This window comes from Desulfuromusa kysingii (assembly GCF_900107645.1).
In the GTDB taxonomy this organism is placed as follows: Bacteria; Desulfobacterota; Desulfuromonadia; order Desulfuromonadales; family Geopsychrobacteraceae; genus Desulfuromusa; species Desulfuromusa kysingii.
On the sequence record NZ_FNQN01000001.1, the window covers coordinates 57349 to 115019 of the forward strand.

Annotated in this window: 59 protein-coding genes (2 of these 59 only partly in view); 36 read left to right on the forward strand and 23 right to left on the reverse strand. The window is 48.3% G+C overall.

Translation table 11 applies throughout. The features are described from left to right. The 7 genes from fliG to BLU87_RS00325 form a co-directional block, all read right to left on the reverse strand. On the reverse strand, positions 1-354 hold the beginning of the coding sequence (gene fliG, locus BLU87_RS00295; protein ID WP_092343941.1) for a flagellar motor switch protein FliG. It extends 660 nt beyond the left edge of the window; 354 of the gene's 1014 nt are visible here — the first part of the coding sequence; its start codon is at positions 352-354; the stop codon falls past the left edge of the window. An 11-nt stretch (positions 355-365) separates the two neighbouring features. Further along, entirely contained in the window at positions 366-1961 is a 1596-nt protein-coding gene (gene fliF, locus BLU87_RS00300; RefSeq protein WP_245706316.1) for a flagellar basal-body MS-ring/collar protein FliF, read from the reverse strand. A 76-nt stretch (positions 1962-2037) separates the two neighbouring features. Then, complete coding sequence (fliE, locus tag BLU87_RS00305) at positions 2038-2343, reverse strand: flagellar hook-basal body complex protein FliE (RefSeq protein ID WP_092343942.1); 306 nt, start codon at positions 2341-2343, stop codon at positions 2038-2040. Between the two features lie 12 nt (positions 2344-2355). Further along, the gene (gene flgC / locus BLU87_RS00310) at positions 2356-2787 is read right to left on the reverse strand and encodes a flagellar basal body rod protein FlgC (protein WP_092343943.1); all 432 of its coding nucleotides are present in this window, start codon (positions 2785-2787) and stop codon (positions 2356-2358) included. Positions 2788-2795: 8 nt separating this feature from the next. After that, positions 2796-3209, reverse strand: a complete 414-nt coding sequence (gene flgB / locus BLU87_RS00315) for a flagellar basal body rod protein FlgB (RefSeq protein WP_092343944.1) — start codon at positions 3207-3209, stop codon at positions 2796-2798. 43 nt (positions 3210-3252) lie between these two features. Next, the gene (locus tag BLU87_RS00320; protein WP_092343945.1) at positions 3253-5661 is read right to left on the reverse strand and encodes a tetratricopeptide repeat protein; all 2409 of its coding nucleotides are present in this window, start codon (positions 5659-5661) and stop codon (positions 3253-3255) included. Between the two features lie 207 nt (positions 5662-5868). After that, the gene (locus tag BLU87_RS00325) at positions 5869-7176 is read right to left on the reverse strand and encodes a peptidoglycan DD-metalloendopeptidase family protein (protein ID WP_092343946.1); all 1308 of its coding nucleotides are present in this window, start codon (positions 7174-7176) and stop codon (positions 5869-5871) included. Between the two features lie 252 nt (positions 7177-7428). Between BLU87_RS00325 and BLU87_RS00330 the strand changes: the two genes are divergently transcribed. The 3 genes from BLU87_RS00330 (at position 7429) to glgC (ending at position 10692) form a co-directional block, all read left to right on the forward strand. After that, positions 7429-8298, forward strand: coding sequence for a carboxylate/amino acid/amine transporter (locus BLU87_RS00330; RefSeq protein ID WP_092343947.1), 870 nt, complete (start codon positions 7429-7431; stop codon positions 8296-8298). A gap of 89 nt (positions 8299-8387) precedes the next feature. Continuing rightward, a complete protein-coding gene (locus BLU87_RS00335; protein WP_092343948.1) occupies positions 8388-9275 on the forward strand; it encodes a DMT family transporter in 888 nt (295 codons plus the stop codon). 133 nt (positions 9276-9408) lie between these two features. Beyond that, positions 9409-10692 (forward strand): glucose-1-phosphate adenylyltransferase, encoded by a 1284-nt coding sequence (gene glgC / locus BLU87_RS00340; RefSeq protein WP_092343949.1) that lies wholly within the window; start codon positions 9409-9411, stop codon positions 10690-10692. A 65-nt stretch (positions 10693-10757) separates the two neighbouring features. Here the strand turns inward: glgC and BLU87_RS00345 are convergent, their stop codons facing one another. Beyond that, entirely contained in the window at positions 10758-11168 is a 411-nt protein-coding gene (locus tag BLU87_RS00345) for a VOC family protein (RefSeq protein WP_092343950.1), read from the reverse strand. Between the two features lie 69 nt (positions 11169-11237). Between BLU87_RS00345 and folK the strand changes: the two genes are divergently transcribed. The 7 genes from folK to BLU87_RS00380 all read left to right on the forward strand — a co-directional run bounded on the left by folK (position 11238) and on the right by BLU87_RS00380 (position 18575). After that, on the forward strand, positions 11238-11744 hold the full coding sequence (gene folK, locus BLU87_RS00350) for a 2-amino-4-hydroxy-6-hydroxymethyldihydropteridine diphosphokinase (protein WP_175498219.1): 507 nt from the start codon (positions 11238-11240) through the stop codon (positions 11742-11744). 277 nt (positions 11745-12021) lie between these two features. Next, the gene (fsa, locus tag BLU87_RS00355; protein ID WP_092343952.1) at positions 12022-12663 is read left to right on the forward strand and encodes a fructose-6-phosphate aldolase; all 642 of its coding nucleotides are present in this window, start codon (positions 12022-12024) and stop codon (positions 12661-12663) included. A 273-nt stretch (positions 12664-12936) separates the two neighbouring features. Further along, entirely contained in the window at positions 12937-14100 is a 1164-nt protein-coding gene (sucC, locus tag BLU87_RS00360; protein WP_092343953.1) for an ADP-forming succinate--CoA ligase subunit beta, read from the forward strand. A gap of 12 nt (positions 14101-14112) precedes the next feature. Continuing rightward, positions 14113-14985, forward strand: coding sequence for a succinate--CoA ligase subunit alpha (sucD, locus tag BLU87_RS00365; RefSeq protein WP_092343954.1), 873 nt, complete (start codon positions 14113-14115; stop codon positions 14983-14985). A gap of 125 nt (positions 14986-15110) precedes the next feature. Further along, on the forward strand, positions 15111-16472 hold the full coding sequence (locus BLU87_RS00370) for a sigma-54-dependent transcriptional regulator (protein ID WP_092343955.1): 1362 nt from the start codon (positions 15111-15113) through the stop codon (positions 16470-16472). A 266-nt stretch (positions 16473-16738) separates the two neighbouring features. Continuing rightward, positions 16739-17767, forward strand: a complete 1029-nt coding sequence (locus BLU87_RS00375) for a diguanylate cyclase domain-containing protein (RefSeq protein WP_092343956.1) — start codon at positions 16739-16741, stop codon at positions 17765-17767. Positions 17768-17942: 175 nt separating this feature from the next. Continuing rightward, positions 17943-18575: a DNA-3-methyladenine glycosylase I gene (locus BLU87_RS00380; protein ID WP_092344591.1), complete on the forward strand. Its 633-nt coding sequence runs from the start codon at positions 17943-17945 to the stop codon at positions 18573-18575. Between the two features lie 48 nt (positions 18576-18623). On the opposite strand, the gene BLU87_RS00385 is transcribed toward BLU87_RS00380, so the two are convergent. Beyond that, on the reverse strand, positions 18624-19403 hold the full coding sequence (locus tag BLU87_RS00385; protein WP_092343957.1) for a TSUP family transporter: 780 nt from the start codon (positions 19401-19403) through the stop codon (positions 18624-18626). Positions 19404-19509: 106 nt separating this feature from the next. On the opposite strand from BLU87_RS00385, the gene BLU87_RS00390 reads away from it, so the two are divergent. Continuing rightward, positions 19510-20397 (forward strand): LysR family transcriptional regulator, encoded by an 888-nt coding sequence (locus BLU87_RS00390; protein ID WP_092343958.1) that lies wholly within the window; start codon positions 19510-19512, stop codon positions 20395-20397. Between the two features lie 53 nt (positions 20398-20450). Here the strand turns inward: BLU87_RS00390 and BLU87_RS00395 are convergent, their stop codons facing one another. From BLU87_RS00395 to BLU87_RS00445, 10 genes are all read right to left on the reverse strand, one after another. Next, entirely contained in the window at positions 20451-21794 is a 1344-nt protein-coding gene (locus BLU87_RS00395) for a sensor histidine kinase (protein WP_092343959.1), read from the reverse strand. Further along, positions 21791-22498, reverse strand: coding sequence for a response regulator (locus tag BLU87_RS00400; protein WP_092343960.1), 708 nt, complete (start codon positions 22496-22498; stop codon positions 21791-21793). The genes BLU87_RS00395 and BLU87_RS00400 overlap by 4 nt, the downstream gene beginning before the upstream one ends. Positions 22499-22971: 473 nt before the next feature. Then, entirely contained in the window at positions 22972-23307 is a 336-nt protein-coding gene (locus tag BLU87_RS00410; RefSeq protein ID WP_092343962.1) for a hypothetical protein, read from the reverse strand. A gap of 201 nt (positions 23308-23508) precedes the next feature. After that, a complete protein-coding gene (radC, locus tag BLU87_RS00415) occupies positions 23509-24192 on the reverse strand; it encodes a RadC family protein (protein WP_092343963.1) in 684 nt (227 codons plus the stop codon). 44 nt (positions 24193-24236) lie between these two features. Beyond that, complete coding sequence (locus BLU87_RS00420; RefSeq protein ID WP_175498220.1) at positions 24237-24854, reverse strand: GDSL-type esterase/lipase family protein; 618 nt, start codon at positions 24852-24854, stop codon at positions 24237-24239. A gap of 16 nt (positions 24855-24870) precedes the next feature. Further along, the gene (locus BLU87_RS00425) at positions 24871-27399 is read right to left on the reverse strand and encodes a helicase C-terminal domain-containing protein (RefSeq protein WP_092343965.1); all 2529 of its coding nucleotides are present in this window, start codon (positions 27397-27399) and stop codon (positions 24871-24873) included. Between the two features lie 147 nt (positions 27400-27546). Next, positions 27547-27855 (reverse strand): hypothetical protein, encoded by a 309-nt coding sequence (locus BLU87_RS00430; RefSeq protein ID WP_092343966.1) that lies wholly within the window; start codon positions 27853-27855, stop codon positions 27547-27549. 12 nt (positions 27856-27867) lie between these two features. Beyond that, on the reverse strand, positions 27868-28785 hold the full coding sequence (locus BLU87_RS00435) for an electron transfer flavoprotein subunit alpha/FixB family protein (protein WP_092343967.1): 918 nt from the start codon (positions 28783-28785) through the stop codon (positions 27868-27870). 9 nt (positions 28786-28794) lie between these two features. Further along, on the reverse strand, positions 28795-29568 hold the full coding sequence (locus BLU87_RS00440; protein ID WP_092343968.1) for an electron transfer flavoprotein subunit beta/FixA family protein: 774 nt from the start codon (positions 29566-29568) through the stop codon (positions 28795-28797). A gap of 23 nt (positions 29569-29591) precedes the next feature. Next, positions 29592-31574 (reverse strand): heterodisulfide reductase-related iron-sulfur binding cluster, encoded by a 1983-nt coding sequence (locus BLU87_RS00445; RefSeq protein ID WP_092343969.1) that lies wholly within the window; start codon positions 31572-31574, stop codon positions 29592-29594. A 208-nt stretch (positions 31575-31782) separates the two neighbouring features. Here BLU87_RS00445 and BLU87_RS00450 point away from each other — a divergent pair, with 208 nt between their 5' ends. The 3 genes from BLU87_RS00450 to BLU87_RS00460 all read left to right on the forward strand — a co-directional run bounded on the left by BLU87_RS00450 (position 31783) and on the right by BLU87_RS00460 (position 33283). Continuing rightward, a complete protein-coding gene (locus BLU87_RS00450; RefSeq protein WP_092343970.1) occupies positions 31783-32193 on the forward strand; it encodes a helix-turn-helix domain-containing protein in 411 nt (136 codons plus the stop codon). 2 nt (positions 32194-32195) lie between these two features. Then, complete coding sequence (locus BLU87_RS00455) at positions 32196-32594, forward strand: acyl-CoA thioesterase (RefSeq protein WP_092343971.1); 399 nt, start codon at positions 32196-32198, stop codon at positions 32592-32594. Positions 32595-32836: 242 nt separating this feature from the next. Further along, positions 32837-33283: a hypothetical protein gene (locus BLU87_RS00460; RefSeq protein ID WP_092343972.1), complete on the forward strand. Its 447-nt coding sequence runs from the start codon at positions 32837-32839 to the stop codon at positions 33281-33283. A 30-nt stretch (positions 33284-33313) separates the two neighbouring features. Here BLU87_RS00460 and BLU87_RS00465 read toward each other — a convergent pair whose 3' ends face one another. Continuing rightward, entirely contained in the window at positions 33314-34546 is a 1233-nt protein-coding gene (locus BLU87_RS00465) for a hypothetical protein (RefSeq protein ID WP_092343973.1), read from the reverse strand. Positions 34547-34748: 202 nt separating this feature from the next. On the opposite strand from BLU87_RS00465, the gene BLU87_RS00470 reads away from it, so the two are divergent. Then, positions 34749-35627: an AsmA family protein gene (locus BLU87_RS00470; RefSeq protein WP_092343974.1), complete on the forward strand. Its 879-nt coding sequence runs from the start codon at positions 34749-34751 to the stop codon at positions 35625-35627. On the opposite strand, the gene BLU87_RS00475 is transcribed toward BLU87_RS00470, so the two are convergent. Continuing rightward, the gene (locus tag BLU87_RS00475) at positions 35628-35999 is read right to left on the reverse strand and encodes a winged helix-turn-helix transcriptional regulator (protein WP_092343975.1); all 372 of its coding nucleotides are present in this window, start codon (positions 35997-35999) and stop codon (positions 35628-35630) included. A 137-nt stretch (positions 36000-36136) separates the two neighbouring features. Here BLU87_RS00475 and BLU87_RS00480 point away from each other — a divergent pair, with 137 nt between their 5' ends. After that, a complete protein-coding gene (locus tag BLU87_RS00480; RefSeq protein ID WP_092343976.1) occupies positions 36137-37135 on the forward strand; it encodes a YhdH/YhfP family quinone oxidoreductase in 999 nt (332 codons plus the stop codon). A 318-nt stretch (positions 37136-37453) separates the two neighbouring features. Here BLU87_RS00480 and BLU87_RS00485 read toward each other — a convergent pair whose 3' ends face one another. After that, positions 37454-38629 (reverse strand): MFS transporter, encoded by a 1176-nt coding sequence (locus BLU87_RS00485; RefSeq protein WP_092343977.1) that lies wholly within the window; start codon positions 38627-38629, stop codon positions 37454-37456. 631 nt (positions 38630-39260) lie between these two features. Between BLU87_RS00485 and BLU87_RS00490 the strand changes: the two genes are divergently transcribed. From BLU87_RS00490 to BLU87_RS00585, 20 genes are all read left to right on the forward strand, one after another. Beyond that, positions 39261-40016, forward strand: a complete 756-nt coding sequence (locus BLU87_RS00490) for a TatD family hydrolase (RefSeq protein ID WP_092343978.1) — start codon at positions 39261-39263, stop codon at positions 40014-40016. Positions 40017-40058: 42 nt separating this feature from the next. Further along, positions 40059-40775 carry a tRNA threonylcarbamoyladenosine dehydratase gene (locus BLU87_RS00495; RefSeq protein ID WP_092344593.1) on the forward strand — a complete coding sequence of 239 codons (717 nt, stop codon included), beginning with the start codon at positions 40059-40061 and terminating at the stop codon, positions 40773-40775. Further along, on the forward strand, positions 40776-41531 hold the full coding sequence (locus BLU87_RS00500; protein WP_092343979.1) for a sulfite exporter TauE/SafE family protein: 756 nt from the start codon (positions 40776-40778) through the stop codon (positions 41529-41531). It begins immediately after the preceding gene. Between the two features lie 128 nt (positions 41532-41659). Next, positions 41660-42187, forward strand: a complete 528-nt coding sequence (gene def / locus BLU87_RS00505) for a peptide deformylase (RefSeq protein ID WP_092343980.1) — start codon at positions 41660-41662, stop codon at positions 42185-42187. After that, entirely contained in the window at positions 42174-43124 is a 951-nt protein-coding gene (fmt, locus tag BLU87_RS00510; protein WP_092343981.1) for a methionyl-tRNA formyltransferase, read from the forward strand. The genes def and fmt overlap by 14 nt, the downstream gene beginning before the upstream one ends. Before the next feature lie 42 nt (positions 43125-43166). Beyond that, positions 43167-43994, forward strand: a complete 828-nt coding sequence (gene htpX / locus BLU87_RS00515) for a zinc metalloprotease HtpX (protein ID WP_092343982.1) — start codon at positions 43167-43169, stop codon at positions 43992-43994. Further along, positions 43995-45353: a 16S rRNA (cytosine(967)-C(5))-methyltransferase RsmB gene (gene rsmB / locus BLU87_RS00520; RefSeq protein ID WP_092343983.1), complete on the forward strand. Its 1359-nt coding sequence runs from the start codon at positions 43995-43997 to the stop codon at positions 45351-45353. A 29-nt stretch (positions 45354-45382) separates the two neighbouring features. Beyond that, on the forward strand, positions 45383-46057 hold the full coding sequence (rpe, locus tag BLU87_RS00525) for a ribulose-phosphate 3-epimerase (RefSeq protein WP_092343984.1): 675 nt from the start codon (positions 45383-45385) through the stop codon (positions 46055-46057). Further along, positions 46050-46466 carry a hypothetical protein gene (locus BLU87_RS00530; RefSeq protein ID WP_092343985.1) on the forward strand — a complete coding sequence of 139 codons (417 nt, stop codon included), beginning with the start codon at positions 46050-46052 and terminating at the stop codon, positions 46464-46466. The genes rpe and BLU87_RS00530 overlap by 8 nt, the downstream gene beginning before the upstream one ends. A gap of 235 nt (positions 46467-46701) precedes the next feature. After that, positions 46702-48726 (forward strand): FAD-dependent oxidoreductase, encoded by a 2025-nt coding sequence (locus tag BLU87_RS00535; RefSeq protein ID WP_092343986.1) that lies wholly within the window; start codon positions 46702-46704, stop codon positions 48724-48726. A gap of 82 nt (positions 48727-48808) precedes the next feature. Next, a complete protein-coding gene (locus BLU87_RS00540; protein WP_092343987.1) occupies positions 48809-51355 on the forward strand; it encodes a molybdopterin-dependent oxidoreductase in 2547 nt (848 codons plus the stop codon). 197 nt (positions 51356-51552) lie between these two features. After that, positions 51553-51819, forward strand: coding sequence for an AtpZ/AtpI family protein (locus BLU87_RS00545; RefSeq protein WP_092343988.1), 267 nt, complete (start codon positions 51553-51555; stop codon positions 51817-51819). Next, the gene (locus tag BLU87_RS00550; RefSeq protein WP_092343989.1) at positions 51806-52168 is read left to right on the forward strand and encodes an ATP synthase subunit I; all 363 of its coding nucleotides are present in this window, start codon (positions 51806-51808) and stop codon (positions 52166-52168) included. Before BLU87_RS00545 ends, BLU87_RS00550 begins: the two co-directional genes overlap by 14 nt. A gap of 31 nt (positions 52169-52199) precedes the next feature. Next, positions 52200-52874 (forward strand): F0F1 ATP synthase subunit A, encoded by a 675-nt coding sequence (atpB, locus tag BLU87_RS00555; protein WP_092343990.1) that lies wholly within the window; start codon positions 52200-52202, stop codon positions 52872-52874. A gap of 77 nt (positions 52875-52951) precedes the next feature. Next, positions 52952-53218, forward strand: a complete 267-nt coding sequence (atpE, locus tag BLU87_RS00560; protein ID WP_092343991.1) for an ATP synthase F0 subunit C — start codon at positions 52952-52954, stop codon at positions 53216-53218. A gap of 352 nt (positions 53219-53570) precedes the next feature. Continuing rightward, positions 53571-55436, forward strand: a complete 1866-nt coding sequence (locus tag BLU87_RS00565; RefSeq protein ID WP_092343992.1) for a cytochrome C — start codon at positions 53571-53573, stop codon at positions 55434-55436. A gap of 70 nt (positions 55437-55506) precedes the next feature. Further along, positions 55507-55728, forward strand: a complete 222-nt coding sequence (locus BLU87_RS00570) for a hypothetical protein (protein WP_092343993.1) — start codon at positions 55507-55509, stop codon at positions 55726-55728. Between the two features lie 24 nt (positions 55729-55752). Continuing rightward, complete coding sequence (locus BLU87_RS00575) at positions 55753-56331, forward strand: hydrolase (RefSeq protein ID WP_092343994.1); 579 nt, start codon at positions 55753-55755, stop codon at positions 56329-56331. Then, positions 56331-56684 carry a TraR/DksA family transcriptional regulator gene (locus BLU87_RS00580; protein ID WP_092343995.1) on the forward strand — a complete coding sequence of 118 codons (354 nt, stop codon included), beginning with the start codon at positions 56331-56333 and terminating at the stop codon, positions 56682-56684. Before BLU87_RS00575 ends, BLU87_RS00580 begins: the two co-directional genes overlap by 1 nt. A 3-nt stretch (positions 56685-56687) precedes the next feature. Beyond that, complete coding sequence (locus tag BLU87_RS00585) at positions 56688-57125, forward strand: DMT family transporter (RefSeq protein ID WP_092343996.1); 438 nt, start codon at positions 56688-56690, stop codon at positions 57123-57125. A 136-nt stretch (positions 57126-57261) separates the two neighbouring features. Here the strand turns inward: BLU87_RS00585 and BLU87_RS00590 are convergent, their stop codons facing one another. After that, a protein-coding gene (locus tag BLU87_RS00590; protein WP_092343997.1) for a PLP-dependent cysteine synthase family protein crosses the window boundary here: on the reverse strand, positions 57262-57671 show its end. It continues 523 nt past the right edge of the window; the window shows 410 of its 933 coding nt (coding positions 524-933); the start codon falls outside the window, past its right edge; it ends in the stop codon at positions 57262-57264.

Below are 57671 nucleotides of genomic sequence, written 5' to 3' on the forward strand. Positions count from 1 at the left end.
CCGTGGATGCATTTTCGAGATAGTCTCCAGTGGCCGACCTTCAATCCCGGCAGAAACCTGATCCAGCAGATGCTGGGCACGAACATTATCGGCACCTCCGAGGATGGCGTGCTTAGCAAACTCGTCGCCGCGGATATAGACACCGACATCTCCCCCACGGATTTCTTTGAATTCTTCCAGAATCTCCCGTGCGAGAGCTGGGTCGACATGATCAATCTCCATCATGCAACGACTAATCTCCCGAACCTCTGCATCGTCGAGGGTTTCAAATATCTTTGCGGTCGCTTGTTCACCCAGGCACAGTAGTAACAGCGCTGCTTTTTTGGCTCCGGGTAAATGTTTTGCTTTTTTCACAAATTACTCCATTAAGATTCAGCAGGTTCTTCACGTAACCAGTTTTTCACGACCTGTACCGGCATCATGTCTCCGCCTAAGACTTCTTGACGGATCTGGGCCAGCGGATCATTGGGTCCACCGAGCAGAGGGGTGTCCGTCTCTCCGCGCATTTCAGCTTCTAACTCCTGTACCGTTTTCATTGGTTGGGTCTCGTCGGAGGCCCCACGCAAGGTGCGCATCAATGGTTTGAGGAATAGCAGGTAGACAAACAGGGATGCTAGTGCTAACAGGCCATACTTGATGATTGGCATGAAGGGGTAAATCTTGTTGATGACCGATGGTTGTGGCATCGGTTCATCAATAAAACCGCTTTCAAACGGCATCGAGACCACGGAAATCAAGTCGCCTCGGGTGTCGTTGATCCCCAGTGCAGAACGGACCATCTGCTCGATCTCCGCAATGTCTTCGGCGCTGCGAGGGGTGCTCGTTGGTTTGGTCCCTTCAACTCCCGGGGAGACGCGGTCAGCAACCAGAACCGAAACCGATAGAGTTTTTAGCGTACCAACAGATTGAACCGTTTTGCTGACAACTTTGCTTAATTCATAGTTGATTGTTTCATCAGCCCGGGTCGCTGGGGTTGCAGCGGTTGTGGTGACCGGACTCTCGTTGAGGTTGGAGGCCACTCCGGGGACGCCACGGGAGGCTTCGACACCACCCTCTTCGGTACTGCTCTGTTCACTGACAATCACTGCACCTTTGGGGTCGAGGGCCTCTTCCACTTTTTCGCGCTGGTCAAAGTCCACTTCGGCATTCACCCGAACCAGAGAATTTCCGGCTCCAAGGGCGCGATCCAACAGCGATTGTGCACGGATTTCCAGACGCCGTTCCATGGTTTGTTGATAGTTCAACATCCCTGGGGTCATTGGCCCTGCCAATTCATCGGAGTTGCTTTTGGATAAAACTTTTCCGCTGGAATCGACGACAGTGACGTTTTCGGACTCCAGCCCTTCAACACTGCCGGCAACCAGATGGACGATCCCTTGGAGCTGGGATTCTTTCAGTGATCGCCCCGTGGCAAGTTTGACAATGACGGAAGCGGTGGCTTGTTGTTGTTGTTCTCGGAACAAGCGCTTTTCTGGCAGGGCCAAATGGATGCGTGCCGATTCAACCGGAGCCAATGAGGTGATGGTCCGCATCAATTCCCCTTGCAGGGCACGGCGATAATTAACCTTCTGGGTGAAGTCGGTCATTCCGAAGTTTTGTTGATCAAAAATTTCAAAGCCCACTCCACTTTCAGACAAGCCGGTACCAGCCAGCTCAATTCGAGTTTCGTAGACTTTGTCGGCTGGAATCATGATGTCCCGACCACCATCTTCAAGACGATAAGGTATTTTTTGCCCCTTCAGCCATTCAATTACTGATGATGCATCGCGGTTCGGTAGATTGGCAAAAAGGAGGCTGTAATCGGCCACCTGCGATTGCATAATGATTAACGAGAAGAGAACAGCGCAGACGACGGAGGCGCCGATTAAACTCAGCTTACGAGCCAGTGACCATTCCATGATCACATCGAGCATGTTCTTCTTCGCTATCGCTTGTTGTTTTTCTTCTTCTTGTCCTGCCATCGAAATTTACCTCCGGGATCGATTGCGTAAGCCTTTAACCCATAAAATTGATAAAGTTTAAGTCGCTTGCAGGGGGTTAAACCTGCATACTTATAATTTCTTGATAAGCCTCGACCGCCTTGTTCCGTATCTGCACCATCAACCGCAGGGAGATGTCAGCTTCTTCCAGTTTGATCATCGCACCATGCAGGTTTTTGGTTTCTCCGGCAGCTATCTGTTCGGCTGCGCGGTCAGCACTGACCTGAGCTTGATTCACTTCAGCAATCGAGGTTTTTAACATTTCGCTAAAGTTGCTCCCCATCTGCTGAACTGGATTCGGTTTAGGCTGGGAGAGCCCTTGGAGATGGGCTGTCATTGTCATGTCGGCAACATTATTTATCATTTATTGATTCTCCTATTTTCCAATTTCCAACGCTTTTAAAGCCATCCGTTTTGCTGACTTTACAACGGTTACGTTTGTCTCGTAGGCGCGGGATGCAGACATCATGTCGGCGGTCTCTTCCACGAGGCTGATATTTGGCATGGCGACCTGGCCATTTTCATCAGCGTCGGGGTGAGATGGGTCATAGACCATTCGCGGTGGCAAGGTACTGGCTTGAACCTGGGCAACTTTGACTCCTTGCACGGCGTCATGCATCTGGTTGTCGAGGGCTCTGGCAAAACCATCGGTGCTACTTTGAAATACCACTTCACGCTTACGGTAAGGGCCTCCATCTGGAGTCCTGGTGGTTTCGATGTTCGCTAGGTTGGAACTGATGGCATTCATGCGGACCCGTTGTGCTTTAAGGGCTGAAGCACTGATCTTCATGGTTGTAAAAATATCCATAAAACCTCCTAACTGCCGTTACTGGCAGCAAATTTAAGCATCGAAAATTTCTTCTTCAACATTTGACTGCCAGCTTCATAGAGCAATTGATTCTCGGCCAGATCAAACATCTCATCATCAACCGAAACCGTATTGCCATCACCTTGTGTGCTATTGCTGGTTTCTAGGGTCAGCGTCCCCTGAACTCTGGATATGCCGCCGCCTCCAATAGGGAAATGTTTCGGATTGGTCTTTCGTCCCGCCATCTCCGGGGTGTTGATGGCTTTGCGTAAATTATCTTCAAAATCAAGTTTCCGAGCGGAGTAGCCAGGGGTGTCTGCATTGGCAACATTTCCAGCTATCACTTGTTGTTTCTGCGCCCGCAAATCAAGACTCTTTTGCAGTACGGCAATGGTTTGATCGGCTATTCTGATGTCTGCCATAAGATTTACTCCTGCCAGTTTACTGACTTTAGAATTGTCACTCTCAACGTTTCTCTTCAATTAGCAAGTCCTGCGCCAACTTTCCCCAGGGACTGCTTCCATCCGCATCGACCACTTGTTGAAGAAGGTTAAGGGCCGCCGTCCGTTGCTGCTGCCGAAGCAGGATTTGTGCTGTGCGATAGCGCGCTTGGGTGCCGAATTGAGGGTCATTAACGAGTTGGTTATAAATTTTGACCGCGGCGTTATTTTGGTTTGTCTGGTAGTAGCCCTCACCCTGTAGTGCCATTTCTTTGACTTGCAAGGTCTCTCCAGAACGGGTAATCGTCTCCAGACTATTGACCAGGTCTTGCCATCTCCCCAGTTGCCCATAGATGTTGGCAGCGCGGATTTCCAGAGCGGTACTGCTGGGGCGGTCTTTTCGGTCTAACCAGGCAAGCAATTGGTCTTGATCTCCTTCACGCTCAAAAGCATCCAGTAAGATTCCAAATAATGCCCCGCTATCTTCGCCGTGAGGGAATTTTTCAAGGTAGCGCCGGGCATATCGTCCCGCCTCTTGGTACTCTTTCCGCTTTGAGTACGATTGCGCCAGGGGCAGGTAAATAAATTCATGATCCGGCTGTCCAGAGCTGCGATCAAAGAGGTAGAGGAGGACCCGTGTAGACCTCTCATAGAGGCCTAACCGGTTGAAGGCAGTTGCCAGGTCGCGAAGAAAGCCTTTGTCAAAACCACTTCTTAATAGGAGTTTGCGGTTCTTCTCTGCCAAGACTACGGCTTGCAAGTCATTTTGGTTTTCAATCAATTGGCGCACCACCGTGGGAAGTTGCTGCAGAATCAGTAGGTTAGCCTCGCGGACGAGGGGGGAACTGCCGTAATTGCGCTGAAAATACAGCAGTGATTCGATGCTCTCTTGATGTGCTCCCAGCAGGTAGAGGGTCAAAGCATATTTGAGCTGACTCTCTTCGCGCACGATCCGGAAGTGTGACGTTTCGGCCAACTGCGCATAGGCGGTAGCGCTCTGTTCTCGCTCAAGTTCTCCACCATTGATCCACTTTTTATCAATCAATCGCAGCGTTGCCCGGTCACCACCTTCAGTATCAGGGCGGTCCAGAGTTGCCCGCTGGAGGCCAATCATACCCCAACCCCGGTCACCGGCTTCATCTGCTGAGAGGCCAGCGGCAAAGAGGAGGAGGTCATCCCCCGGCCCCTCAATCAAAGGATCAATGAGCTTTCGGTAGAGATGATTTGCAAAGCGATAGTCTTCGGCTTTAAAAGCGCTGAATGCCGCGCGATTGAGAGAACATCTGTAAACATCAAAAAGTCCCGGCTCTTCCGCCAGGTCCCGATAGGCGTTCAGTGCCAGATCGAGATTACCAAGACCAGAATTGGCATCGGCAGTTCTCAGCTGCAATGGGATCTGGAGGGTTTTGGGCCAGTTGATCTCTGGGGTTTGTAACTGCTCTAGCGCCACTTGATTTTGGTCTGAATCCAGCGCTGTCTCTGCAAACAAGAAATGGACAAGAGGGAGCAGGGGGTGATTTTCATCGAGTTTTGGCAGCAGCTGTTGCAAGGTCAGTTGGGCGACGAAGGGTTGACCTTGGAGGGCTTGTCCGTACGCTGTCAAATATTCGACACGCAATTGTTCCGCTCCTTTTTGACGACGTAACGCATCGATTCTGGTGATGCCACTTTCGATTGCACCGGTGCGCAGTTGTGCTTCAGCCATGAAGAGATCACGTATGTAGCGTTGTTGCTGGTCCAACTCGCTCAACCCGGTTGCCGTCTGGAGCAAACTGAGGAACATGTTGTTGTCAGCATGTTGCTGCAACGGCCAGAGAGGGCTGCCGTCGTCGGTAATGAGTTTCGGGAGTTGTGGAAAGGTAAAGCTCAGCGGTAATTTCAACTGCCATAAGGTGCGATAATCACGGAAAAAATCATCCCAACGGCCTTTCCATGGGGACTCTTGCTGAAATTTTGCCGCTCTCTTTCCTGCCTTTCGCGGGGGCATATCGGTAATCTGAAAAGCGATCGCGGGGCGACTGGATGCGTTGGTTTCCCAGTCAATGTTGATGGTGATCTGTGCCGGTTGTTGCTTTGATTCGATGATGATGTTCTCAGGAGATCGCCGCAAGACAATGGATATGAGTAACTCTTCCTTCTTCTGAGCGAACAAGAACTTAACGATTTTTTCATCTTCCGGAAGGCTGCGCAGGTCCGGGGCGAGCTGGACATTCCCTAGTAACAGATCGAATCGCTGACCGGACTTAGCCGTTGTGAACTTGGGTAAAGCGGAGAGTTCCAGTGTAATCTGCGTACTTCTGGGGGTTTTCTGTTTTGTCATCTTGAGTAGAGAGACTGGCTCAGCTGCTTTGGCAGACATGGTCATACTCATGATAAACAATAATATTAGCAGTAATAAGCCAATAATTTTTACAGCATGTATAGGATGTCGCATCCACACCTCCGGCGGTTTAGTTATTCCCGGAAAGGTTATACGCGATAATCATGCCAAAACTGTTTGATATGGCTTAACTTGCTGAAAATAAACAAAGTTTAAGCGGAGTTTTTGGCTCTCGGTCGAGCGGTGATGCTTGAACTGGAGGGAGGAGGCATGATTTTGACAAGCTGGTTGGACTTTGTGGTGCGGGAGGAACGGTCAGACTCAGATGCCGACGAGATCGAAACGGGGTTGTTCCATCAGAGATATGAGTTCTGCAGCTTTTTGTTGGAACTCTTGGAATTTCTCTTTGGGGATCGATGCCGCCATCGGAATTTTCGCTTTAAGAGGGTTAACCGCCTTTCCTTTGACATGCAATTCGTAATGGAGATGTGGGCCGGTTGACCGCCCGGTATTCCCCGACAGCGCAATTCTCTCACCGCGTTGCACTTTTTGTCCGCGCTTAACTGTGATCCGGCTCAGATGCAAATAACGGGTTAAGTAACGCCCATCATGCTGAATTTCAACATACTTGCCAGCATAGCGATGATTCTTGACCCGAGTGACGACCCCATCACCCGTAGAATAAATAGGTGTTCCTACAGGCATAGCAAAGTCGACCCCTTTGTGGGGTGAAATCCGTTTGGTGATTGGATGGCGACGGGCGAGATTAAAGTTTGAGCTGACACGATGGTGCCCTTTGAATGGATAACGTTGAAAAGCGCGACCAAGGCTTTCACCCCGGTCATCATAATAATTACCATCTTCGTAGAGAAAGGCAGTGTAGTGTTGGTTGCGGGAAAAAATCCTCACCGCTTCTATATGACTCTGTCCCGTCAGTTTTCCATCAATAAGTTGTAGATTGCGGACGACTTGGAAATGGTCGCCTGCTCTGATATCACGACTGAAATTGACCTTATTTTTGAACAGATCGGTAATATTTCCTGTCTCTTGTTCGCTCAACCCGATTGAGAGTGCCGATTGGTAGAAACTCCCTTCAATTTCACCACTAAGGAGCTGCTGTTCCCAGGTGCCGGGGAGGACGATCTCGTTATAATCAAAGCTATTCTCATCAACCCGATGATAGATCACCTGATGCGCAGGATGGATGTACAATTCCATCTTTACCAGCTCCCGGGTCTCTTTATCCCGGGAAAAGGTTAAAGTGTTGCCGGGACGTAAAATATCCAGTGCCAGCAAGGATTCATCGGCAGCGAGGATCTGCAGCAAGATGCTTTGATGGATCTTTACGCTATCAAAGATCGCGCTCAGGTTGTCACCTGGTTCAATGGTCCGCTGGACAATATGGTCAGAGACCAGAGGGGGAGTTGTTGCCGCAGGTGTCTGCTCAGCGGTTGGGGGCGTGTCTGCTTGCAGCGGCTCATCTGTTGTAACCCTATTGGGTGAGGGTGAGTCAGGGCTCAGTAAAAACAAGCCGAAGATAAACACGAGGGTAATCGCCATCCAGAGGATCTGCCGGTTGCGGCGACGCCGTTTCTGTTGCAGTTGAGTTGGTTTCCAGATCGCGTTCATTGTTTTGGATGGTTTCTTTTCATTTATGAATAAGGTTATTTAGCCTTGTTTAATGCAATAAGTCCGCCCCTCATGTCAAGTTAAGTTTTCTTCTATCGCGACTGTTATGCGGCAGACTGTTCAGTCTTTTTCCTCCGATTTCATGGCTGAAGATATCTTGTAAACCATTATTTAATTTGGTTGACTAGTGGCTGAAGATCTGGTTTTATCGCCTTTTAAGAGCATAAGAGAGAACTGCTGGAGGTATCAACCATGATTTATCTTGTTGCGATTACAATTCTCTGGGCTTTTTCTTTCAGCCTGATTGGTGTTTACCTGGCGGGTCAGGTGGATGTCTATTTCTCTGTATTGACCCGTGTAGCGTTGGCTGCGGTTGTTTTTTTGCCCTTTATCCGTCGGGTTCCCTTGCTGCTGGCAACAAAGTTAATGCTCCTGGGAGCTGTCCAGTTAGGTTGTATGTATGTTTTTTACTATCAATCCTTCTTGCTGTTGACGGTCCCTGAGGTGTTGATTTTTACTATTCTGACCCCGATTTATGTGACCCTTATTTTTGATTTGATGAACCGGCGCTTCAATTGGCGCTATCTTTTCACCGCCTTTATTGCCGTCCTTGGAGCCGCAATTATCCGTTATAGTTCAATTGGCGATGATATTTTTAACGGCTTTATGGTGGTGCAAGGGGCAAATGTCTGTTTTGCTATTGGTCAGGTGGGTTATAAGGTGTTGTTGCAACGGGAAAAACATAAATTTCCGCAACGGACCATTTTTGGTTACTTTTATCTTGGTGCTCTAGCGATCACCTTGGTGACTTGGTTGCTGTTCGGTAATAGTGCAAAGCTGCCAACGACGACCTTGCAATGGCAGATTCTTGTTTACCTTGGTTTGATCGCCTCCGGTCTTGGTTATTTTTTCTGGAATAAAGGGGCGACTAAAGTGGATGCAGGGACTCTGGCGATCATGAATAATGCGCTGGTTCCGGCGGGGTTGATGGTGAACTTGATGATCTGGAATCGTGATGCAAATCTGCTCCGACTGACTCTCGGTGGAGCGGTTCTCCTTTTTTCCCTGCTTCTCCATGAATACTGGGGTAAGCATCAGGTTTTGAAGATACAGATCCGTTAACATTAATAATCGTGTTGGGATGAAATTCTAAGCAGAACCCAAGGGACTTTTCTCCCCGATATGCTCTTAATCAGGGTATAGTGACAGCCATGTCCAGTCAAACAAATCTATCCGTTTATCTGAAGTTACTGCTGATGGCTCTATTCTGGGGGGGGACCTTCATCGCCGGTCGTTTTCTTGCCGGGGAGATAGACGCCTTTTCAGCTGCGTTTTTGCGCTTTACCATCGCTGCCACGGTCCTTTTGGTGATCACCCTACGGAGTTATAAAAGACTGCCGTCTGTTCCGCGTCAGCAGTGGTTTCCGCTGTTTATCCTCGGGTTAAGCGGCGTCTTTGCTTACAACTTTTTCTTTTTCCGCGGACTGCAAGTCATCGAGGCTGGTCGAGCCGCTGTCATTATCGCCAATAACCCCATTGTCATTGCTGTCTTTGCGGCAATCTTTTTTGGTGAGAAACTCAATACGGCCAAAATTTTGGGGGTGATTCTCTCGGTCTGTGGAGCAATCGTGGTGATTACTGAGGGGCATCCGACAACAATCCTTTACCGTGGCATAGGAACTGGGGAGCTCTATATCTTTGGTTGTGTTATCTCCTGGGTGACCTATTCGCTGGTAGGGCGAGCCGCTATGCGGAACCTTTCGCCTCTGGTCGCAGTGACCTATTCGGCGGTTATTGGTGCCGTGCTCTTGTTTCCTGCGGCCTGTCTGGAGGGATTGGCCGGGCAGATAAAAGATTATCCGATGTCTGTCTGGTTGAGCCTGCTCTATCTGGGTCTATGCGGAACTGTGGTTGCTTTTGTCTGGTATTATCAGGGAATCCAGAAAATTGGTTCGACCCGGGCCGGACAGTTCATAAATTTTGTCCCCATCAGTGCCATTCTTCTTTCGGCTTGGTTATTAGACGAACCTTTGCGACTCTCACTTTTAAGCGGTGTTCTTTTGGTTAGTAGTGGTGTTTATTTAACCAATCGGCGTTAAAATTTTCAGATCAGCGCTCCCTCAATAGAAAATATCTGTTAAGATATGGAAACGTTCAAAGGGTAAAACTATTGATAAGTGTCTGGATAAATTGGCGTCCATAAGCCTTTTTTGAGATTTCCTGGAGGGATTTATGCCTGAACAACAAGAGCGACACATTGTTTACCGTTATGTTAGCCATCTGGTAAAAGACACCTTTGCCTTGGTTTTGGCCGGAGGTCGTGGATCTCGGCTGCACGAGTTGACGGAATGGCGGGCTAAGCCAGCCGTTTATTTTGGCGGTAAATATCGGATTATCGATTTTCCCCTCTCTAATTGCGTTAATTCTGGTATCCGCAGAATCGGGGTTCTCACCCAATACAAGTCCCATTCCCTGATCCGTCATCTGGTTCGTGGTTGGAGCCATTTCAAAAAAGAGTTGGGGGAGTTTGTTGAAATCCTCCCGGCGTCACAACGTTTCTCCGAGGAGTGGTATCAGGGGACTGCCGATGCGGTGTATCAGAACCTGGATATCATTCGCGCGGAAAAACCCAAGTATGTGTTGATTCTTTCTGGTGATCACGTCTACAAGATGGATTATCGGCCGATGTTACTGGAACATGTTGCGACCGGTGCCGATATGACTGTTTCGTGTCTTGAGGTTCCCATCGAAGAGGCCGCTGGAACATTCGGGGTTATGACCGTTGATGAAGAAAGCCGGATTTTACGTTTTGACGAAAAGCCGGAGCATCCATCCCCTATCCCTGGCCAGCCTGAGACGACTTTGGCCTCCATGGGGAACTATATCTTCAATACCGATTTTCTCTTTGATCTGTTGGAGAAAGATGGCAAAGATCCCGACTCTGAGCATGATTTTGGTAAAAATATCATCCCCTCAATTGTCGATAGTCACAAAGTTTTCGCTTACCCTTTCCGTGATCCGGAAACGAACAAGTTAGCATACTGGAGAGATGTTGGTTCTCTTGATGCGTTCTGGGAAGCCAATATGGAGTTGATATCCCCCAAGCCAGAACTGAATCTGTATAATCCCGACTGGCCGATGTGGACTTATCAGGCGCAGCTACCGCCAGCCAAGTTTGTCTTTGATGATGATGGCCGACGTGGAATGGCTGTTGATTCGACCATCTCTGGTGGTTGTATTATTTCTGGTTCACACTTGAAAAAGACCCTCCTTTTTTCAAATGTCCGGATTCACTCCTACTCGACAATTGAAGAGACCGTTATTTTGCCGGAAGTTGTTATCCATCGAAATTGTAAGATCAGAAAGGCGATCATTGACCGTGGCTGCGTGATTCCGGCAGGGACCGTTATTGGCTATGACCCGGAACAAGATAAGGCCAATGGTTTCAGGATAACCGATAAGGGGATCGTCTTGGTGACGCGTGGCATGTTGGGACAACCAGGCGGGTATGCGTAGCGGCCCATCATTACGGAAGTAATCCGTGGCAGCAGGCTACGCTTAAATGCGCGCTTGATTCCTCGTTAGCTGCCATGGCTGGCAAATTTCTCTTCATTGAGCACCAGCAGGTAGCCATCCGGATCTTGTAGCCAGAGTTCCCGGCGTTGATGCTCCTGATCATCCAGCTCATAGACTACAGGCCAGTGATGATCCGCGAGCTGCTGTTGCAGGTGATCCAGATTGTCGCAGCTGATCTCGAGCTGAACCCCAGCGCCAGGGAGAATCCGGTCCAGGTTTTGAAACAATAGCGGGTGTTGCGCTTCCATGCTTTGTCGCTGTTGAAAGACAATCTGCATATTCTTGAAAGACAAAAGCAGACAGTTATCTTCCAAGTGAGAGAGGGGCATGAGTTGCGGAGACAAAGATAGGATTTCGCGGTAAAAATGTTCAGTTTTTAGCAGATCAGCTGCGGCTAAAGTCAGATTTAGTTGCACGGAAATCTCTCCCATCAAGGTATTTGATTTTTTTTTCAAGCTTATGTTTTAATGCCACAGACTATGACAATGAAAAATAAGAGTCGAGCTTTTCTCGGTTTTGGCGGTAACTTAGGGAACCCATTGGAGCGTTTCCGCCATGCCAGAGAGACATTGGCTAAACATCCAAAAATCTCCGTCATATCCAGCGCCCCGCTCTATCAGACTCCACCGATTGGAGGCCCGGAAGGGCAACCCGATTTTCTGAATACCGTGGTTGAAATTCATACTGGATTATTCCCTGCTGAACTGTTACAACTCTGCGGCCAAATAGAAGCTTGTGCCGACCGCATTCGGGAGCAGCACTGGGGGCCACGAACTCTTGATATCGACCTTCTGCTGATTGACGAGCTGATTCTGGAGGACCCCCAATTGACACTGCCGCACCCACGGATGCACCAACGTCATTTTGTCCTCCTGCCGTTGAACGACTTGGCACCACAACTGAACCATCCGCTTCTTCACAAAACAATAAGTCATTTACTTCAGGCACTGCCAGTAGCTGATGGCATAATTCGAGTCAACGAAACATGGTGATCCGATGATTAAACTGATATTGCTGGCGTTATGTGGGTTCGTCTTTTACTCGATGATTGCAGGTTTATTACGACCAGGACACTCGAGGCGTCCACTAAATCGACATAAAGATGGAGAGATGATGGTTAAGGACCCGCAGTGTGGCACCTACCTTCCCATAAGCGATGCTATCAAGGCTAGCGTTGCTGGCCAACAACATTATTTCTGTTCGAAGAAATGCCTCAAACAATATAAAAAAAGCCAAAAGCCATAATTATTGAATGACAAGGAGTTAAGAATGAAGTTTTTTATCGATACCGCAGACGTGAATGAAATCCGGGCCGCTCACGAATTGGGCCTGGTTGACGGCGTTACCACGAACCCGTCCCTGATTGCAAAAAGTGGCCGCGATTTCAAAGAGGTTATCAAAGAGATTACCGATATCGTTGACGGACCTATCTCTGCAGAGGTCATCGCTCTGGATGCTGAAGGGATGTTGCAAGAGGGGCGCGAACTGGTCAAAATCCACAAAAACATCGTGATCAAAGTACCGATGACCACCGAAGGGTTGAAAGCAACCAAACAATTTAGTGCTGAGGGGATCAAAACCAACGTCACGCTGATTTTTTCTTCCCTGCAAGCCCTGTTGGCAGCGAAAGCCGGTGCGACCTATGTTTCGCCGTTTGTCGGTCGTCTTGACGATATCAGCCATGAGGGGATGGAAGGGGTTGAGCAAATTCGGACCATCTTTGATAACTATGGTTATACCACGGAAATTATTGTTGCCTCGGTCCGTTCCCCACTTCATGTTCTCAATGCGGGTTTAATCGGTGCAGATATCTGCACCATTCCTTATGGGGTTATGACACAATTGGCAAAACATCCTTTGACTGATATTGGTATCGAAAAATTTCTTTCAGATTGGGAAAAAACAAAATAGAAACCTAGTTCTACATTGGCGCTAAACCGACAGGTCGGATTTTTATGTTCCGACCTGTTTTTATTGTGCAGGAATTGTCATGCCTTTCGTGTCAGCATTTCTACAACGGCGTTATGTAAAATATCAAACCATTGTAGCGGTCTGACCACTTGACAACCTGCCGGTATCTCAGGTATACGCTAAAAGTTCAGTTTATTAGATGCAACTTTCCTGATCTTGGGGATTCGCAGAAGAAGCGGGTTCCGTCTCTATTTCTAACCATGTGAGGATGCAATGAACATTCACGAGTATCAAGCTAAGGCGATTCTGCGCAATTTCGGAGTTCCGGTTCCGGAAGGGCACGTGGTCTACAACAGTAACTCAGCCCGTGACTGGGCCAAACGACTGGGCGATGGTCCATGGGCGGTTAAAGCTCAGATTCATGCTGGTGGCCGCGGCAAAGGTGGCGGCGTCAAGATTGCCAAGACTGCAGATGAAGTCAAACAATATGCCAGAGATATGTTTGGCATGACCTTGGTGACCCATCAGACTGGGCCCGAAGGGAAAGTTGTCAAGCGGGTTCTGATTGAAGAGGGAAGCAATATCGCTGACGAATTCTACGTTTCCTTTCTTGTTGACCGGGCAACCGCTAAAGTCACTTTGATGGCTTCTGCTGAAGGTGGCGTAAACATTGAGGAAGTTGCTGAAAAAACTCCAGAGAAACTTTTCTTTGAGGCTGTAGATCCAGTTGTTGGTCTGCTCCCCTTCCAAGCTCGTAAAGTCGCCTTTAAAATGGGCTTTGCTCTGCCTCAGGTGAAACAAGCAGTACCCATCTTGATGAATCTCTACAAAGCATTTGTCGAGTCTGACTGCTCATTGCTGGAAATCAACCCTATGATTCAAACGGTTGAAGGCAAGTTGATCTGTCTGGATGCCAAACTGAACTTTGATGATAATGCCCTTTTCCGTCATCTCCGTATCCGCGATCTGCGCGACTACGAAGAAGAAGATCCAATGGAAATTGAAGCCGGTCAATACGACCTGTCTTATATTGCTCTCGATGGTAACATTGGTTGCATGGTTAATGGTGCCGGTCTGGCTATGGCGACCATGGATATCATTCAACTCCACGGTGCTTCCCCAGCTAACTTCCTTGATGTTGGTGGTAGCGCAACTATCGAGCGGGTGACCGAAGCATTCAAAATCATCCTCTCCGACAAAAAAGTTGAAGGAATTCTGGTCAACATCTTTGGTGGCATCATGAAATGTGATGTTATTGCCACGGGTGTGGTCGAGGCAGCCAAGCAGGTTGGAATCAAGATTCCACTGGTTGTCCGTCTTGAAGGGACCAACGTCGAGCTCGGCAAAGAGATTCTTGCAAAGTCAGGGCTTGATATCGTCAGCGCTGACGGCATGGCCGATGCTGCTGAAAAAATTGTCAAAGCCGTCAACGGTTAAGGAGAAATAACAATGAGTATTCTGATCGATAAAAACACCAAAGTCATCACTCAGGGAATTACCGGTGCAACTGGTCTGTTCCACGCCCAAGGCGCTCGCGACTATGGCACACAGATGGTCGGTGGCGTGACACCTGGTAAAGGTGGTCAAACGATTGATGGATTCCCCATTTTCAACACTGTTGAAGAAGCTGTTAAAGCAACCGGCGCGACTGCGTCCGTTATCTATGTTCCACCAATCGGTAGCGCTGATGCCATTATGGAAGCTGTGGATGCCGGGATTGAGCTGGTTATCTGTATCACAGAAGGTGTTCCAGTCCTGGATATGGTCAAAGTTAAAAAATATATGGAAGGCAAAAAATGCCGTCTTGTTGGACCGAACTGCCCAGGTGTTATCACTGCCGGCCAAAGTAAAATTGGTATCATGCCAGGTTATATTCACAAGCCAGGCCCGGTTGGTGTTATCTCCCGTTCCGGTACCTTGACCTACGAAGCCGTTTGGCAGTTAACAACCCGCGATATCGGCCAGACCACTTGTGTTGGTATCGGTGGTGACCCCGTCAACGGAACCAGTCATCTGGAAGCATTGAAGATGTTTGAAGCTGACCCGGAAACCAAAGCCGTGATCATGATCGGTGAAATTGGTGGCGATGCTGAAGAAAAAGCTGCTGAATATGTTCGCGATCATATGACCAAACCGGTTGCTGCTTTCATCGCCGGTGCGACCGCACCAGCAGGTAAGCGGATGGGCCATGCCGGCGCGATTATCTCCGGTGGTAAAGGCGATGCCGCCAGCAAAAAAGCCTTCTTGCGTGAGTGTGGTATCAGTGTCGCTGATTCACCTGCAGAAATGGCTGAGGCTCTGTTAAAAATCTGGCAGCCATGAGCCACAGATAAAAATTAGATTGACCCTAGGGGGACAGGATTTGCTTCTGTCCCCCTTTTGTTTGCCCAAAATTTAAAATAAGGGTATCCTAACCACATTGATCAACTCCAACTCAAAGGGATTCCATGGCCGTTCAGTTTCGCAATCTGCTCGTTATTGATGATGAACCGTCCATGCGTCATATGCTGCGCCTGGTATTGGAACAACATCATTACCGTGTCAGTGAAGCTCAGAATGGAGCGGAGGCGATCAACCTTATCTACAAAGAAAAGTTTGATGTCATCCTCTCTGATATCCGTATGCCCGACATGGATGGCCTGACCTTTTTGGAGCAACCTGAAGTTCGTGCCCTAAACAGTACTATTATCATGATGAGTGCTTACGGCAGCATTGATACTGCGCTGGAATGTATGAAACGTGGCGCTTACGACTATATTTCCAAACCTTTTAAACCTGACGAAGTGGTTTTGACCCTGCGCAAGGCTGAGGAGCGGCAGGAGTTACGGCAGGAGAATCAGCAACTCAAGCAAGCCCTGGCAACTCAGGATTCAACTTTTTCTATTCAGGACATCGTCCATTCAAGTCAAAAAATGGAACAACTTTTAAAACTGGTGCAGACGGCAGCGAAGGCCGAATCTTCAATTTTGATCAGCGGTGAAACCGGAACCGGCAAAGAGTTGATCGCCAAAGCATTGCACAGCGAAAGTGGTCGGACAGGGCAGTTTCTTGCCATCAATTGTAGTGCTATTACTTCAGGCTTATTGGAAAGTGAATTGTTTGGACATAAAAAAGGGGCGTTCACGGGGGCTGACCGGGAGAAGCAGGGATTATTCTCGATTGCCAGCGGCGGCACCTTGTTTCTCGATGAGATTGCCGACCTGCCCTTAGAGTTGCAGCCTAAACTCCTCCGAGTTTTACAGGAAGGGGAGATCCGTAAAGTTGGAGCGACCCGGGCGGAAAAAATTGATACGCGTGTTGTCGCTGCCGCTGGGACCGATCTTCAAGAGGCGGTGGATAAAGGCCATTTTCGCCGTGATCTCTATTATCGTCTTGCTGTTGTCGATATTCATCTGCCGCCTTTACGGGAGCGTCAGGAGGATATTGTGGTCTTGGCGGAACATTTTCTCAGCCAGCTTTGTGCCCGTGAAGGACGACCGTTACTGCAGATAAGTGCAGCAGGAAAGAAGAACTTGAGCGATTATCACTGGCCGGGAAATGTTCGTGAACTGGAAAACTATCTCGAAAAAGCATTGATTTTCAGCCCGCGAGAGACTCTGGAACTTCCGCCGTTACGGATTCGTCAATCTGTTCCCGGAACCTTTGATCCCGATGAATATTCGTTGAAGGTCGCATCCCGCCGACTTGAAGAAGAATATATCCGTAAAGCATTAGATAAAACTGAAGGAAACCGGACTCAGGCGGCAGAACTGCTGGAAATCAGTCTTCGATCCTTGATGTACAAACTGAAAGATTATGGGATTGAGTAGGTTGTAACTGACCGCAAACCCTGCTCTGTCAGACGGATATTGTCGCCATTGCCCATTACCAGCTGCACGCACTTTCGCAACTCCTTTTCCTTGAACCTTCGGGGGTAATCAGATATCCAATCCATTGAATGCTGATTAGGTGTACGAGACATTGTGTGCAATACTGTGGCTAGGTCAAAGATAAACTTAATCCCTCTGAATATTAAGTATTCCCCATGGGTAAATTCGACAAAATAGTTTCGCATTCACGCAATGGTACTGAGTCAATGAGTGCTGAGCGCCACCGTTTGATTCTGTCTTTGTTTGAAGAATATATCGACATGTATGCTTCGCGTGATGATCGATTAACCGCACACTTTAGTGACAATTTCAGTGGCTACGCTGGCAGCAGTGATGTTCTCGTCACTGATATACGGGAATGGATAGGGATTACCCGGCAAGATTTCGCCCAAGTCCCTGGGTGCATTGATATTGAAATGTTGGATTTGTCATTACAGGACCTTGCTGATGATATCGTCGTCGCAACCGCATTTTTCCACATTCACTTGCCGATTCCCGACGAGATCCTATCAAAGGAAACCGCTCGACTGGTGCTGATTTTCCGCTACGAAGAGACCGAGTGGAAAATTGTCCATAGCGGCATCTCAATCCCTTACGAATTGTCCCATGATGATGAAATCTATCCGATGTCGCGACTGAAAAAGCGCAACTTGGAACTGGAACAGATCATTAGTGCCCGAACAAAAGAATTGGCTGAAGCCAACCGACTCTTGCAAATACAGAGTAATACCGATGGCTTGACGAACATCAGCAATCGCCGTCATTTTGACCATTTACTCAGCCAGGAATGGAATCGTAACCAACGTAGTGGCACCCCGCTGGCGGTGATTATGCTCGACATTGATCATTTTAAAAGTTTTAATGATCTTTATGGACACCTCGTTGGCGATCATTGTCTGCAGAGCCTTGCTCAAGGCTTGGCTCAATCAACGCGTCGCGTTGGGGAGGTCGTCGCACGTTATGGGGGAGAAGAATTCGTCATTCTTTTGCCAAACGCTGATAAACAAGCTGCATTTGCAGTGGCAGAGCATATTCATCAGAAGGTTTTATCCTTAGCCATCCCGCATGCGACATCGCCTCGCGGGATTGTCACGGTGAGCCTTGGGGTGGCGAGTGTGCAACCGTCAAACCAACAACTCCCGGTGGAGTTATTACGCTTGGCTGATGCGGCACTCTATCGGGCAAAATTGGCCGGGCGCGATTGTGTGCATTTGCAGGACGATTCCTCCGCTTGATGCCTATCGGGTTTTAGCTCCATCCGCCGCGGATTTGTGGGGTCATCTGTTGATGATTTTCCCAGCTATTCGAGAAAACCCGGATGATTTGCTGGCACGGGTGAAAGGGTCTTGGGTCCTTCAAAAGCAACACTAATGATAGGTCCGGTGTATCAACGGAGAAGTAATGACTGATATAAACAAGAACGATGTTCTCACCGCAGAAGATGGAATGGCTCGCTGTTGGTGGGGGCATGAACCTTTAGATTATCGTATCTATCATGATGAAGAATGGGGCCGCCCTGTTTCTGACGATATCCGATTGTTTGAGAAGATGTGTTTAGAGGGGTTTCAGGCCGGGCTTTCCTGGTTGACCATATTGCGCAAGCGGGACAATTTCAGAGCAGCATTTGCTGGCTTCGATTATCATAAAGTTGCCGCATTCGATGATGACGATATTCTCTGTCTGCTTCAGAACCCCGGCATTATCCGTCATCGCGGAAAAATAGAAGCGACGATCCATAATGCCCATCGAGCTCTTGAGATTGTTGATGAATTCGGTAGCCTTGCGCGTTATGTTTGGAGCTGGGAGCCAAAATCCCGTGAACCCGGAATCGGCAAGAATGATGCTAATGCTCCCGTTCCAAGTGTCACAAAGACGTCACAATTGTTAAGCAAAGATCTGAAGCAACGTGGCTGGAAGTTTTTTGGGCCGACCACAGCATATGCTTTCATGCAGGCGATGGGATTGGTCAATGATCATATGCAAGGCTGTTCAATCCGAGCACAGGTGGAACGGTTACGCCGCGAATTTACGCCTCCTTGTTAGCATTGGCAGAACTCAGGCTGCACCAATCAAGGGAGGATCTGCTGCTGATTAGGTCAGGAGATGAAACATCTCCACTCCCCATACTTTTAAAATCATCACCAAACAGATGCTGACAACCAGTGGCCGGATTAACCCTGTACCGCGACCTATGGCCAACCGTGCCCCGATGTTCCCACCGATGATTTGTCCTGCCGCCATCACCAATCCATAAGACCAGAGGACTTGGCCCGCACAGATAAAAAGTGCCAACGCTGCGACGTTACTGGTCAGATTCAATACTTTGGTCGCGGCGGTTGCACGCCGCAGGTTGTATCCGAGCAGGGAGATGAAACCTGCCATTAAAAACGTTCCGGTTCCGGGACCGAGAAAACCATCATAAAACCCAATACTGGTACCGATCAAGACGGCAAACATGTTGGGGGTGATCCGCTGACGGCGATCCAGGTCTCCAACCTGAGGAGAGAGGAGAAAATATCCCCCCACAACGATAAACAGCAGCGGTAAAAGCCCGTGAATAAATTGTGGATTGATGTAGTTCAGACAGATCACGCCACTGATAGACCCTATCAGCGTGCACGGCAACGCCAGTAATAACGGTTTCAAATCAAATGTGCCGTTGCGAAAGTAGCAGATAGCCGCCGAACAGGTCCCCGCAGTGCTTTGTAGTTTGGCAGTGGCGATGGCATTGATAGGGGGAATTCCTGTTGCCAGTAATGCCGGCAGAGTCAGTAATCCCCCACCTCCAGCAATAGCGTCAACTGATCCTGCGACTAACCCGACAGCAAAAATGCCCAGAAAAGTTATTTGCTCTGTTAGAACAATCTCCATACCTGAAACCCCATCGACGTGGTATTAACCATAAATTTGAGTATAATCCCTTAAGATTTCTTGATAAGTCGCTGCTTTATTGATGGTCTGTTCATAGGAGTGAACAATGTATCGTTTTCATGGTGTGCTTGAATTTGTAGAAGTGATTGAAACAGGGAGTTTTTCCGCTGCTGCACGAAAACTGGGAAAATCGAAAGCCTATGTCAGTCAAAGGGTCAGCCAACTCGAAGATCGATTGGATACGCGGCTGCTGCAAAGGACAACACGTAAGCTCTCATTGACGGATGCTGGAGAGATCTATTTTCGTTATGCAAAATCTGTCGCGGCTCAGCTGGGAGAGGGCGAAGAACGGGTCAGAGATTTCCAACATAGTCTGACAGGTCGTATCAGAGTCAGTATTGTTGATGGTGGGCTCGGGGAATGGTATCTGGCTCCAGCTTTGGCCCGTTTTGCTGCTCTGCACCCCGGCGTTAACATAGAACTGGACCTCTCTAGCCGTCTGGTCGATTTGGTTGCTGAGGGTTTTGATTTCACCATCCGCGTGGGCAGATTGGAAGATTCAAGCATGATGGCTAGAAAATTGACATCGATTCGTTATGGTCTTTATGCGTCTCCTGCCTATCTCAAGAGCCAAGGAATTATTACGCACCCCGAGCAGTTACAGCAACACAACTGTTTAACCGGAGCTACAAATCGTTGGCAGTTTAAGTTGGATGGGAACGTTATTGAAGTTAAACCGCATGGATCCTGGCATAGCAAGAGTGGTCAAGCATTAATTGCAGCGGCAAGGGAGGGGGTTGGGGTCGTGAGAACGGCCAATTTTTATGCTAAGGAAGCCCTTGCTCGTGGAGAGGTGGTCGAGCTTTTGACCGATTGGACCCGCGAAAAAACCAGGGTCTGGATCATCTATCCGAGTGGGCGACATCTTCCCCAACGGGTGACCGCTGCGATCCATTTTTTGTTGGATGAATTTCGTGACCATGACTATTTATAGCCAGCAGTGATTGCAGAAAACCTTAATACCACCTAAGGTGGTGTTGACTGTGTCTAAGACATTGTCGAGAGGGGGATTTCAAACTGAAAATTCATCCCGACGTTGGGGTTAAGTTGAGCCGAAATTTTTCCACTATGGGCTTCAACGATACGTTTGCAAAGGGTTAACCCCAAGCCACTTCCGCCGGTTTGACGTGACCGACTCCGGTCGCCACGAAAAAACGGATCAAACAGGCGTTGTAGATCTTCTTCTCTGACCCCTTCACCGGAATCAGCAACCGTCACTTTCAGCCGATTTCCTTCGATCTTGACTTGAAAATCAATGCAGCTGCCCGGCTCACTGTAGTGGACCGCATTCTCCAGCAGATTGTCACAGAGTCTATTAATCAGAATAGGATCTATACTGGCTTCTGGCATGTTATCCGCCACGCTGGTCTTCAGCTGATGACTGGTATGATGGCGGTCAAACCGTTCTGTCACTGCAGCAAAGAAGGTGTTGAGGGCGACATGCTTCAGGTGTACAGGAACTGTCCCTTTGCCGCTGGCGACAGCATCAAGCCGGCCGTTAACAAGAACGTTGTTAACCAAAGTCTCCAGCTCGTTCAGATCGGATTCCATCCCTTGAAGATGTTTATAGGTATGGCTTGTTTGATCAGAATCGTCTTCACATAACTCCAAGGCAAAGCGTAAGCGCGCTAAGGGGGTGCGGATCTCGTGGGAGATATTGGTAAACAACTCTTTTTCGTTGCGTATTCTCTCTTCCAGTTGGGCTGCCATCTCATCCAGTGAGTGAGCAAGAAGCCCGACTTCGTCCTTTCGGTCGATGCCACTTCGCGCCGAAAGATCGCCATTGGCTATGGTACGTGATGTTTCCGTCAAACGTTCCAGAGGTTTTACAAAGTTTCGAGCCAATGGCCAGGTAAACAGAGCGACAGCCAGCAGAACAAGTCCGGGGGAGTAGAGAAAACAATGCTGCTGCCCTTTCACGAGCATATATGCGGAGTCACCGCCTCCCAGCGGAATTGTATATACCCATTGACCGCTGTCCTGCTTTAGTGGATGCCAACTCCCGAGTCTTCCCAGTTTGTCTTCACTCAGTGCGGGGAGGACCGTATTTCCAGCTGAAGCAAGCAGTTCACCTGTACGGGTATAGATGGCTGCATCTCGTCCCAGAGCGTCTGCGAGCGGGATGATCAGTTTCTGCAGTTCTGCTTGATTGTCCAGATTAAGACTCAATTCGACTGCTAGAACTTTATGTAACCGGGTGGAGTATGGGTATAATCCCGATTCTGGCTGCGATAAATAGATAGAGCCTGTCGCCGCAACAATGATAGCAATAATCAGTAGGAGGCTGTTGAGATAAACCCGCCAGAACAGTCGGTGCCGATAAATTTTCATAAGCCCCCTTGTATCAGGTACTGATAGCCGGCTCCGCGCACGGTACGAATACGGATGGGTTTACGGGGATCATCACCTAGTTTTTGACGTAAGCGGGAGATATGGACATCGATTGAGCGATCGAAAGCCTCATCGGCATTCCCTCGTGCTAGTTCCATAAGACGATCACGGGAGAGAACCTGGCCAGCCCGTCCTGACAGGGCGTGCAACAGAGAGAATTCATAACAGGTTAAATCCAGAGCGGTGCCATTCACAGTCGCCGTCAGAGTTCCAGGGTCAAGAGCTAGATCACCGACTTGAATAAGGTGGCTGCGTGGCCCCGCTTGTCCACGGGAACGGCGCACGGCGACACGAATACGGGCTAACAGCTCCCGTGGCGAAAAAGGTTTGGCCATGTAATCATCGGCGCCAATTTCCAGCCCCATGACCCTGTCGGCTTCTTCACCGCGTGCGGTAATCATGATAATCGGTACATCTGAATGTTCACGCAGTCGTTGACAGATAGAGATACCATCGCGATTGGGCAGCATAAGGTCAAGCAGGATGACGTCGTAATTATGCATCAATGCCTGTTGTAACCCCCGCTCTCCATCTGTTTCAATGGTCACAACAATGCCGTTTTTTTCCAGATACTCACGTGTCAGACTGGCCAGTCGTTCATCATCTTCGACTAACAACAGATCTATCAGAGAGTCATTCGCCATAATGGTTTTCTCCATTAATTATATTCAGGCTTCATATTGAGCCTTAGCTCAGAATAACCTCAACAGTCTGACTTGCAGACCGTCACATCCTTCGTTGAAGGATAAAGACAAACAGCCGGTGTGTATAGGGTGAAATATTGATTGCGGGGATAGATATTGTTTTGTTTAAAACACTGCTGCTTATCTATCTCGGTTGTTTTCGGGACGGCCGCTTATCTCGGGGTTGGTCTAAATTATATTTCTCATATAATATTTCACGATCAGCCTCGGACAGTGAGCCGAGAAACTTTTTCCAGCCGGGACACCAGTTGATATGCCATCTCCAGAGTCGCCCGATAATTGAACTGGGTTTATTGTCATGTGCAGCTCTAAATCGACATGTTTCACAATTATGTTGAGCCATCAGTCTTCCCTTGGTTTCGATAAAGGAGCATCAGCCCGCTTTGTCCAGAACAAAGCAGGCTGATTTTTTTCTAAATGACAGTAAATGCCAGACCTAGTCCAACTGTTGCAATAGCGACAAAGAGCGACCATAACAGCACACTTTTCGGGTTCTTGACGATCTGAGTCATGACTCCGTACAACACGATTCCACCGACACTCTTGATCAGCAGCGGGAGACTGAATGGAACCAGTGTCCAAACATAACATCCTGAAATCAGAACCAGAACAAACAGACCATGCATGGCGAGCAAGCCTTTGGGCTGACTGCTTTCACTGGCGAAAAAAGTTGTCCATAGAAACAGGGCCAGCAGTGCGGACGCAATGACAAAGTGGCATGGGGTGTTGTTCATGATAGCGAAGTGCATAAAAAATCTCCTTGTGGTTGGTTACGTGTTTTTGAACCTCTCATTTTATGAGCCGGAGATTGCCATGCCGGGTTTGCGTGAATATGTCGCTATTATGAAGAAGTGTGAAGGATGAAATAGCCAGCTTGAAAGGCATAATATTGATTTCAATGAACAGGTATTATGCCTTCTCGGTGGATATTATGATCCCTCATTCAAGCTTCACATCACCCCTCGGTCTGCCAAGCTGACGTAGTCGCCATTGCCAATAATAATATGATCCAGAACCCGCACGCCCATTAAATCGCCTACTTTTTTAAGTCGTTCGGTAATTTCGATATCTTCACGACTGGGGGTTGGATCACCAGAAGGGTGATTGTGGATGAACAGGACAGCGGCAGCAGATTCTTTTAACACTGGAGCGAAAACTTCGCGGGGGTGAACGATGCTGGCGCTAAGACTTCCTTCGGAGATCTGTACTTCTTTAATCAGTCTATTTTTGGTATCGAGAAGCAGGGCCAGAAAAACTTCTTTGCGGTAGTCGCAAAGACGTTCATGGAAATGGTGAAAGACCTCTTGGGATGAGCTATAGGTTTGTCCTGCCTGCAGGCGATGATCGGCGAAACGCCGGGCGATCTGAAACAGGGCTTGAATCTCAGCCGCCTTGGCTGGGCCGATCCCGGTTTGCTGGCAAAGTTCATTGATGCTGGCTGTGGCGAGATGGCGTAAAGAACCAAAACGGCTCAACAGACTGCGTGCCAGATCGACAGCGCTGCTTTTACTGGAAGAATCTCCAGTACGAATGATCAGCGCCAGCAGCTCGGCGTCGGTCAGCGTGTCGGCACCGGATGTTAATAATTTTTCGCGTGGCCGTTCATCAGCCGGCCAATCCTTGATTCGTCGCATTTCCCCCTCCTGAGCGAATAAATTGTGTGTTGCCCCTGTAACGGTTAGTGCAGGGCTCCATTTTCGTCTAGCAGATCGGCAACCGCCTCAGCCAGTTTTTTATAACCCTGCTCATTGAGGTGGATCGGATCGCTTTTATAGTGGTTGTCAGCGAGAAGATTTTTGAGCGTGCCGGAGAGTAACGGAATCTTCAGTTCGTCGGCCAGTTCCTGATAGAGCGGTACATCTTCAAGCCCGAAACCAAGCTGCGGAACAGCAATCATAACGACCTCAATGTCACGTTGATTCGCAGCTTCGTACATATAGCGCAAGTTGGTTTTTAGTTGCTGACGATCCAGTTTACGGAGGATATCATTACCTCCGTGGCAGATGATCAGCAGTTCGGGTTCGAACTGATCAAGCACCCCTGGTAAGCGTGTGACCCCTTCTGCACTGACTTCTCCAGAAACGCCAGCATTGACCACTTTACGGGCAATAAAGCGATTCAATTGCGCGGGATAGCTCGATTCAGACCGGGTTCCGACACCAGTGGTCAAGCTGTCACCGAATGCCAGAACAACATCATTCGGTCGCAGAAATGATAAGGTGCCTGCCCCTTTATCACAGGCAACGAGCAGAAAACACATGCATAAACTGAAAATCAGGGTGGTTAGAGATTTCATCGTTTCTTCTTTCTTGTTATGAGTAGTCATCAACAAAAAAACGTCCAACTTCAGTAAAAACCTCATCACTGAGACCACGGACAACCCGCGCCGGGGGCAAGGAGCGGAGAAACATCCGTCCGTAGCCTTTTTTTACCACACGTGTGTCCAGAATCAAAACCACTCCGCGGTCATTACGATGCCGGATCAATCGACCAAATCCCTGTTTAAAGCGGATCACCGCTTGCGGTACGGTGTATTCCATAAACGGATCACCGCCGCGCAATTCGATCGCCTGTGCTCGGGCTTCCAATACCGGCTCCGTGGGAACCCGGAAGGGAAGCCGGGCGATGATGACCTGTTCCAGTGAGCGGCCTGGGACATCGACCCCTTCCCAGAAGGAATCGGTGCCAAAGAGGATGCTGCTCTCATCTTCAGCAAACCGTTTGAGTAAACGGTGGCGATTCTCCTCTCCCTGACGCAAGCAACGTAAACTTTGTGCTTCAAGGATCGGGGCTAACTCATCATGGACCTGACGCAACAGTGCATAAGAAGTGAACAGGACAAAGCTGCGTCCTTGGCTGCATAACAACGCTTTCTCCACGGCATCACGGACAGCTTCAGAAAAGCCGGGTTTGCCCGGTTCCGGCAGGTCTGTTGGTATCGCAACTAAAGCCTGATGTTGATAATCGAAGGGAGAATCAAGGGCTAACTCGACTAAGCGGTCGGGTTCGACACGATCAAGGCCAACGCGAGAATGGAAATAGCCAAATGCGCCTGCGATGGTTAAGGTGGCGCTGGTCATAACTAAGCTACGCAAACGTTGATAAAGGGCCTGGTTCAGACTTTCTGCAACTTCCAGAGGGGCCTGACAGAGGCTGGTAATCAGCCCTTTGTTGCGACCAATCCGTCCTTCACGAACTTCAATCCAGATACAACTGTTTTTAGACGCAGCTTGGAAGGAAGCCAAATCAGCGGTAATCCCTTCAAGTCGTCCGGAAATACCGCGCAGGTCAACCAGTGATGAATTTAATTTTTCGGCTACGAACTCAGGGAGATCTTCTGCTGTGCGCAACAGTCCTATCAGACCTTGTGCCAACTCTGAACTGGCAACCCGTAACCGTTCAACTCGTTTACACAGTTCCAGCCAGATGGTTGTCTGCATGAAGTCCGGTAAGATCCGGTGCTTCAACTCAAATTTTGCACTGACTTTTTTGCCAAGAAATTCAGGGAGTTCTTCAGCAATACTCTGAAATTCCTCCAGCGCCAGATCCAGCAATTGTTGCCGCTGGTTGAGGAGCGATTCGATTTCTCCATGCAATGTGCGGTAGAGTTGGTCCAGTGAATCGGGAAGTTCCTGAGATAATTGGTCGAGGAAGCGTGGCAATAACCCCTGATTCAGCTTACGTGGATGACGTAACCGATTCAGCACACGGGAGAAGGTAAACCTTGTCAGCTGTGAAGAGAAATAGCTGGTGGCGACATCTTCAAGGTGGTGCGCTTCATCCAGAATCGCCCGTTCAAAGGGGGGGAGGACCGCAGTCGCTGAGTAGTTGTCAGTCTGCTGCCGCAATGCCAGATCAGAAAGCAACAAAGCGTGGTTGACCACCAGAATATCGGCTCGAGCGGCCTGTCGCCTAGCCTTGTGAAAAAAACACCGGCTGTAATATTGACAGCGAACCCGGGCACATTGATCGGCCTCGCAACAAACCTCTTCCCACGCCTGATAGCTGGGGATAAAAGAGAGATCTTCTTTAGAACCGTCTCCGGTGTTTTCAGCCCACTGGAGGATTTGCTGTAACTCTTCCACTTGCTGTTGGTCAAACAGGCCCAGTTCACGCCCGGCCGTTTCTCCCCGTCGCAAGCAGAAGTAATTGCTCCGCCCTTTGACCAGAACCGCATAAAATTCTATCCCAGTGGCTCTTTGCAAGAAGGGGAGATCTTTACGAATTAATTGTTCCTGCAGATTGATGGTCCGGGTTGAGATCACCACCCGCTGCTGATTGGCTCTTGCCCACAGGAGGGTTGGAACCAGATAGGCGAGACTTTTTCCGGTTCCGGTTCCGGCTTCAACAACGGTCAATTGTCCCTTGTTAAAGGCATCAGCAACCGCGAAGGCCATCTGTAGCTGTTCCGGTCGATCTTCATAGTCGGGAAGTTTCTGTGCGATGACGCCATCGGCACCCAATAATCCAGCGATTTCGGCAGGATCAAGCTTTTGAGTGTCTTTTTCCGCAAAGGCTTCGACCACGCGGTAAAGGTTGTCGACACGATTATCGATGATATAAAAACCAACCCCTAAAGCGCCAAATTGTGCTGCGATTTCAATGTCCGCACCTGAAGGACGCAGGACGCCACTGGGGTGGTTGTGGAGAACAACATCACCATAGCTGCAAGTTTGGAGGATTGCGGGGACAGCATTCTCTGACCCCCGAGCCAGGACTTCGACCTGAACAATCCGCCGTTCCGCATCAGTCTGTCCAAGGACAAAGACTTCGTTGCCGTCAGCTTCTTTTATGGCATAGCGAAGTTGATCGATACTGTCAGGGGAAATATAATTCAACATAGCGGGCGATTATAGAGGAATAGGAGGGATAAAGGGTAAGGAAATCTACAAAAAATGGATCTAAACCTGGATCCTGAAGAAGATCAATTGACATGAGTTGTTTCAGAGGCCAGCTGTGAATAACGCAACAGCTGACCTCTGAAGTGATCAACTTTTTCCACAAGCGGTAAGAAATTGTTGCAAAATATCGGGCTTATTGGACTTGATTGCCCCGGAAAGGAAATCCTTTAACCCCGGTTTATACCCTTCGTTCCACACCCGTTGAAAGAATTCTGCGCTAGTTTTACAAACGCAGTCAGCCTCATCAACCGTCCTGCCATTTTCAACCTGACAGCCGGAAGACGACATCAGCACAGTTTTTTTCACCTCACCGATAGAGAAGTAGATCGACACCGCAGCACTCTGTGGATCGGGGTGACAGGTTTGGGGAATTTCTGCAAAAATTTGTTCAATCATGTTTCCCCTCCTTTAGAGTGCGTTTAGTTTTTCGGTCAAGATCGGCACCAGTTGCTTCAGATCGGCAACGGCTAGAACATCCGCAATCTCTCCGATAGGGGCGTCTTTATCGGTGTTTATGGCGAGCACAAACTCTGATTTCTTCATTCCCGCCAGATGCTGAATGGCCCCTGAAATGCCGCAGGCAACATAAAGTTTCGGGGTGACGGTCTGTCCCGTCGTCCCCACTTGGCGGCTTGGATCGGCCCATTCGGCATCCACCACCGGGCGACTGGCACCATATTCACCTTTAAGAGCTTTGGCCAGATTTTCAATCATCGCCAGATTCTCTGGTTTGCCAATTCCGCGTCCGGCGCTGACAATGATGTCGGCTTTGGAGAGATCGACGCCGCCAGTTTCAGCTTCTTCATAGCCAGCAAACTGAATATCTCCATCGGCAGCGACTTCCACTTTGATCACCTCAGGGGTTCCGTCAGGGTCTTCAGCGGGGGTAAAGGCTCCACCTTGCAAGGTCACGACAGAGATGTTCGTCGTGGCTTTGACCCGGCGACGCAATTTTGCATTACAGGACGGGACCACCAAGTGACCATCTTTGATTTCGACGACTTCTGAAATTTGAGCGGCTTTTAAAGCTAACGCGATACGTGGCGCCAGATCCCAACCATATGATGAATGCGGCAGGACCACCATTGATGGCTGCTCTTTCTCAATGACTTCTAGAATCAACTGTTTATGCTGACTGGGGTTGAATTCACCAATTTTGGTGCTGTCGGCCAGATAGAGTTTGCCCTGATAGTGGGGCAATGTTGTTTCGGAACCTACCAGAACCATGGCGCTTTCTGCGCCAAGTTGCGCTGCAAAATTAATCAGTTCACTGCTGCTGGCAAGTATTTTTCCATCTCTATATTCTGCAACAAGTAATGTTTTCATCTTTGCCTCCTATGCCAACGCTGTGGTTTTTTCTTTAAGGATCTGGATTAACTGGTCAGCAAGATCTGCTGGATCCCCTTCGAGGATCAGTCCACCACCTTTTTTCTCCGGGGGGGCAACCTGGAGGACTTCGAGCAGCGATGGTTGCGGATTAAGATCATCCACGGGAGTCGAGATCAATTCCTTCTTTTTCGCTTTCATGATATTGGGCAAGGTTGGATAACGTGGAGTATTCAGACCGAGCTGACAGGTGACCAGCGCTGGGGTGGTACAGCTTACTTTCGCCTTGATGCCCCCTTCCAGCTCCCGTTTGGCATTGATAGTGCCATCAGCGTAACTGAACTCAACCAGAGTTGTCAGACTGGGGATCCCCAGCATTTCAGCAACGAGAACACCAACTTGACCGCTGCCGCGATCCTGAGATTGCATCCCAGTAAAGATCAGATCAAAATCTTTGTCTTTGGCATATGCAGCAATCAGGGAAGCAATCGTATAGGGATCTTTAAGGTGGCTTGCATCGTCAGCAATATGGGCGCCTCGGTCACATCCCATGGCCAAAGCTTTTTTCATGGTTTCTTTCACTCGGTCAGAGCCAATGCAGAGCACGGTCAGATCTGCTTCACCGACCTGTTGCTTCAGTTGCACTGCTTGCTCAACCGCGTATTCATCGTATTCATTCATCCGCCAGGCCAAATCGGTTTCTTCGTACCAGTTTCCGGCTGCGTTGACTTTGAATTTTGATTCCATATCGGGAACCTGTTTTATGCAGACAAGTAGTTTCATTGGCATTCTCCTTTGAAAAATAATCAAGCAAGTCGTTCAACTAATATTTCCGCCAGATCTTTAGATTGCAGTTGTCCGTCGAGTTCAGCCCCCTTGATCCCGTCTTCAAACATGGTGAGACAGAAGGGGCAGTTTGAAATCAGCGTTGGCGCTCCAGTGTCTGCAGCCATTTGCGCCCGTTTCTCACTGATCCGGGTGCCGATGTTTTCGTCGGCAAGGATGCGGCCACCACCGGCACTACAGCAGAAGGATTCTGCGCCTGATTTTGCCATCTCGGTTAAGGTTGCCCCTGCAGCTTGTAGCAGAGTTCGTGGCGCTTGGTAGATATCATTATACCGTCCCAAATAACAGGAGTCGTGATAAGTGCAGTCAAAGGGTTGCGACTGAATTTTTAACTGTCCTTGTTGTAGTAGATTGGCAAGAAACTCGGTGTAATGAGTGACGTTTAGATCCAATCCCAAGTCACGATAGTCTTTGTTCAAAGTATTGAAGCAGTGGGGACAGGTGGTGACAATCTGGGTGACCCCATAGTTTTTGAACTGTTCAATATTGTCACTGGCCTGCATCTGATAAAGGTATTCATTGCCCATCTTGCGCATCGGTTCACCGCAACATTTTTCTTCTTTGCCGAGGATGCCGACCTTCACCCCTGCAGCATCGCAGAGTTGAATGAAGGCTTTGGCGATGGTTTGATTGCGCTTATCGAAAGAGGCATAGCAGCCGACAAAGTAGAGGACATCGACGTCACGATTCTCCTCGAGAGTGACAACCGGAAGCCCTGCGGCCCAATCGCCACGGCTGGCAAACGCGAGCCCAAAGGGATTGCCATTGACTTCGGTGTTCTCCATCGCAGTGGTGACCTCTTCGCCTGGAAACTCGCCTTCCATTAATACCAGATTACGGCGCATATCAATGATCTTGTTGACATGTTCAATATCTGCGGGGCAAATCTCTTGACAGGCACGACAGGTTGTGCAGGCCCAGAGGACATCCTTGGTGATCGTTTCTGCCAGATTTGCGGTGGGGTTTTGGGATGCGACGTCACCAAGCTGCTGCACCAATTTCATAGGTGACAGTGGTTTGTCTGTCGCCCAGGCCGGACAGCGATCCTGACACCTTTTACAACTGGTGCAGGCGTCGGCGTCAAAGATATCCTTCCAACTCATATCGGTGATTTGGGCGGCGCCGAAACTTTCAGCTTCTTCATCTTCCATGTCCAGAGTTGGGACCCGACCTTTCGGGCCGAGATCGGTCAACAGATAGTTGGCGCTGGTGGTAAAAATATGGCGTAGCTTTGTGAACGGGATGATCGCAATAAAGATAACCACCATAAAAAGGTGCAACCACCAAAGATTACTATGCAGGACGCGGACAGCTGGTTCCCCCATCCCGTAAAGAGCTTTTGCCACCCATAGACCAACGGGAGACCATGCCGCCAGTGGTGTGCCGATTTCAGTGACAGCGATTCTGGCCCCTTCGATCAAAAAACCGCTGATGAGAATGAGCAACAGCAAGCCATGCATAATGAAATCGTCTTTTTTATTCTCCAATCCCGCAGGGCGAACAATATAACGGCGTATCAGCAGGCCTATCAGCATGATGATCGCGATGAGGCCAGCAATATCAAGGATGAGGGAGAAAAAGAGGTAAAACGATCCTTTTAGAAATTTGATGCCGAAGAATAGATCGGTGAAATCTGCTTGAAGAAAGATCAGGCAAGTACCGAGAAAAAGGATAAAAAATCCCCAGAAAAACAGGGCGTGTGCTGCCCCCGGACCACGGACGTTAAGAACCTTGCTTTGCAAGAGAACGTTCTTGATCATTGTGGTTATCCGTAGTGGCAACTGATCTGTCCGGTTCAAGGTTTGCCCCTGTTTGTAAATTTTGCTACGCTGTAAAAAAGCGTAGACAAGGACTCCGATTGCTGTAAGACTTAGCAGGTACATTGGTATTAACGTTATGGCCCCATGACCAACATTCCAATAGATTTCCCTTGTGTATTCCATAATTACCTCATGACCTCGGAAGTCAAAATCATCAATATTCTTCTTTTTAGCATGCATCTTACGTAAAGGTTAATAGTAAATATAACAGCATTCTATTTGATTTTCAACCAATCAAATACTCTGCTTATGCAAGTAGTTATGCCAGCATTGACAGAGCAGAAGTAAGAGTGATATTGATATCGAAAATATTACGTAAAGGTTATCTATTATGCAAACGGCAGCAGAAAAATCAATTCAAATTGGACAATTAGCAAAAAATCTGGGGATCACCACCCGGACGATCCGCTATTACGAAGAGATTGGTCTGATGGGGCCAACTGAGCGTTTAGGCGGTGGCACCCGCACCTACAACAGAGATGATGTCCTGCGTCTGAAATTCATTCTCAAGCTGAAAGAACTTGGAATCTCATTGAAAGAGATGCAACAGTTGGCAGAAAACTTTGATGTCAATCAACAGTCATTTGGAACAATGACTCCAAAGTTACTGGAAATACTGGATGTCCACATTGGTAAGGTGGATCAAAAAATTGCGAACCTGGCCTCCTTACGCAAGGAGATTGTTGATTATCGCACCCGCATTACTGATATTTTGCAAGGGAAAGCAGAGGAAGTCCGTTAATCGTGGAAACTTATAAATTTAATACTCCGATTGAAGTCCGTTTTGCCGATCTGGATGCTTACGGGCATGTCAATAATGCTCTGTTCTTCACCTATCTGGAAACGGCACGGGTAAAGCTGTTTCAACAATATTTCGGGGCCTTTCTGGGCAGTGAGTTGATGTTTCTGGTGGTGCGCGCCGAATGTGATTATCGGCTGCCGATTGAGTTGACCGACCATCTTGAAATTGCTATTTCAATTGATCAGGTCAGACATTCCAGCTTTAATTTTGGCTACAGGATGCACAACGGCGCCGGGAAAATTTTTGCAGAAGCGAAAACTGTTATGGTCTGCTATGACCCCAAAATAAAAAAACCGGTCGCTATCCCCCCTGAAATTAAAACCTTCTTCACCCAGGAGTGATCCTCCCCCCTCTCCTTCGTCGCTTACTGTGGACAACAGGGCAACAATATTGATGCTGATATGTCTCTTACTTGGTATTGATTTAACTGGAAATATCCCTGATACTAGTAGCTTCTGTACGTTGAGAGTTTCATTGGATGGATGGTTCGATGATTAGCTGATGACATGTGATGGCCTTCAGTTGTCGTCGAGAAAGAATTCAAGAGTCGTAACCGTAATCAATAGTGATGAGGGAGGAAAAAATGAGGACACTTTTTGTAACTATTCTGGCAACCATGATTTGTTTCGGAACTCTAGTAGCCCAGACCCAGGCTGCTGATAATTGGTATAAGTTTTCTGCTCAAGAAGCTATGGATAGCTCTCTGGGCAATGACAAGTTGCGACCGGAGATCCGTTTGTACATGAAGGGACAGAAACATCCGGGAATCGTAAAAAAAATGGGTGAATACAAAGCGAATAAACGCACTAACGGGTTCGGTAAATCCGCTCAACAGGTTTGTGAGCGAGCTTTTATCTCTGCGTTGATGGCTTTGCAGGATCGTGCAGTGCGAGAAGGTGGCAATGCGGTTATTGATATCTATACGATTACCAAGAATATCGAGTTTGAAAGTGCCACTGAATATTCATGCATTAAAGGTGGAGTTGTCGGTAATGTCGCTTTAATGGGGACAGTCGCAAAAATTAAATAAGGTGATGGTCAATTTTTGAGCAGATGGAACTTAAACTCCATCTGCTCCTGTCAAATTTTCCCATAACTTTTCATAGGGGAGCAGCAAAAAGTCGATGCTCAGCCGTTCTCGGCTCTCTGTGAGGAGAAACCCCCTCTTCAACACTTCCTGTTCGATCCCTTTCATGTGTAAGGCTCCCCAGGGGATAACAATAGTGTCATATTTAGCTAATGCCTTTGGCAGGTAACTGACGACGGAGCGATTCCGTTTGACGATGAGATCATTCATGATGATGTCATTGATATGGTCAGGGACATGCGTTTGGGCCCACTGGTTGAATTCCAGATAACCGGTGCTTAAAGAGTCTGCATTGAGGATATATTTCGCCAGGGCGTTTAACACCTCAAGGGTGCGCGGGTCAAACCGCTTCAGGTCAATATCTGCCGGGAGGAGGTCAGGAGCGTCACCGCTGGCAGTTGTCTCCAGATCCAGATCAATCACATCAATCCGGTTGCTGTTAAAATTCATCTTTTCTTGTGATGTCAGTCCCAACAACTTGGCAATATTTGCGTAATTAAAGTGTTCAGTCATTAAGCCGTCAGTATCGGTGACCCCCTCTGCCAGAATAAGAGTACGTGTCCCTGAAAACGAATCTGTCAGGTCGGAGAAGTAGTCTTCCTGTCCCAGATGAATCATCCCTGTCAGCCTGATCTGCTTATCACCTTGCTGGTAGATCCGTTCCGTCATGTAGAGACCGTTAGGTTTTAGTTGGACAAAACCTGCGGTCTTGGTTTCGATCATGTGGTCGACGAAGGAATAACATATCAGAATGAACATCAGTGGCAGTACCACTGAATTGACCAGGCAAAAGCGGAGCAGATTTTGTCCACTGAAGGCTGGACCGGCGAACTGGCTCGGGACCAGAAATTGACTTTTACGGTTGATCTGCTGGTTCAATTGCAGCATCAAAAGACAAAGGGCGAGTTGTCCGCAGGCAAGATACAGGCGGATAAACTTACCGTCATCCATAGCCAATGGCCAGTAGCTTACCAGATCCCAGAATATCCAGAGGTAGAGAGGAAAAAGGATGATCTTAGGTAGGTGGCGGTTGAAAGCCAGCCCCAGATACACAATTGCACCGACCAGGAGGCAGGTTAGCCAGGCGAAGCGATGTACTCCGGCGAGGATAGAGGTCGCGAAGAACAGTTGTAGCAGTTCGTCGGCGATAGCGAAGATTGCGGATAAAATGAAAAATAACAGAAATAAATTGGCAAGTTTCCTCATTGTTTTTCTCGTGGCTTCCTCTAAGGGTTCGAGAATAACTGCTATGATATTAGCAGTCTAAGATTTTTTGAAACCATATTGTGATTCAGTTTTCAAGTCAATCTCCATCCGTACGAGCCGTGCTGACTTCAGGGCGTTTTTGTAGTCGTGGGTATTGGTGTTATACTCTAGCTTGAATTCTAATTAGAAACGGAGGACGTTCATGAAGGCTCTTTTTAAGTTGTTAGTTGCTTTGCTGGTTGTTGTCGTTATTGCTGCGGCTGGTGCTTTTTTCTATATTGATGTCATCGCCAAGAAGGCGATTGAGCAAGGGGGTGAAATGGCATTGGGGGTGCCAACTCGCCTTGATGCTATTCATATTTCACTTTTGGGTGGTGAGGCCTCTTTGAGTGGTTTGGATGTGGCTAATCCCACCGGGTTTAAAGCCCAGACGTTTATGGGGCTTGGGAAGGGTGAGGTCGCGATTTCCCTCGGGTCGTTGTTGGGAGATACCGTTAAGGTCCCACGCGTCAGCCTGAGTCGCATCCGGATCAATTTGGAGCAGATGGGTAAAAAAAATAACATCGATCCAATCCTGGCCCGGACCAAGAGTTTGAGCAGCGAAAAAGGGAAAACCAGCCCACCGCCAGCAAGCAAGGATGGGAAGAAATTTATTATTGAATACTTCTCTCTTGACGATGTTCAGGTCGACGCCAGCCTTGAATTGCTGGGGCAAGTATCAAAAGTTAATTTGGTCCTGCCGAAGATTGAACTGCGCAACCTGGGGGCTGCAGAACAAGGGTTACCCATGTCCGAGTTGATCCAGAAAATTGTTCAGGTCGTCCTCAGTGCCGCACAGGAAAGCTCTGGGCAACTCTCTCCGGCGCTGGCAAAACTGCTGGCCGGGGAACTGGCCGACCTTGATAACATTAAGGCTGAGGTTGTCGGTCAGGCAAAAGCTCAGGTCGAAAAGCAGGTGGAAGACTTGCAACAGAAAATCAAAGCAGAAGTACCGGAGGAACTGGCTCCAGCAATTGATAAAGCTGTTGATGAGAAAGCCGGTAATCTGTTGAAAGGGCTGCTTAATGATGACAAAAAATAACTAGACTTCGATTCGTTTCAGGGTGGGAGCGCATTCAACTGCAGCGCTCTGCTCTGTTGCGATCAAGTAGTCTTTACCCCACTGGCACATCAGCTGCAGGATTGGGACGACGCTCTGCCCCATTGGCGTCAAGGAATATTCAACTCGCGGTGGAACCTCTGCGTAAACTTTGCGATGAATCAGTCCGTCTCGTTCCAATTCCCGGAGTTGCTGGGTGAGCATCTTCTGGGTGACCTTAGATAGGCGGCGCTGCAACTGACTGAAACGTAGAGTTTTGAAGCTCAGCTGCCAGAGGATCAGCGACTTCCACTTGCCGCCAATGATGTCAAGAGTCACTGAAACCGTACAACGATAATTTGTGATTTCTTCCATAACGCTTTTATCTCTCCATTAGTATCCTTTTTGATACTACCATACAAAAAAGTGGGTACTTGTTTTTATCACTGTGACTCAAGTAGTTTTATTGGCAAGTCAAACGAAAGTCAATTTTTTCTTGCAAGGAGGTCTCTATGGCGACAGAATTTCAAGCATTACTGGTAGAACAGCCAGAGAAGAAAGTTTTTACCCGGGCCGTTGTGACCCGTTCACTAGATGAGTTACCTGCTGGTGATCTGGTCGTCAAAGTCCATTACTCTTCCCTTAATTTCAAAGATGCCCTCTCTGCGACCGGGAACCCTGGGGTCACGCGCAATTTTCCCCATACTCCCGGCATTGATGCGGCCGGAGAAGTTGTCTCCTGTGGCGATGGAGCCTTCCAGCCCGGAGACAAGGTCATTGTCACCAGCTACGATTTGGGGATGGAGACCGACGGTGGTTTTGGTCAGCTGATTCGGGTCCCCAGCCAGTGGGCGTTGAAGCTACCAGAAGGGTTGACATTAAGAGAAAGTATGATGCTCGGAACCGCAGGTTTAACCGCAGCTCTGTCCGTGCAGGAACTGGTGGCAAGCGGAGTGACTCCAGACAACGGTCCCGTTCTTGTGACTGGTGCCACTGGTGGTGTGGGGAGTCTGGCTGTTGCGATTCTGGCAAAGGCAGGATTTACTGTAACTGCAGTTACCGGCAAGCTTGAAGAGAGCGATTATCTCAAGAGTTTAGGTGCTGAAACGGTGATCAGTCGGGAGACTTTGTTGGCTGGCAATGAACGGCCAATGTTGAAAACAACCTGGGCTGGTGGCGTCGATTGTGTCGGTGGCGATATGCTTGCTGCGGCGATCAAATCGACACAATATGATGGTGCTGTGACCTGTTGCGGATTGGTCGGTGCCGTTGATTTAAATGTCAGTATTTTCCCCTTTATTCTCCGAGGAGTTCGCTTGATCGGTATTGATTCTGCGGAATGTTCGATGGAGCGCCGGACCAAGGCCTGGCAGAGGCTGGCCACCGACTGGAAGCTCAATCAATTAGAGGCGATGATTGATGAGGTGACACTTGCAGGCTTGGAAGATAAGATTCAGACGATGCTCAAGGGTGGATTAAAGCGGCGTGCTCTTGTCAATCTTTTGGATTGAAAATGTGAGCTGCAGAGCATTGTTTAGTTGAGGTCAACAAAGACCGTCAACAGTGATTTACAATTGTTGTTCAGAAGAGCAGGGGCGTGGATGAAGAGGTTATGGTGACTTATAGCGTCCGTAAAGTGGATAGCAGGTTTTCGTCTCCATGGATATTTGTTAGGTTCTCATTCCGCCAAGCTACCAATTGATCTAGCGGAGATGAATAGCGCAAACCTCGGGGCATCCATGCGAGGTAACATCAATGGATGCCCCGAGGTTTTTCTTCTCAGCCTCTTGCTGTTTGTTCGGACAAGCAGGATCACAAATTCTAGCTGACTACTCTTTCACCATACTTTCCTTGGCAAAAACCCACATCACGACGGCAAAACAGGACGAGACTCCCCCCAAGACTACAGCGCTGGCGCCGAGTCCGATGAAGCTCATAATTCCGGTAATAAACAGGGGGCCTCCAGAAAATCCGAGATCACAGACAAAGCGCCAGACCCCTAAAAACTGCCCCCGGTAATTTTCTGGAGCCAGATCTGCGGCAATTGACATGATGACGCCGGTCGCTAAACCATTACCAAATGCCATGATGAGCGTCCCCACGACATAGCCAGCTAAGTTGTTTGAGTAGGTTAGAATCACCAGACTGACTGCCATAATGAGTGTTCCTGGAATTATTGTAAATTTTCGCCCCCACTTATCCATGATATAGCCGGCGGGGAGGAACATGATAAATTCCAGAATTGTTGCCAGTGAAGCAAAAAAGCCGATTTCTGCAGGGGTCAACTCTAGGACACTGCCGAAGAGTGTCACCAGCAACGGGCTGGCGCCACGCAAACTTGTTATCCCAATCGCTCCGATTCCGGAAGTGAGAAAGATTCTTTTATTCTCCCGTAAAGTACGAACGAAAGCGTGAGAACGCATCTCTCGATTCTGGCAACATGGTGTATTTTCACAACAGATCAGAATATTGAGAGCCGCAAGCAGGGCGAACGCTCCCAGCGCGATTAAAGCCGGGACAAAGCCAAAGAACGTAGCGATAAAACCACCCCCGATCGGTCCGATAATTCCACCGATACGCTGTAGGCTGGCCATAAAGGCGATAACCCGGCCCCGTTCGTGAGGATCACATTTTTTGCCGACATAGGACAGCCGGGAGAGCATCATTACGGAAAAGGCTGCTCCTGACAAAAGCGAGATGAGAACAAACATGACTGGGCTATCAAATGTGGCAAAAAGAAACAGTGACAGTGCGGCCGCCACGTTTCCCACAAGCATACCGCCCTTATCGCCCAGACGTGACACCAGAAAGCCAGCTGGAAGATCCATGAACAACATTCCGATTCCACGAATGCTGATTATAGAAGCGGCCAGCGTGACTCCGTAGCCTTGGTTCAGAATGTAGAGGGGGAGGAGAATCAGAGAGGCTCTCAGACTCACGAAAGCGCAGAAGGTTGGTAGAAATACCGGGAATAATAATTGACGGAACGTCGTACGGATAGACATGATCTTACTAGAAGTCCTTACAATGCAAAGCGATCCCCTGTAGCAACAGGGACATTGACTGCAATCCCCTCATTGGGTGTGTGGTTTGGGGGCTGTTGTCAAATCGGGTATATTTCTTATCCAGAGGTTTGATCGGTTATGTGCAAATCTGGCCTTGGTGTTTTGAATCAGGGTTAACTGTGTTGTCATCTTGAACTATTTAGTGGCACTTTTTGAATCCTTTCCAGGGTGAGTTGATTTTCTAGGATAGGGATAAGTCGAGGTTTTTCTTTCTCCACATCGATACCGTATGCGGTACAAAGAGTGAACCTGTAAGTGCTTTTTAATACTAGCATATTTTTGGTTTGAGTGCTGCTAAAATGTATCATTTTCGTCCGTGGAAACTGTTATTTTATCTGGGTTGAGTTGCTCCAGGTTGTCAGCCAGGAGAGGTTGGTGGTCACATTCCCAATGGTTGAATCCGTGGTGAGAAATAGCTGCAACAAGGGATACTCGCCTTGGACCGGTTCTTTCGTGAATCGTGATGGTTCAGGATTGCATGTCGAGAGTATATCCTTGTTCAAATTTGCTCTGAATTAGTGTCGTTGGAGTTCTCGTTGTTGTATGCAGACAAAGATTGTAAGATGCGACCATGAACGACTGGTTCGATACTCATATTCATTTGCTCGCTCCAGAATGGCGACAACGTCCAGAAGAACTGTATCAGCAGATCTCAGCTTTGGGCGTTGGCAAAATGGTGATGCCTGGGGTACGAGTTGCAGACTGGCCTGCTTTGTTGGCGCTTGCACAACACCTGCCGGCGGTGTATTTTGCTCCGGGCCTGCATCCAGTGTACGCGGATCAGTGGAATGCCAATGCTGCCGAACAACTGAAGAGGTTGGCGGGGATGGAAAAAGTCGTGGCTATTGGTGAAATCGGTCTGGATGCTGTAGCCGGACCTTCTCTGGATGAGCAGGAGCTGGTTTTTCGTTCCCAGTTGCAGATTGCGTTGGATTGCAATCTTCCGGTGTTGTTACACAGTCGTAATACCACCGGACGTGTTCTTGCTGTCCTACGTGAACTTAATGTCGGCCAACAGGTCGGTGGGATCTGGCACGGTTTTTCCGGTAGTATTCAGGTCGCCAATGAACTGGTTTGTCTAGGTTTCAAAATTGGCGTCGGACCGATCCTGCTACGGAAGTCTGCGCGCAAGCTGCCTCTGGCGGTTGTCAATCTCCCGGAAGATGCGCTGGTGTTGGAGACAGATGCTCCGGATATGATTGCCGAAGTGGATGGGTTGCTGCATGTGGCGCAGCGACTGGCAGAGCTGAAGGGCTGGAATTTGGAGCGAGTCGCGAAGATGACCTATGAGAATGCTACCAGGGTCTTTTCAAGGATTCAGTGCTGAATATTTGTCTCCACGGGGATAAGAACAGGAGTTGTGGTCATTTTGAACGAAGCTAGGTTTCACCGTATGCAGCTGCTGGTTGGCGATAGTGCCATGGCGCGGTTACAAAATTCTACGGTGGCAATTTTCGGTGTTGGCGGGGTTGGGAGTTACGCTGTCGAGGCTCTGGTACGAGCTGGTGTCGGTCGGCTGGTCTTGGTTGATTTTGATACCATTTGTGCGACGAATATCAATCGTCAAATCCATGCCCTAGAAGAGACCGTGGGCCAGATCAAGGTTGAGGCGATGGCTCAACGCTGTCTGGCGATTAACCCACAGCTCAAGATTGTAGTTCACAACAAGGTTTATGCTGCTGATACGAGCGCGGAACTTCTGGATATTGAGTATGATTATGTTCTTGACTGTATCGACAGTATTAGTGACAAGTTGCATTTGATCCAGGGCTGTCTTCGTCGTAAGCTGCCGATTATCTCTGCTATGGGGGCGGCAAATAAGTTAGACCCAACATTGATCAAAGTGGCTGACATCTCGATGACGAAAAAATGTCGCTTAGCCCGAACCATCCGCAAAGAGCTACGTAAACAGGGCATAGAGCAGGGCGTTAAAGTTGTCTATTCTACTGAAGAGTTTCGACCTCTGACCGGAGCTGATGCTGCCGAGCGGAAGCCGACCCTTGGCAGTTCATCATATCTTCCTCCTTTGTTTGGTCTGACGATGGCCGGGGAGGTTATTCGTAGTCTTATCGGAGAGCGTAATTAAATGGATGCATATTTCTGGCAGTTGCCGTTGTTGTTCGTTGTTGGTGTGGTGGCTGGAATTCTCAATACGATTGCCGGTGGCGGCTCACTTTTAACTCTACCGTTGCTGATTTTTATGGGTTTGTCCGGCGCGGTTGCCAACGGTACGAATCGGATTGCAATATTCTGTCAGAATATTTTTGCTATTCGTGGCTACAGTAAGCGAGGGATGCTGCCGTTACAGCTGGCATTGCTTTGTACTCCACCTGCGCTTCTGGGCAGTTGGGTCGGAGCAAATCTAGCGATTAACCTTGATGATCAGGTCTTCAAGCGGTTGTTGGCGCTGATTATGGTCGGCGTCTTGATCTTCACCGCCGTTGACCCCATGAAACGCATTCGGCAACAGGAAGTCAACTTTGGGTGGTGGCGTAAAATTCTGATTGTGCTCTCCTTTTTCGGTGTTGGTATCTACGGTGGATTTGTGCAGGCTGGCGTCGGCTTTATCGTGATTACGGCACTGCTGATCCATGGACTTGATCTAGTGCGTATCAATGCGATCAAGGTCTTTGTCATATTTGCTTACACTTTTATCGCTCTTGGTGTTTTTATCTATCACGGTCAGATTGATTATTACCTCGGCTTTGCCTTGGCGGCAGGGAACTCAATCGGTGGGATGATCGGACCAAGGCTGGCCGTTGCCAAGGGACACGACTGGATCAAGAAAGTTGTCAGTGTCACTGTGTTGGTGTTTGCGTTGAAATTGTTACTATTTCCGTAACTCTCTGTTAATCGGTTCCCCTATTGTTGACTGTAGAACTGGTAAAGGGTTATTATGGACGTAGTTTTTTTTAAGAACATCTATATTTTTAAGTCACTTACGAAAATAGCTATAGGCGGAGAAAGAACATGGCTTTACTAGAAATTTTACGCTACCCGGACCCTTTGCTGAAACAAAAGTCGGCCCCCGTGAGCGAATTTAATGATCAACTCAAACAGTTGGCAGCCGATATGGTTGAGACCATGTACGCAGCTCCTGGCGTCGGTTTGGCTGCACCTCAGGTGGGAGCTTTGCAGCGCCTGATTATCTTGGATTGTTCTGCAAAGGATGAACCTGCTGACCTGTTGGTTGCCGTCAATCCCGAAATTATTGCTGGAGAGGGGGATTCTCTGGAAGAGGAAGGCTGTCTCTCCGTCCCCGGATATTGGGCCAGTGTGAAGCGGCACGCAACGGTAACGTTGCGTTATCAGGACACCGATGGACAAGTTCATGAACGGGAAGCTGATGGCTTACTGGCTATTGGCATGCAACACGAAATTGATCATCTGGAGGGGGTTCTGTTTGTTGACCGCCTCTCTCCTTTGAAGCGTTCGATGTTCCGAAAAAAATATATGAAGGCGCTGAAGGAAAAGGAAGCTAAAAATGCTGAAGCCTGAGAGTCTGCGGACAGTTTTTATGGGGACTCCTGAGTTTGCGCTGGGGGCGCTGGAGGGGTTGCTTGCTTCAGGAGTGAACCTCGTTGGGGTTTATACTCAGCCTGATCGCCCTAAAGGGCGCGGCAAGAAACTTGCGGCGTCCCCGGTTAAACAACTGGCCATGAAGCATGAAATCCCGGTTTTTCAGCCACAAAAATTACGTGATCCTGTCGCGGTGGAAGCGTTGCGACAATTGCAGCCAGACTTAATTATTGTTGTCGCTTATGGTCAAATTCTCCCCCAAGTTATCCTTGAGATGCCCTCCTACCACTGCATCAATATTCACGCATCTTTGTTGCCTAAATATCGTGGTGCTGCACCGATTAATAAGGCTATTATCGATGGTGAAACTGAGACCGGAGTGACGACGATGCTGATGGATGTCGGGCTCGACACCGGTGATATGTTGATTAAGCGCAGCTTGAAGATTGGTGAAAATGAGACCTCCGGGCAGCTGCACGACCGGCTGGCACTGTTAGGGCGGGAGGTGCTGGAAGAGACGCTGCAACAGCTTTGCGCCGGAACTCTGGTGAGGACGAAACAAGATGACGAGTTGAGCTGTTACGCCCCGATGATGAAGAAAGAAGATGGTCTGATTGACTGGCAAAAATCTGCGACCGATATCCATAATCAGGTGCGCGGTCTTGACCCCTGGCCTGGAGCCTACACTTATCTTGATGATGAGGTCCTGAAGATTGCGACGACAACCGTTGTCGCAGATAATTCTGGTGAGCCGGGGACAATCCTCTCTGCCGATAAGACAGGCGTGTGTGTTGCCTGTGGCGAAGGGGCTCTAAATGTCGGCGAATTACAGCTACCGGGAAAAAAACGCCTCTCAGCGATGAACTTTTTAAGTGGGCGACCACTGTTTGTAGGAACCCGGTTACGGTCATCGTAAGCCGGAAAGAGAATTTAGAATTAAAAGGAGAATTAAAAAAGCATGAATACCGCACGTACAGTTATGTTAATGACCTTGCTGACACTGGTTTTGGTTGGTGCCGGAGGAGCTCTTGGTGGTCAAGGGGGAGCGTTTTTTGCTCTGATCATGGCCGCTGCGATGAACCTTGGGAGTTACTGGTTCTCCGACAAGGTTGTCATTAAGATGTATCGTGGCCAAGAAACCCGCACTGGCGAACTCTATGAGGTGGTCAGCGAGATTTGTCAGCAAAATAATCTTATTATGCCCAAAGTGTATCTCTTGCCGCAGGAGACGCCGAATGCTTTTGCTACCGGCCGCAATCCTAGCCATGCTGTAGTTGCCGCAACGCAAGGAATTACCCGGATTCTCAGTCGTGATGAGTTGAAGGGCGTCATGGCTCACGAAATGGCACACGTACAAAATCGCGATATCCTTATCGGTTCTGTTGCCGCAACATTTGCTGGAGCAATCAGCTTTCTGGCGAATATGGCGCAATGGTCGATGCTTTTTGGTGGTCGGGATGATGAAGACAGTAATCCTGTTGCAATGATCGCAATGATGATTCTCGCCCCTATTGCTGCGATGTTGGTACAGATGGCGATTTCCCGCTCTCGGGAGTATGGTGCTGATCAAAAAGGGGCGCAACTTTGTGGCAATCCCCACTCCCTTGCCAACGCCCTGCGCAAGCTTGAATCGGCCAATCAGCGGATGCCGATGCAGAAGGTTAACGAGGCAACGGCACATATGTTTATCGTCAACCCTTTAAGTGGTAAAAGTATGGCCAAGCTATTTTCAACTCATCCACCGATGGAAGAACGGATTCGTCGCCTTGAAGGGATGCAGATTTAAGTGACCTCTCGACCAACAGACAGTCCCCGGAGGGCTGTATACGAAATCCTGCAACGGGTGGCAGATGGCGCTTTTGCCGATGTGATGCTGGATACAATATTGAGCCGTTCCAAGCTGGAAGCGCGTGACCGACGTCTGGTCACAGAGCTGGTTTATGGTATTTTGCGGTTGCAGGGACGGATCGATTTTGCCCTGGCACAATTTTGTAACCAGCCGTTACAACGTTTACAGCCGGAAGTTCTATGGCTACTTCGGCTTGGTACCTATCAGCTGCTTGAGCTGGATCGAGTGCCCGCTCATGCGGCGGTCAACTCAACCGTGGAATTGGCGCGTGAGCTGCACTTGGAGCAAGCGGTCGGATTTATCAACGGGGTGTTGCGTTCCCTTGATCGGGGCAAGGCAAGTATTCCTTGGCCGGCACCGGAGAAGATCAAACTTTATCTGCAGCATGTTTGTAGTCAGCCAGCCTGGTTGAGTAAAGAGATCATGAGGCAGTTACCGAATGTTGAGGCACGAGCTTTAGGGGAGAGCTTGGCTGGGCCGCCACCGCTGACCTTGCGTGTGAACAGCTTGAAGACGAGCCCGGAGGACTTTTTGCACGCTCTGGGTGAAGCTGGGCACCAAGCTCATCTGAGCACTTTTGCTCCAGAAGGGGTGACAATTGATCGGCGCGGCGAAAAGCCGTTGCCGGGGGATGCTCAAGGTTGGTATCAGGTGCAGGACGAGGCAAGTATTCTCATCGCTCATCTTTTGGATGCCCATCCCGAACAGCGGATCCTTGATGCTTGCGCTGCTCCGGGGGGAAAGACGACCCATCTCGCGGCAGTAACGGAGAATCAGTCTGAAATTGTTGCCCTGGATAAATATCCCCGCCGGGTTGAAATGATTCAGCAAGGGGCCCTGAGACTCGGCTGTTCAAGCATTACCGCCAAGCAATGGGACTTGACTGAACCCGCAGATTTTCTTGAAACTCAAAGTTTTGATCGTATTCTTCTTGATGCCCCCTGTAGCGGTCTCGGGGTGTTGCGCCGCAATCCTGAAGGGCGTTGGAACAAGAGCTCAGTCAACCTGAGGGAGCTTGCGGCGCTGCAACGGCAAATCCTTGAAAATATTGCTCCGTTGGTGAAGCCTGAAGGTAAGCTCCTCTACTCGGTCTGTACTTTCAGTCATGGTGAAACAGATGCCATCATTGATGGATTTCTGGCAGACCATCCTGAATTTGTCTTAGAAAACCTGCAACAGCAGGTCTCACCGGATTGGGCAGACCTGTTTACAGCGCGGGGGACCTTGCGTAGCTATCCGCATAGGCACAGCAACATGGATGCTTTTTTTGCGGCACGCCTACACCGGCGATCCTGATACCTATTATTCTATCCATTGGAAAAACTATGATTAAAATTGCCCCCTCAATCTTGTCCGCAGACTTCTCTTGTTTAGGTGCGGAGATCAAGGCCATCGATCAAGCCGGTGCCGATTACGTTCATGTCGATGTTATGGATGGACATTTTGTCCCTAACATCACGATCGGCCCTCTGGTTGTTGATGCCATCCGTCCGATCACGCAGCGACCGTTGGATGTTCACCTGATGATTGAAAACCCGGATCAGTACATTCCCGCCTTTGCGGAAGCTGGAGCCGACATTATTGTTGTCCATAGTGAAGCGGTTAGGCATCTCCATCGAACTGTCCAGCTGATTAAGTCTTTAGGCAAAAAAGCGGGAGTCTCTTTGAATCCAGCGACATCCTTGACGGATCTTGATATTATCTTGCCCGATCTTGATTTGGTGCTGCTGATGACGGTCAACCCCGGATTTGGTGGCCAGTCTTTTATTCCATCGTGTCTACCGAAGATCTCAGCGTTACGGCAGAAGATCAACACCTTGGGTCTGCCTATTGAACTGGAAGTTGATGGTGGGGTCAAGGTCGACAATATCGAGCAGATTGCCGCGGCAGGAGCCGATGTCTTTGTCGCTGGAAGTGCAGTTTTCGGTGCTGATGATTATCGGTCAACTATTTCACAGTTAAAAGAAAATGGTGCTAAGGGACAAGCTTACTATGCGTAACTTGCTGCTTTTATTGTTTATCTGCCCGTTCATGGGTGCATGTCTTGGCTCCGTTGATATGGGGCCAGGGTTGGATACCGTGAGTCAGGGGTTTAGTGAGTCAATGCGTTGGAGCGATTATCCCGGCGCAGCGGCCTATGTCCATCCTGACGTACGTGGGGCATTTCTTGAGCAATTTAAAGAAGATGAGGATCTCCATATTGTTGAGAGCGGAGTTATAAGTGTGGTCATGGACCCGTCTGCGGGCCGAGCGGATGCGGTTTATGTTTTAGAATATTACCGATTGCCCTCAAGTCGGATCAAGAAGTGGCGCTGGGAACAACAATGGCGATTAATTCAGGAAAAGATGACTAAACCGGGGGTCTGGTTAATTGAAAATGAACCCCCAATGTTGCCATGGAATCAGTAAGATGATGCTGGGTCTGCAAACCTAAGGAATTGATTTTCTTTGTCTTTAGCCCTTTTTCTTTACGTCTGATCCAGAAAAAATAGCCTTGATTTAGAGCAGTTGTTTGTGGTATCTACCTGCATACTGTATACGATTTTAAGTACTGAAAACCGCCAGAACATCTGGTGATTCTACCCGTTAACGGGTTTTTCGACCTTCCTCTTTGGAAGGTCGAAGCAGGTCATAGGAGGCCGGTTTGTCACAGGTTGCTTTTTCCAGTTGGGGAAGACAGGTTATCGATAATCGTCAAGGCGACGATGTCGAAGTTGAGGTCGCCAAAAAGAAACTGCCAGTCACTTTTGATGGTGTTAAGCAGATTTCTGCCTTTATGGGGTGGGACGGTCTCATTCTAAATGATGCCAGTGTTGATGTTGTGGCGATGGCGGCAGAATATGCCAAGCATGTGCAGGAAGATTATTGCTGTGCTAAGTGTTCCCCAGGTAAAAAGGGGACTCGGGTGATGCAGGATACCTTGGCCCGGATCGTTGCTGGCAAAGGGACCGAGGGTGATCTGGATACAATTGAGAACATTGGTGAGTTGTTACAGAACTGTAAGTGTACTCTGTGCATGACGTCAGCCATTCCAATTGTCGATACGGTCAAACATTTTAGAGAAGATTATCTGGCTTACATCCGTGGTGTCAAAATAGCGAAAAAAACCGTCGATTATAAATTTAAACTGACTGCACCCTGTCAGGATAAGTGCCCTTCACATATTGATATCCCAGCCTATATTGAAGCTATCAAAGATCGTCGCTTTGATGAATCTTTGGATATTATCCGTAAGAGCATGCCCTTACCGGCAGTCTGTGGCCGAGTTTGTCCACACCCCTGCGAAACAGCCTGTCGCCGAGCTAATGTTGATAATCCTATCAATATTATGGTGCTCAAGCGGACCGCATCTGACTACGAGTGGAAGCATCATCATAAACCGCTTATGCAGCCTAAACCGAAAAAAGATAAAACCGTTGCTATTGTTGGTGCTGGCCCTGCAGGGCTGGCTGCAGCCTATTATCTAGCGCTCGAAGGCTACCCCTGTACGATCTATGAAGCTCTGCCCGAGGGTTTTGGCGGTGGGATGATTGCCGTCGGAATTCCTGCCTACCGGATGCCGCGTCATATTCTGCAGCGGGACATTGATATCATCTGCTCCATGGGAGTTGAGATTGTTTACAACACCAGGGTTGGGACTGATATCAGTCTGATGGAATTGAAGGATAAATTTGATGCTGTTCTTCTTGCTCCCGGAGCCCATAAGTCCAAACCGATGGGGGTTGAGGGGGAGGACGAAGGCTACAGCGGTTTCCTTGCCGGAGGGATTGAGTTTTTGCGCGAGGCCTATCAAGGGAAACCGACGGGTATGGGCAAAAAAGTTTGCGTTGTTGGCGGTGGTAACACTGCAATTGACTGCGTTCGGGTCGCACTGCGGGAAGGAGCTGAAGAATCGGTTCTCCTGTATCGTAGGACGCGTAACGAAATGCCTGCGGATGTCTGGGAAATTGACGGCGCTGATGAAGAAGGTGTCCGTTTTGAATTTCTGGTGCTGCCGAAGAAGATTGTTGTCGATGAAAACCGTCAGGTTACGGGGGTGGAATGCCTGAAGATGCAGCTGGGTGAGCCTGACGATTCCGGTCGTCGTCGTCCCCAACCGATTGAAGGCAGTGAATTCATCGTTGAGTGTGACACTCTCATTCCAGCCATCGGTCAGGATCCTGATCTCTCCTTTATCACCGAGGATACCGGGATCAAGATTACCCGTTGGAATACGGTTATCACCAAATATATCCCCCTGAAAAACGGTGCCGATCGGGATCTGAGTGACACCATGGGGAACCCACTGTCACGGACCCTGTTGACCGATATGGAGGGTGTCTTTGCTTCTGGTGATGCTGAGATCGGGCCACTGACTGTTGTTGCCTGTGTTGGTAATGCTCACCGCGCTGCAAAAGTTATTCAACGTTGGCTGGAAGAAGGCAGTGCTTATCTGACCGATGACGACTTTCACGAAGATATTTTGTCAAATCTTGGCGTTTACGATAAGAATGAAAACGTTCCCTGGCTTGCTGCGGTGCAGCGTTTTAACCAGCACGAGGTCCATGGTAAAGAACGGGCCAGCGCGGGGAATTATAACGAAGTCGAACTTGGTTTCTCGGACAGTGAAGCAGTTATGGAAGCAGAACGCTGCTTACGCTGCTACCGTGTATCAATGATCGCTGTTTAGACTAAAAAACATCACAGAGGTTGTTTGCTGAGCGGATTTATTGTCCAGATATAAAACAGCCAGTATTCGAGGAAATATTAATATGGTCAACCTGACGATAGACGGTAAGTCGGTAAGTGTACCCAAGGACACAACAATTCTTGAGGCCGCTCGGCAAGTGGATATTCATATTCCAACCCTCTGTTGGTTAGAGAAGGTGTCACCGACAGGTGCGTGCCGAATTTGTGCAGTCGAGATTGAAGGTGTCGACCGTCCGATGACCGCCTGTAACACCCCGGTTAAAGAGGGGATCAAAGTTACGACTCAATCGGAGAAGTTGAAGAAAAGTCGGAGGCAGATCATGGAGCTGATTCTCGTGAATCATCCTCTTGATTGCCCGGTCTGTGACGCTGGCGGTGAGTGTGACCTGCAGGATATCTGTTATGAGCTGGATGTGGTTCGTCAGGAGTTTCAAGCCGACGATGTTAATCCTGAAACGATCAATCATTGGCCGTTAATTCAACAAGTTCCAAACCGCTGTATCCTCTGTGAGAAATGTGTCAAGGTTTGTCATGAGCTTATTGGTGCGGACGCTCTGTTTGTCAATGATAAGGGGGATCGGGCTTTTATCGACAAAAAGCTTGAAAACTGTACTTACTGTGGCAACTGTGTTGCCGTTTGTCCGACTGGAACAATGATCTCCAAGCCATTCAAGTTTAAAGCCCGCCCATGGACACTACGTAAGGCCCCTTCGGTCTGTACTTACTGCCCTAGCCAGTGTCAGATTGATCTTAATGTTCTCAATAATGACGTTCTGCGAGTGACCTCTGAAGATGTCGGGACCACAAATAAGGGAACCCTCTGTATTGGTGGCTTCTTTGGCTCTAGCTATATCAACCATCAACAGCGGTTAACCGAACCACTTGTTGAGCAGAAATCAGCTCCTTGGGCGGAGGCTCTTGACCGCATTGTTGCTGAAGTCAAAAAAATCAAAGTTGAGAGTGGGGCTGCTGCAATTGCCGGTTTGTCATCTCCACACTTAACGAATGAAGAAAATTATCTCTTCCAGAAACTTTTCAGGACGGCTATCGGAAGCAATAATATAGATACTGAAGCCCGTTTTGGGGCTTTACGAGCATTGCGTGCCCTTGGTCAAGGTTTGGGCCTGCATGGTGCCAGCAACCAGATGGATGTGATTGGCGCTGCTGATGCCGTTCTCGTTTTTGGTGCTGATCCCAGTGCTGAGGCTCCTGCGGTTGATTGGAAAATTCAGGATGCCGTGCGCCGCGGTGATGGTGCGCTGGTGATTGCGAATATGCGTCAGATCCATTTGACCCAATTTGCCGAAAGCCAACTTAGTTACAAGCCTGATAGTGAGATCGCTCTGGCAAATGGTCTTGGTCGTCTGTTGCTGGATCGTCATTATCTGGATGATGATTATCTTAAACGCACGGTTTCCAACTTTGACGAGATGAAAGCTGATCTTGCTGCAGTTGACCTTGACACTGTTGTCGAGTCAACCGGACTCTCCCTTAAGGCTTTAGAGGATGCTGCCGATATTATCGGTAAGGCAAGTAAGGTTGCGGTTATTTTCGGCGCAGATATTTGTAAATCAGAATTTGGCACTTCAAAGGCAGCCGCTGTTGCTAACCTGGCGATTTTGAGCGGAGCTCTGCGTGAGGACGGAGGTTTGTTCCCGTTGGATGAAAAAGGGAATACGCAAGGGGTTCTGAATATGGGTGTGTATCCAGAGAATCTTCCTGGCTTCCAATCCTATGGGGAAAACAAAGCAAAATTTGCCAAGGAATGGAGAAGTGAACTTCCTGAAGGTGGGCTCGATGCTGACGGGATCTTGCAAGAGATCGAAGCAGGAACTATTCGATTCCTCTATCTGGCTGCAACCAACCCACAAAACTTCCCCAATAGTAGTCGCTGGATGAAGGCTTTGGAACAGGTTGAGTTCCTGGTTGTTCAAGATATTTTCCCGACCGAGGTGACCCGTCTGGCAACTGTTGTCCTTCCCGGCTGTACATACGCGGAGAAGTCTGGCAGTTTCACCTCTCTTGATCAGACCGTCCGTAGCTTTAAAGCGGCGATCAAGCCAGTCGGCCAGTGTCGCGAAGACTGGGAGATTTTTGCCGAACTCTACGCTCGTCTGAGTAAAAACTCTATGACTCAGGATCGTGATGATGTTATGAGCGAGCTACGCAAGTTGACGTCTCTGTATACAGACGTCAATCTCCTTGAGGACAAATATGCTACCAGTGTACAGAAGCCGCATCAGGTGGCAGACCAAAGTCTGAAATATCAACTAATTTCAGTCTCCAAAGGGGTGGATGGCCTACAATTGTTGACAGGTACCTCATCCAGCCATTTTGGGACGACATCAACTTGGGCTTCCGCGCCCCTCGAGGTAGAAGCTGAAGGTCTGATCAGGGTGAATTTGGTAGACGCCAAGGCTGCAGGGATTAATGATGGCGATGAAGTCAAGGTCACTAGTGTCACAGGTTCGACACAGGGTAAAGTTCTTGTTACTGAATCTGTCCCCGCAGGATTGATATTTGCCCCACATAATTTTGTGACTCTAGGGGCTCAACAATTACTGGCTGATGGTAGCAATATGACCCCAGTCCAGATGGTAAAAATATAACCATTAAAAATATACTGTGATGTCATGTGCCCCGAGATTTCTCGGGGCTTTTTTGTCTTAAAAAATACCAGATATTAATGCTTTAGGGGAGTGACCGGGGAGAGGGTGGGAAAAATCTGACTTGACTCATTGTGTGGCTATATGGTACTAAAAGTCCGCTTTTGTGCCAGATCCCTAGTATTGGTGAAACCATTTAAATGGCTGAAGACAAGCGTCAATTATATAAGAGCCTCGGGTTTCTCTCGAGTGTCGGAATCTCCCTTGTTGCCGCTATCTTGATTGGCATGGTCATGGGGATATATCTGGATCGCTGGTTGGATACGCGGCCTTGGTTTACCTTGATCATGTTATTGATCGGTATCATCTCGGGATTTCGCAATGTGTATATTCTGACAACACGTGAATTGAAACGTCAGGAATTAGAAAATCAGAATCCTGACGACGATACCGATGCCACAAACTGAACAGCTTCTGGCTGAAATGGCGGTTCGCAACTGGATTATCCTGATTGCTTTGGTTTTACTCAGTTTGTTCTGGCAGTCATATTCGATCACATTTGGGGTTCTGTCAGGTGGTGTGCTGGTTATTATTAACTATCGCGGGCTGGGACGATCATTGTCCAAGGTTTTAGGTGATCCGCAACCGGCAATGGAAAAAGGCTTCAAAAGAAATTATCTGTTTCGGCTACTGTTTATAGCCAGTTCAATATATATCTTGCTGGTTCGCGGGGAGGTTCATCCCCTGGCTCTGGTTGTCGGGCTGTCGGTCGTGGTTATTAATATTATTATTACAACTGTTAAGCGGCTATACTGAGTCTTCACAAAATAATAGGAGAGTTTAACCCATGACACATCCATTTTTATTTCTGCAGTGGATTGAGCAACAGTTGCATCTTCATGTTGGCGAGCATGTTACCTATACGTGGCTGGTGATGGCTCTATTGATCCTCGTCGCTTTCTTAGCTTCTCGGTCAATATCCATGGTCCCTTCAGGGGTGCAGAATCTTATGGAGGCGGTCATTATCGGCATTGATGGCTTAATCGAGGAGACTATGGGTGAGGAAGGTAAAGCCTATTTCCCCCTTATTGCCACATTTGCATTGTTTATTCTTGTCTGTAATCTGATTGGTCTGGTCCCCGGTTTTTATCCTCCGACGGCGAACCTCAATACCAATGCCGCATTAGCCTTGATCGTGTTTGTACTGACCCATGTCGTTGGCTTTAGAAAACATGGAATCGGTTATCTTAAACACTTTATGGGGCCAATTATCTGGCTTGCACCATTGATGTTTGTTATTGAGATTATCGGTCATCTGGCGCGTCCGCTTTCATTGACTTTACGTCTGTTTGGAAATATGTATGGTCACGAAATTGTATTGATGATTTTTCTCGCGTTGGTCCCTTTGTTTCTCCCTATCCCAATGATGTTGATGGGGGTCTTGATCGCATTTATCCAAACCTTTGTGTTTACGTTGCTGGCGATGATTTACGTTGCTGGAGCGTTGGAAGAAGCTCACTAAATTTTATACTCCTGGCACGGGCGAGGAGTAAGTCCTATATATAATAGGAACAACAAAAACAGAAAAAGGAGAATGAAATGGAATTTTTTGCTTGGTGTATGCTTGCTGCTGGTATTGGTATGGGTTTAGGTTCTATCGGTACTGGTATTGGTCAAGGTATTGCTATTAAGGCTGCTTGTGAAGGCGTTGCTCGTAATCCAGGTGCTTCAGGTAAAATTTTGACCACCATGATGATCGGTCTGGCCATGATTGAGTCATTGGCCATCTATGTATTTGTTGTTGCCATGATCATCCTCTTTGCTAACCCCTTCACCGAACAAGTACTGGGGCTGTTAGCCAAATAGATCCATTGAATTTATCAGAACAAATGTTTAAAAAACGGCTCCGTGAGGGGCCGTTTTTTTTTGCCTTAAAATCAGTATAGAACGTTATTATTTTACTCTAGTTAAAAAGTACAGCATGAATACCCCATAAATATAGGGCGTTTTTTGTTGCAATAAATTTATGATGCAGGTAATGTCCCCCATGTATGATAAAAATATACACTCCGCTTAACAAACAACATTCTAGATAACATGAGAATATGACTGATTGATGCCACTCTTTCAGTCTGAAAAGTGTGATGAAAAACTGATCGTACAATTTCTTAATATTTTTGAGTTTGTGCCAGGGTGATACTTATTAAGGAGAGTTTCCATGCGTAAGTTTCTGTATTATTCCTTACTGATGTTGGTTCTATTGTGGAGTTCACAGACCGTTGCAGCTGGAGCGGCTGTCGCAACAGAAACCTGTCTGGAATGTCACGATGATGTCATCGAAATGGATAGCTTCAGTGCTTCCGTTCATGGTGCCAATGGATGCGTCGCCTGTCATAGTGATTTGACGGATATCGAGGCGCATATGGAAGGTGAACTTCTCCCTGGCGCCGTCGATTGTTCACGCTGTCATAAGCAGGAATTTAAAGATTACTTTGATAGTGCTCATAATTTTGATCACCCCAATATCAATCTAAGCTGTACCTCATGCCATAACAATATCCATGCAGTCACAGCATGGAAAGGTGACAAGCAGCGTGCCAACGAAATTTGCGCTACATGTCACACAACTCCTGAAAAAGAATATCAAGCATCAATCCATGCACAGGGTATTGCTGCTGGGAATATGGACGCTGCCGCCTGTATTGATTGTCATGGTCTTCATGCTATCAAACCCGTTGGTGATATGGACGCGCGTGAACGGGCCAGTTTCCGCACAGAACCCTGTATGACCTGTCATGCTGATGAAGAGATGATGGAGGCCAGCGGTGTCTTCCCTGTTGCTGTTGATACTTATCTCGAAAGTTACCACGGAAAAAACTTTAACCTCGGTTACCCCGAAAAAGTAGCAGGGTGTGCCGACTGTCATATGGCTCACCAAGTCTTGCCGAATGAAGATCCCGCATCGAGCCTCAGTCCTGATAACTTGGTTGTCGCCTGTGCAAAATGTCATGAGAATGCTTCAGCACAATTTGTCAAGTTCTATGCTCATGGCGATATGACAGACAGTCACAACTATCCGATTTTATTCTACACATATATTGCCATGAGCACGTTGCTGGTGGGTACGTTCGGGGTCTTCTGGTTTCATTCATTATTATGGATGTTCCGTGGCTTTATTGAGAACAGTGAAAAGAAAAAGGCGTTGGCTGCCGGTGGACAGCTTCACCATGTCGATAATCCCCACAAGATTTACCGTCGTTTTACTAAGATCCATATCTTTATGCACTTGTTGGTTATTATCAGTTTCCTCCTGCTATCGCTGACTGGTTTGCCATTGAAGTTTTCCGATCAGGCATGGGCAAAAGTATTAATGGAATTCTTTGGTGGATCAGCAAATGCAGGACTTTTACATCGACTCGGTGCTGGAATCACCTTTGTCTATTTTGCTATGGCTCTGGCTATGAGCGCGAAATTCTTATTCTATAAACTGCAATATCCTGCGGAATTTTTCCAACGATTGTTCGGTCCTGAATCGCTGTGTCCTAACCTGCGAGACATCGAAGATGTGACTTCAATGGTGCGCTGGTTCTTGTTCTTAGGGCCAAAGCCGACGTTTGACCGCTGGACTTACTGGGAGAAGTTTGATTTTATTGCGGTCTTCTGGGGGATGTTTGCCATAGGTGGTTCTGGATTGATGCTCTGGTTCCCGGAGTTTTTTGGTGCGGCTCTACCTGGCTGGGTATTTAATGTTGCCACAATAATCCATTCGGATGAGGCCCTGCTGGCGACTGGATTTATCTTCACGGTCCACTTCTTTAACACCCATGGTCGTCCAGAGAAGTTCCCGATGGACTTTGTCGTCTTTAATGGAGAGTTGGCGAAGGAAGAGTTCATCGAAGAGCGTGGAGATCAATGGAAGCGGTATGAAGAAGAGGGGACTCTCAAGCAATATGAAGTGGATAAGCCCAGTGGCGCTGTATATGATTTTATCCTCAAAGGATTCGGGTTCACCGCTGTATTGATTGGGGTAGCATTAACGCTGCTGATGATTTATGCTTTTGTCTATGGTGGACACCACTTTTAATCTGTCACTTATATGATTGTAGTGTCAGGGGCTGCCATCCGGTGGCCCCTTTCTCGTTACGGGGAAAATAATGACTTTTAAAGATCTGATCTGGCCCATTGTTGCTTTCACCTCATATATTTGCGGTGGACTGCTCACTTTTGGTGGCGCCGGACTTATCATCTTCATGAAAGGAAAAGACCTCTGGGGCTGGGGAGAAGGACATGCTCTAGGGTATTTGTTTGTGTGTGTGGGCTTGGTACTGTCAATTCTTGGTGTCTTGATTATGCGTATTTTGCGTAATAGAATTTAAAACTTAATCGAACGGGAGAATACGATGGGTGTAGTTAAGGATAAATTTTGGCTCGATGCAGAAAAAACAGCACTAGTTATTATTGATGTACAAGAAAAGTTGGCTCCAGCTATGAATCAGAGTCTGTATGGTCAGCTCATTCAACATACGAATTTGTTGATCGAAGGGTTTAAAGCCCTCGGTCTTCCAATCATTGCTACCGAACAATATCCGCAAGGTCTAGGGCATACGGTGACAGAGCTGCCTGGTGTTGCATCACAAGACTGTATCGAAAAAATGACGTTCAGCTGTTGCGGGGACGATAAGTTCATGGCAGCTTTGGAAAAAAGTGAGGCTAAACAGGTTTTGATTGTTGGTATGGAGACACACGTATGTGTTTTCCAGACTGCTCTTGACCTTCTGGATCGTGGCTATGTCGTCCATCTCGTCAGTGATGCCCTGTGCTCACGTTTTCAGAGTGATTATGCCAATGCGATCAAGGCTTCTGCCAGAGCTGGAGCGGTGATTACGACAACCGAAACAGCCCTCTTCCAATTGGTTAAAGTTGCTGGAACGGACAGCTTTAAGGCAATATCAAAACTGATTCGTCAACGGACTGCTTGATGGATGAATTGACAGCCTCTGAACAACTGCAATTACAGCAAAAGTTGCTGGAGTTAAAGGCAGAACTGGAATTGTTGCTGATTGAGTCTGTCGCTAGCAGCCAGACTGTCGCTCTAGACCAACCTATTGGCCGTTTATCGCGAATGGACGCTTTACAGCAACAGGCGATGTCGCAAGCGAATCGTTCTGGACATAAGCAACGCTTGATCTTGGTGGAAGCCGCTTTGCAAGCGATCAAGTCAGATCGCTATGGTGAATGTCGACGTTGTGAAGAGCCGATTGGTTACGCTCGTTTAAATGTCCGTCCCGAATCTCCTTTTTGTCTGCGATGTCAAAAGATGAGTGAAAAATAAAATATGCCTACTATTATTCTGATGCTTCTTATGGTGGTCGGTGGGGTTGCTGTTGCAGTACAACCTTCAATCAATGCACGATTGGCAGAAAAGACTGGTTTTTTACAAGCAGCGACTATCTCCTTTGCTGTTGGTACGCTGATTCTTTTGCTGGTCTCCCTGAGCAGCGGGCAGGGAAGTTTTCGTCGCATCCCTGAAGCCGCCTGGTGGCAATTATCGGGTGGCTTATTTGGCGCTTTTTTTGTCACGATGACCATCGTTGGTGTCCCCAGGATAGGGACAACGGCGGTTCTGGCTTTAACGATCGTGTCACAATTATCCGCCGGCTTGGTGATGGATCACTACGGATTATTTGGCATGCGTGGCATCCCTATCGATTTCAAGCGAATGGTGGGGGTCGTGTTTTTATTGGTTGGCGTGTTTCTTATTTGTCGACGTTAGCAAGAATCTATCTGGTTGATGATTTTGAGAGCAGAGACAAGGTTGATCTACAGTGGGCACTTGGTTGGTTATAAAGCTCATCTGTAAATCCATGGTGTCTCTGCACATTTGCAAGTATAAACACTCTTACCCCTTATCAGGGTGGACAGGCAGCACAACTGGAGCGAAACAGGTTGGTGCTTAGGTAACGATCACCGCGGTCGGGGAGCAGCGTCACAATTGTGCCACTGTTGATATTGTTTGCCACTTGAAGTGCTCCTGCCACTGCAGCACCACTTGACATGCCAACAAAAAGCCCCATGGTGAGGGCCAGTTTACGGGTCATTGCATAGGCGTCTTCATCTTCAACCAGCCGTTTATCTGCGAGCCTTTTGGGTTCGTAAATTTCTGGGACAATGGCTTCATGCATGTTTTTAAGTCCCTGAATCTTGTGGCCTAAACCTGGTTCAACGCCGACAATCTTGACCTGTGGTGCATGTTCCGAAAAATAACGACTGATTCCCATCAGTGTCCCAGAAGTCCCCATTCCAGCAACAAAGTAATCAA

Coding starts and splice junctions, on each gene's coding strand:
- BLU87_RS00470 (WP_092343974.1), top strand. CDS start 34,749: ATGAAGGCTCTTTTTAAGTTGTTAGTTGCTTTGCTGGTTGTTGTCGTT.
- BLU87_RS00320 (WP_092343945.1), bottom strand. CDS start 5,661: ATGCGACATCCTATACATGCTGTAAAAATTATTGGCTTATTACTGCTA.
- rpe (WP_092343984.1), top strand. CDS start 45,383: ATGATTAAAATTGCCCCCTCAATCTTGTCCGCAGACTTCTCTTGTTTA.
- htpX (WP_092343982.1), top strand. CDS start 43,167: ATGAATACCGCACGTACAGTTATGTTAATGACCTTGCTGACACTGGTT.
- BLU87_RS00530 (WP_092343985.1), top strand. CDS start 46,050: ATGCGTAACTTGCTGCTTTTATTGTTTATCTGCCCGTTCATGGGTGCA.
- BLU87_RS00375 (WP_092343956.1), top strand. CDS start 16,739: ATGAGTGCTGAGCGCCACCGTTTGATTCTGTCTTTGTTTGAAGAATAT.
- BLU87_RS00450 (WP_092343970.1), top strand. CDS start 31,783: ATGCAAACGGCAGCAGAAAAATCAATTCAAATTGGACAATTAGCAAAA.
- BLU87_RS00440 (WP_092343968.1), bottom strand. CDS start 29,568: ATGAAACTACTTGTCTGCATAAAACAGGTTCCCGATATGGAATCAAAA.
- BLU87_RS00500 (WP_092343979.1), top strand. CDS start 40,776: ATGGATGCATATTTCTGGCAGTTGCCGTTGTTGTTCGTTGTTGGTGTG.
- fsa (WP_092343952.1), top strand. CDS start 12,022: ATGAAGTTTTTTATCGATACCGCAGACGTGAATGAAATCCGGGCCGCT.
- BLU87_RS00480 (WP_092343976.1), top strand. CDS start 36,137: ATGGCGACAGAATTTCAAGCATTACTGGTAGAACAGCCAGAGAAGAAA.
- def (WP_092343980.1), top strand. CDS start 41,660: ATGGCTTTACTAGAAATTTTACGCTACCCGGACCCTTTGCTGAAACAA.
- BLU87_RS00330 (WP_092343947.1), top strand. CDS start 7,429: ATGATTTATCTTGTTGCGATTACAATTCTCTGGGCTTTTTCTTTCAGC.
- BLU87_RS00445 (WP_092343969.1), bottom strand. CDS start 31,574: ATGGAATACACAAGGGAAATCTATTGGAATGTTGGTCATGGGGCCATA.
- radC (WP_092343963.1), bottom strand. CDS start 24,192: ATGCGACGAATCAAGGATTGGCCGGCTGATGAACGGCCACGCGAAAAA.
- fliE (WP_092343942.1), bottom strand. CDS start 2,343: ATGATAAATAATGTTGCCGACATGACAATGACAGCCCATCTCCAAGGG.
- BLU87_RS00585 (WP_092343996.1), top strand. CDS start 56,688: ATGCCTACTATTATTCTGATGCTTCTTATGGTGGTCGGTGGGGTTGCT.
- BLU87_RS00435 (WP_092343967.1), bottom strand. CDS start 28,785: ATGAAAACATTACTTGTTGCAGAATATAGAGATGGAAAAATACTTGCC.
- glgC (WP_092343949.1), top strand. CDS start 9,409: ATGCCTGAACAACAAGAGCGACACATTGTTTACCGTTATGTTAGCCAT.
- BLU87_RS00540 (WP_092343987.1), top strand. CDS start 48,809: ATGGTCAACCTGACGATAGACGGTAAGTCGGTAAGTGTACCCAAGGAC.
- BLU87_RS00475 (WP_092343975.1), bottom strand. CDS start 35,999: ATGGAAGAAATCACAAATTATCGTTGTACGGTTTCAGTGACTCTTGAC.
- BLU87_RS00465 (WP_092343973.1), bottom strand. CDS start 34,546: ATGAGGAAACTTGCCAATTTATTTCTGTTATTTTTCATTTTATCCGCA.
- fliF (WP_245706316.1), bottom strand. CDS start 1,961: ATGGCAGGACAAGAAGAAGAAAAACAACAAGCGATAGCGAAGAAGAAC.
- fmt (WP_092343981.1), top strand. CDS start 42,174: ATGCTGAAGCCTGAGAGTCTGCGGACAGTTTTTATGGGGACTCCTGAG.
- BLU87_RS00325 (WP_092343946.1), bottom strand. CDS start 7,176: ATGAACGCGATCTGGAAACCAACTCAACTGCAACAGAAACGGCGTCGC.
- flgC (WP_092343943.1), bottom strand. CDS start 2,787: ATGGATATTTTTACAACCATGAAGATCAGTGCTTCAGCCCTTAAAGCA.
- BLU87_RS00460 (WP_092343972.1), top strand. CDS start 32,837: ATGAGGACACTTTTTGTAACTATTCTGGCAACCATGATTTGTTTCGGA.
- BLU87_RS00385 (WP_092343957.1), bottom strand. CDS start 19,403: ATGGAGATTGTTCTAACAGAGCAAATAACTTTTCTGGGCATTTTTGCT.
- BLU87_RS00580 (WP_092343995.1), top strand. CDS start 56,331: ATGGATGAATTGACAGCCTCTGAACAACTGCAATTACAGCAAAAGTTG.
- sucC (WP_092343953.1), top strand. CDS start 12,937: ATGAACATTCACGAGTATCAAGCTAAGGCGATTCTGCGCAATTTCGGA.
- BLU87_RS00400 (WP_092343960.1), bottom strand. CDS start 22,498: ATGGCGAATGACTCTCTGATAGATCTGTTGTTAGTCGAAGATGATGAA.
- flgB (WP_092343944.1), bottom strand. CDS start 3,209: ATGGCAGACATCAGAATAGCCGATCAAACCATTGCCGTACTGCAAAAG.
- BLU87_RS00570 (WP_092343993.1), top strand. CDS start 55,507: ATGACTTTTAAAGATCTGATCTGGCCCATTGTTGCTTTCACCTCATAT.
- BLU87_RS00430 (WP_092343966.1), bottom strand. CDS start 27,855: ATGATTGAACAAATTTTTGCAGAAATTCCCCAAACCTGTCACCCCGAT.
- BLU87_RS00395 (WP_092343959.1), bottom strand. CDS start 21,794: ATGAAAATTTATCGGCACCGACTGTTCTGGCGGGTTTATCTCAACAGC.
- atpE (WP_092343991.1), top strand. CDS start 52,952: ATGGAATTTTTTGCTTGGTGTATGCTTGCTGCTGGTATTGGTATGGGT.
- atpB (WP_092343990.1), top strand. CDS start 52,200: ATGACACATCCATTTTTATTTCTGCAGTGGATTGAGCAACAGTTGCAT.
- BLU87_RS00490 (WP_092343978.1), top strand. CDS start 39,261: ATGAACGACTGGTTCGATACTCATATTCATTTGCTCGCTCCAGAATGG.
- BLU87_RS00370 (WP_092343955.1), top strand. CDS start 15,111: ATGGCCGTTCAGTTTCGCAATCTGCTCGTTATTGATGATGAACCGTCC.
- BLU87_RS00425 (WP_092343965.1), bottom strand. CDS start 27,399: ATGTTGAATTATATTTCCCCTGACAGTATCGATCAACTTCGCTATGCC.
- BLU87_RS00485 (WP_092343977.1), bottom strand. CDS start 38,629: ATGTCTATCCGTACGACGTTCCGTCAATTATTATTCCCGGTATTTCTA.
- BLU87_RS00420 (WP_175498220.1), bottom strand. CDS start 24,854: ATGAAATCTCTAACCACCCTGATTTTCAGTTTATGCATGTGTTTTCTG.
- BLU87_RS00410 (WP_092343962.1), bottom strand. CDS start 23,307: ATGCACTTCGCTATCATGAACAACACCCCATGCCACTTTGTCATTGCG.
- BLU87_RS00565 (WP_092343992.1), top strand. CDS start 53,571: ATGCGTAAGTTTCTGTATTATTCCTTACTGATGTTGGTTCTATTGTGG.
- BLU87_RS00550 (WP_092343989.1), top strand. CDS start 51,806: ATGCCACAAACTGAACAGCTTCTGGCTGAAATGGCGGTTCGCAACTGG.
- BLU87_RS00390 (WP_092343958.1), top strand. CDS start 19,510: ATGTATCGTTTTCATGGTGTGCTTGAATTTGTAGAAGTGATTGAAACA.
- sucD (WP_092343954.1), top strand. CDS start 14,113: ATGAGTATTCTGATCGATAAAAACACCAAAGTCATCACTCAGGGAATT.
- folK (WP_175498219.1), top strand. CDS start 11,238: ATGAAAAATAAGAGTCGAGCTTTTCTCGGTTTTGGCGGTAACTTAGGG.
- BLU87_RS00335 (WP_092343948.1), top strand. CDS start 8,388: ATGTCCAGTCAAACAAATCTATCCGTTTATCTGAAGTTACTGCTGATG.
- BLU87_RS00575 (WP_092343994.1), top strand. CDS start 55,753: ATGGGTGTAGTTAAGGATAAATTTTGGCTCGATGCAGAAAAAACAGCA.
- BLU87_RS00545 (WP_092343988.1), top strand. CDS start 51,553: ATGGCTGAAGACAAGCGTCAATTATATAAGAGCCTCGGGTTTCTCTCG.